Raw genomic sequence first — 53,818 nt, 5'->3', positions numbered from 1 at the left:
GCAGCGGGTGATGACGTTGGCGCTGAGCACCTTGCCCACCATCTGCTTCACGCGTTCGGTGTAGTAATCGATCTGGGTCACGTCCTCCCCCAGGATCCGTCGGGTCACGTCCTGCGCCGGGGCCGGGCTGCGGCGGCCCAGGAGCTCCATGAGCATGAGTGGTTGGTAGATGTGGCTCATGCGCATGCGTTCGGCGACTAACTCGCGCAGGCGCTCGTAGGTGGCGGTGGGGGGCGGGGGCATGGGGGAATCCTGGCGGGGGTGAGACGGGGGTGGCACTGGTGGGGGAGAGGACTAGAAAATCCCCATGCCAGCGCCAAAACCAGCTCACGGTCGTGAACTGCCGTCCCCCTTAGGCTGGGTAAGCCAGGAAACCGTCATGACAGACCAGCTTGGGCGCATCACCCTCAACCCTGAGATCTGCCATGGAAAGCCAACCATCCGCGGCTTGCGTTATCCTGTGGAGATGGTGCTCGAACTGTTGTCAGCTGGGATGAGTGCGGCTGACATTCTTGCCGATTATCCAGATCTCGAGGCTGAAGACATCACCGCAGTGCTTGAGTACGCAACCCAGCTTTCCCGTATTCAGCGGGTTGATCTCCTCTCTGCATGAGGATCCTGCTGGATTCCCAGCTGCCTCGATCTCTCGTTCGGCCGCTGGAACAATTGGGTTGCGACGTCCTGCACACCCTTGATCTGCCTGATGGAAATCGCAGCGCCGACAGCATGATTTCCACCATTGCCGACAGCGATGGGAGAGTTGTCTTTAGCAAGGATGCAGATTTCGTCCGTAGTCATCTCTTGCGCGGCACTCCCGCCAGGCTTCTGCTTGTGGCTACAGGCAACATCGGCAACCAGGATCTCACCGACCTGCTGCTTCGTGCTCTGCCTGAGCTGAACCGGCAGTTTAAAACCCATGTCCTCATCGAGTTGAGCCGAAAGGCATTGGTTGTGAGGCATTGAACGTCAGTGAACTCGGCGCCGATGACCCGCTTGACCACCCGGCTCATGGGCATCCATCTCTCCAGTCCCTTTGCCCGGCTTCGACCGCGCTTACGATGGACTTCTTGCCGGGAGGAGTGGCGATGACGCCCATGTCTGACCTGCTGCAACTGCCCCAGAACGAGCGGCTGGCCCTCGCGATCGCCCTTTGGGACAGCCTCGATGACCAGTCCCGAGATGGGGCGCTGCCGGTGGACCCTGACCTCTGCGGCGAGCTCGACCGGCGCTGGGCGACCCATCGCGACAACCCCGAAGCGGCTGTGCCCTGGGATGAGGTGCGGAGCCAGCTCGGCATCGGATGACCATGCCCGCGGTTCGCTTCCTGCCGGAGGCGGTGGAGGATCTGCTGGAAACCCAGCGCTGGTACGCAAGGCTTGAGCCGGCATTGGCAGCAGAATGGCAGCCATGGATCCCAGACAGCCAGCCACGCTTCAGCGGCTCAGGCAGATGGCCCCCGAGCTGCTCGCGCTCACAGCCGCCCAAGGTGGCCGGGATCTTCGCGTCTTCGGCTCTGTGATCCGCGGGGCGGCAGGGCTGCAGAGCGACGTGGACCTGCTGGTGGATTTCCCCTCTAGCCCCAGTTTTGAGCAGTACATGGACCTCAAGCTGGCCCTTGAAGACCTGCTCAGCGCCCGGGTGGACCTGGTGACGCGCCGCGGTCTTCGCCCTGAACTGCGGCAGCGGATCGAGCAGGAGGCCATTCCTCTTGCCTGAAGGGGGGAGTGCCCGCAATTGATCGTGAGCGGCACCCCCAGGTGCCCTGGCGACGCATTGCTGGCCTCCGCGATGTTCTGGCGCATGCCTACTTCGGCCTGGAAGAAGACACCATCTGGCAGATTGTTTCCGAGAGCATTCCAGCCCTGGCTGACCAGTTGGACCAAGTGGTTGATGCTGAGCTCTGATAGCGGCTGGTGCGCCGATCGCGTTGCGCAGAGCCATCCCCAGCTGTTCAACTCCTGATCACGCCAAAACCAACCCGGACTTTCACCGAGCCGCTGATCGGGCTGCGGTGGCGGCTGCGGTGGGCAAACACCTCTTCGCCGCGCTGCTCGCGGACGGCATCGAGGCGCTGGCGGCACAGCTGCAGCAGCGCGTCGCGCTCGCCATCGCTCAGCTCGTCGCTGCCGATCAGGCTGTCGTGGCCATCGCCATAGGCGGTGATGCCGTTGAAGGTGAACCCGGCCCACCATGCGCTTCCCAAGATCCGGCTGGCCACGTCCTGCGCTGGGGCCGGGCTGCGGCGGCCCAGCAGTTCCATGAGCATCAACGGTTGGTAGATGTGGCTCATGCACATCCGCTCGGCGATGTACGCGCGCAGGCGAAGGAAGGCAGCGGAGGCGGGTGGGGGCATAGAGGAATCCTGGCGGGGTGAGACGGGGGTGGCACTTGTAAGAGGAGGAACACAGGCAAGCCAGGCCGCCATGTCAGCGCGTGATCGCCTTCGCCCGGCCCCACTGCCTGGCGTGCCTACGCCCAGCGGGGGTAAGGTGCCGGTGTGATCAGGTTGTTTCGTTGCCGCGAAACCCAGGCCCTCTTTGAAGGGAAGCCAGGGCAACGCTTTGGAAGCTTCGCTCGCGTGGCTTTCCGCAAGCTCGCCATCCTCGATGCGGCCGCCTGCCTCAACGATCTACAAGTTCCACCAGGCAATCGCCTGGAGCCGCTCAAGGGGAGACCGCCATGGCCAGCACAGCATCCGCATCAACGACCAGTTCCGGCTCTGCTTTGTCTGGACGGAAGCCGGGCCAGAGGAGGTCGAAATCGTTGACTACCACTGAACTCCTGCTGGTGCCACCGGGGGAGGTTCTGCTGGAGGAGTTTCTCAAGCCGATGGGGATCAGCCAGTACCGTCTGGCGTTGGCGATCGGAGTGCCGGAGAGCCGCATCAACGCGATCGTGAAGGGGCGGCGGGCTATCACTGCCGACACCGATCTGCGCCTCTGCCGTTTCTTTGGCCTGAGCGAGGGCTTCTGGCTGCGGATGCAGGCCAGCCATGATCTGAAGCTGGCCAAGCAGGCCCTGGAGAGCGTCTTGCCGACGATCGAGCCAATCCAGCCAATCCAGCCAATGACGTGAATAGGGCTGGCGGCACAGCACCAGCAGGTCGTCGTACTCGGCGTCGCTCAGCTCTACTGCTTCTCTTCGAGAAGGCTTCGCCTACGCAGAAGCCTTCGGCTACGCCGCCGATCAGCCGGTATGTGTCTTCCTCGTAGGCGGTGATGCCGTTGCCGGTGAGCACCTTGCCCACCATCGGCTGCCCAGGATCCGCCGGGCCACGTCCTTCGCTGGGGCGGGGGCATGGAGGAATCCTGGCGGGTGTGACAGGGGGTGGCACTTGTCCATTGAGGTTCCCTCTCCCTTTCACCATGCCCTTCCCGCTCGCGGATTCAGTCAGCGGCTCCACCCCAGCCACGCAGGATGGTGATCCGCTTTGATCCCCTCAAGCGGCTGCAAACCCTGGAGCAGCGAGGGCTGGATTTTCTCGATGCTGAACGCGTCTTTGCCGGGCGGACGCTGGAGTTTGAAGACCGCCGGCGCGACTATGGTGAGGTTCGGACTGTCTGCCTGGGTCTGCTGGAGGGTCGCATGGTCGTGATCATCTACACCCAGGGTTCCTGTTTCCGTCAGATCATTTCGATGCGTAAGGCCAATGCAAGAGAGCAACTTCGTTTTCGCCACCACTTCTCCTGATGATCCGATTCGCTCGGATCTACAGCGTGTGGATGCGCATGTGATCCAGCCTGAAGAGTATGACGAGATCCCGGAGATCACCGAAGCCGATCTGGCACGTGCTGTGATCAAGGGGCCGCGCAAGCTCGATCAACCTCAGTAGCGCTGCTTCCCCTCGATCACCCCTGAGCCCCACTCTCGGCCGCTCACGTTCCCCCTGTCGCACAGCTCGTCGCCGCCGATCAGGGCGTAGGCACCGTTGCCATAGCGGGTGATGCCGTTGTCGGTGAGCACCCGACCCACCATGCCCGTCCCAGGATCCGCCGGGCCACGTCCTGCGCCGGGGTGGCTGTTGCCTGGCAATTCCGTGGCCGAGCAGTTCCAACCGCTGCGCGGAAGCCTGCGGCTACAGCATCAAGGGTTGGTAGATGTGGCTCATGCGCATCCGCTCGGCGGTGTACTCGCGCAGGCGCTGGCGGGTGTGACAGGGGGTGGCACTTGTGGAGGAGAAGCCCTGCGGCGATGCCATGCCCTCCATCACCCCTTCGGCCAGACCTGGCGGGTTGCCTACGATGAATTCACTGAAAGAAGCAGAGGCTGTGCGCACGTTCTCCGCCGTCATCGAACGCTGTGCGGACACAGGAATGCTTGTGGGCTACGTCCCTGGCTTCCCTGGCGCCCACAGCCAGGGGGAGACCCTCGATGAACTGCAGGCCAACCTCCAGGAGGTGATCGCCATGCTCCTGGAGGACGGCGACCCGGCCCTCGAGAGCGACTTCGTGGGTCTGCAGCAGATCGTGGTGCCGGCCTGACCGTGGGCTCAACCCCCGTCCTCAAGTCTTCTGAGGTGGCGGACATCCTTCGGAAACTGGGCTTCGATGTGGTTCGTCAACGCGGCTCCCATCTGCAGTTTCGTGACCCTCGCTGACGCTGCACCACAGTTCCAGTCCACAAAGGACGTGATAGCTCTCCTCTGCTGCTCCGTCAGATCGCCAATGACATCGGCCTGACCCTGGAGGAATTCCTCAGACACCGCTGAACCACGAACCTCACGCTCCTGCCTTCGGCGATGGTCTGCCCCCAAGTAGCCCTCCCTCCGATCAGGACGCGCTGCCGCATGGCGGCGACCGGACACCAAACCGATGCCAGAGTGGGCAGGCTTACGGCATTCCATGCCCTACCACGGTCCGCCCCTGGCCCCACTGGTCGACCTGACCCGCCTCCTGGAGGCCGGCCTGGGGGGCGATCCGGCGGCACCGGCGCTGCAGGATCTGGACCACAGCCTCAGCTGGGCCGAGCTCGATCGCCAGGTGGAGCGGCTGGCCCGGGCCTACCAGCGGCTGGGCCTGCGGCGGGGCGACCGGCTCGCCTCCCTGATCCCCAACCGGGTGGAGCTGGTCGTCCACTACCTGGCCGGCCTGCGCAGCGGCCTGGTGCTCACCCCGCTCAACTACCGCTACGTGCCGCCGGAGATCGACCATGCGTTGACGATGAGCGGCGCCGCGGCCCTGGTGTTCCACGGTGAACGGCTCGCCGATGTGCAGGCCAGCGCCGTGGCGGGCTTGCTGCCCCTTGGCTGCCACCGCATCGACGATCCCTCCGGTTTCGAGCCGCTGCTGGCCGCAGCCCCCGCCGCCGGCAAGGCCCCGCCCTGGCCCGATCTGGCCGACGAGGAGCCCTGTTTCCTCTTCTTCACCTCCGGCAGCACCGGCCGGCCGAAAGGCGTGACCCACAGCCGGGCCAGCTTCGCCGCGGTCCTCACCTCCCTCATCCAGGCCAGCGAACTCCGAGCCGGCGAGGAGGTGCTGGCCGGCAGCTCCCTGGCCCACATCGCCTCTTCGGCCCTCGTGTTGGCGGCCCTGGCCGCCGGCGCCTCCGCCGCGATCGCCAGCCGCATCGATGCGGCCACCGTGGAAACCCTGCTGCGGCGCCATCGGCCCTCGGTGTTGCTGATGCTGCCCGCCGCCCTGTTCGAGCTGGTGCGGGATGCACGGCTGCTGCCGACGGATCTGGGTTCAGTGCGTCTCTGCATCAGCGGCGGCGACAAGGTGCCCCATCAGCTGCAGGAGGAGTTCCGCCGGGCCGCCGGCTTCGGCATCGACGAATGCTTCGGCATGAGCGAGATCGGTTACACCACCCTGGCGCCCCCCTCCGGCCCGAACCGGATCGGTTCCGTCGGCCAGCTCTGCCCGGGGTTCAGCGCCAGCCTGCGCGACGAGGACGGCGCCGAGGTGGCACCGGGCGAACAGGGACGCCTCTGGATCCAGGCGCCCTCCCAGATGCTGGGCTACTGGGACAACCCCCAGGCCACCGCCGACACCATCCAGCAGGGCTGGCTCGACAGCGGCGATGAGATGCGCGTCGACGCCGACGGCACCTTCTGGTTCTGCGGCCGCCGCAAGCAGATCATCGTCCACGACAGCTCCAACATCTGCCCCCAGGAGGTGGAGGAGGCGCTCTCTGAACATCCGGCGGTGGACCTGGTGGGGGTGATCGGCATCCAGGACCCGGTGCACGGCGAGAACGTGTGGGCCTACCTGACCCTCCGCCACGACCAGCCCGTTCCCAGCGAAGCCGAACTGATCGCCTTTGCCCGGGCCCGGGTGGGCTACAAGGCGCCGGAGGAGATCCGCGTGCTCGAGCAGCTGCCCCTCACCCCGGTGGGCAAGACCGACCGGCTGGCCCTGCGTCGGCTGGCGGCGGATGCATTGCACGCTCCCTGACGTTCTCCCCATGGGCCTCTTCTTTTCAGACCCCCTCTTCGAGCGCTTCGCGGTCCGCGCCCTGTCGCACGCCCCCTACGGCGGGGCGGATTTCGGCGAGTGCTTCGTCACGGCGTCGCAGATCACCCCCGGGGATGGGGACAGCTGGTTTCGCGCCTGGAGCGCGACGGCGGATCGGGTGAGCGAGATCGCCGACGCCTGTGCGGCGGCCGGCCGCTCGGTGAGTGCCCGGGAGGCCTGGCTCCGGGCCAGCAACTACTACCGCACCGCCTGGCTGCCGCTCTTCGGGGCGCCCGTGGATCCCCGGCTGGTGGAGGCCTTCGACCGGGAGGCCGAGGCGTTCGCCCGGGCGGCCGCCCGCATGCAGCCGGCCGTGGAGGCCGTGGAGATCCCCTACGAGGGCACGAGCCTGCCTGGCTACTTCCACCGCGCCGATGACTCGGGCCTGCCGCGCCCCACGCTGATCGCCACCAACGGCTACGACGCCACTGTGCACGAGGCGCACTTTGCCCATGCCGTGGCCGCCGTCCGCCGCGGCTACCACTGCCTCACCTTCGACGGCCCCGGCCAGGGCCGGCCCCTCATCCACCAGGGCCTGGTGTTCCGGCCCGACTGGGAGGCCGTGGTGGGCCCGGTGGTCGACTACGCGCTCTCCCGCCCGGAGGTGGATCCGCAGCGGATCGCCCTGATCGGCTGGAGTTTCGGCGGCTATCTGGCGCCCCGTGCGGCCAGCGGCGAGCACCGCCTCGCGGCCTGCATCGCCGACCCCGGCCAGTGGGACCTCCTCGAAGCGCTGCGCATGACCATGCCGCTGCCCCCTGCCGTGAGCGAACGCCTGCCCGAGATCGCCCCCGCCGATCTCGAAGCCCTCGAAGCCCAGATCCGCTCCAATCCGTACCTGCATTGGACCTTTCGGCGGGCCCTCTGGGTGCACGGCCTCGAGTCCCTCGCCGATTACTTCCGGATCGCCGGCGCGTACAGCCTCAGGGGGCGCGCGGAACGGATCCGCTGCCCCACATTCGTGGCCTGGGCGGAGGCGGATCCGATCGCGCGCTTCGCGGACCAGCTGTATGCCGCGCTGCAGTGTCCCCGGACCCTCGTGCGTTTCACCACCGCCGAGGGCGCCGGCGGCCATTGCGAGGAGACGGCGCGCTCCCTGTTCCACCAGCGTGCCTACGACTGGCTGGACGCTGTGTTCACCAGCCCCCGCACGTCTGACCCAGTCTGATCGCGTCACGCACGCCCGTGTCGTCTCCTCAGTGCCGGCCGCCTGAGACAATCCACAACCGCCTACCCCCCAGGGGAAGTCATGTCCGTTCTCGGCAGAGAGGCGATCCTGCAGGCGATCGAAGTGGGAGCGATCGGCGTCACACCCTTCGTTCCCGAGCGGCTGGGCCCCGCCTCCCTCGACCTCACCCTCGCCCGCACCTTCCGCGTCTTCCGCAAGGTGCACGAGGTGATCGAGGTGCGCGAGCACACCGACTACCGGCAGCTCACCGAGAAGATCGCTGTGCCCGAGGGCGAGCACATCCTGATCATGCCGGGCGAGACCGTGCTGGGCATCACCCAGGAGCGACTGCGCCTGGGCCCCGGTCTGTGCGGCTGGCTGGAGGGTCGCAGCCGTTTCGCGCGGCTGGGCCTGATGGTGCACATCAGCGCCCCCTTCATGGGGCCGGGCATCGACAGCCAGCAGGTGCTGGAGATGAGCAACTTCGGACCCGCTCCCCTGGCGGTCCATCCCGGCACGGCGATCTGCCAGTTCGTGTTCCAGAAACTGCAGGGGAGCGAGAGCTACGCCGGCTGCTTCGCCGGCCAGACGGAAGACTCCTTCTGACCATCACGCCGCCGCAGGGGGGCCTCACCCCAGGTCGTTGATGAGCACGACGCGGTAGCGGGCTTGGCCGGAGCGGAGATGATCCAGGGCTTCATTCGCCTTCGATAGGGGGAAGAACTCCGTGGTGGGCGCGATGCCGTGGCGACAGCTGAACTGCAGCATCTTGTCGGTGGTGGATGGGCTGCCCAGGGGTGAACCGGAGAGACTTTTCTGCCCGAGAATCATCGGAAAGGCGGCCAGGGCGATCGGTTCAGGGACGGCCCCCACGGTGTGCAGCCGGCCCTTGGGTTTGAGGGCGGCGATGTAGGTGTTCCAGTCGAGGTTGGCGTTGGTGGTGTTGAGGATGAAGTCGAAGCTGCTCGCCGCTCCGGCCAGTTCTTCGGCGTTGCGGGAGTTCAAGGTGCGATGGGCGCCCAGCTGGAGCGCTTCCTCCCGTTTCGAGTCGCTGGTGGTGAAGGCGGTGACGTCGCATCCCCAGGCCCGCAGAAACTTCAGGGCCATGTGACCCAGCCCGCCGATCCCGATCACTGCCACGCTGTCGGTGGGTTTGATGCCGAGCTCCACGATCGGGTTGAAAACGGTGATCCCTCCGCAGAGCAGGGGGCCGGCCTTCTCGGTATCCAGCCCTTCCGGCAAGGGCGCCACCCAGGTCCACTGGGCCCGCACCCGCGTGGCGAAGCCACCGTGACGCCCGACGATGGTGGCCTCGGCTTTGAGGCAGAGGTTCTGGTTGCCGGAGAGGCATTGATCGCAGGCACCGCAACTGCCGGAAAACCAGCCGAGCCCAACCCGGTCGCCGATGCTCAGGCGCTTCGTGTGCTCCCCGAGGGCGACAACCCGGCCGATCACTTCATGGCCGGGAACAAACGGATAGGCGGTCATGCCCCATTCGTTGTCGAGCATGGAGAGATCGCTATGGCAGATGCCGCAGCTCTCAACAGCGATCTCTACCTCCTCGCTGCCCAGCGGGCCGGGGGTGTAGGCAAAGGGTTGGAGCGGTTGCCCGGCACCGGGGGCAGCAAGGGCCTGGATCGGTGCGGTCATGGGATCTGCGGGCATGGACATCTCGGGCATGGACATCTCGGGCATGGGATGCCTCCAGGGGCTGACCGTGCCGATCGGACGCGAGGGCCATTCTAGGCAGAGCGGCCGATCCCTGTCCGCATCACCCTTGACGTGACCCCCATCACTCGGCCATGCAGGAGGCAAACCATGACGTCGCATCCAGCCCGGCGCCTCAGAAAATCCCCAGCGTCTTCTTCTTGCAATAGCCCGCCCCAATGTTCATCCATCCCGACAGACAGGGCTTTCCGTAGGTGGGCCTGACTTGGTAGTAAATGGGTGAGTTGCAATGCTGCTTCAGATCATTCACATAGCCAAGCGGACATTGGTCGTTGCCCGGCAGTTTGGGAATCCGCTTCTGGGCCAGGGTAGGCCCAGTGCTCAGAAGCGGCATGGCCACAAGCGCAGCGGCCAGATGGAGGAGTTGTTTCTGCATCTGGTGTTGTCTCAAGTGTTCCAACCCTAGGAGTCGGTTGCCGGTGGCGCCGTTGGCCGGCACGGCGGCCTCACCTATAACCAGCTTGATTTGGCTCAGATCTTTCATCGCCTGCATCGGATCTGGGGCCGATCGGCTTCATTGGACTGCTTCAGTTTCTTGGAGCCACCTCCCCTCCATTGGGGAGCGCCTTCGAGACGACGGGCTCGTAACCGCGGGGAAGCAGGTTCCAGTCGGCGTTGAAGACGTGCACCCGGCGGGTGGCCTTGCCGTCGGCTTCGAACGGCAGGCCGGCATGGGCCCAGGCCAGCGCACTGCCCGCCAGGTTGCGCACCTCGAAACCCTGGCCCCTGAGGTCCCTGGTGTAGATCCCGCTGCGCAAGCCGATGGTGCAGTAAGGAACCACAACCCAGGAGCGGTAGCGGGCGCTGTTTCGCTCGAAGTCCTCCTTCGTGATGGCCCCCGGCAGCATCGAGACGCGCCGTTCGTGCGGCTCGCGCACATCGACCAGCACCGCCGGCCGGTCCTTGGGCCGAGCCAGCCACTCGGCCACGGAGATCTCCGGTTGGCCGGGAAACAGCAGGCGCTTCAACCCCCCGTAGCGACGCCCCACCTCGGCCGAAAGCTCGCTGTCGGCGGCGCCCGCTGCCGGTCCCCCGCGGCCCACCCCGATCCCGTGCAGCGCCAGCCCGACCACGGCGGCGATGGCCGTGGCGGCCGTGGCGGCGGCCACCCGCCAACGCCGGAACAGAGCTGGGGGTGTCATGGCCTTGAGACTCCTGGCACCGGCAACGTCATGGACCAAGCCTGGCGCAGGGATGGCGACAGCAGCGTTTCCCCCTCGCCCGCAGACTGATCCCGCACGACCTGCCCTGCGCGCGGGCACCCCGCCATCGCCATGACCGACCAAGCCCTGCCGCCGATCGCTGGCTCAGAAGCGGAGATCCTCGCCCTGGTGCAGCAGCCCGGGCCGATGTTTCTAGCGCACACCAATCTCGATCTGGCGCAGATCCGTTCCGGGTTTGCCTGCGCGCTCCACATGCACCAGCCCACGATTCCTGCCGGGGCGCATGGCGAACTGATCTCCCATCTCCAGTACATGTTCGAGCACCAGGGAGAAGGCGATAACCACAACGCCGAACCCTTCGCCCAGTGCTACCGGCGCCTGGTGGAGATCATCCCCCAGTTGATTGAGGAGGGCTGCAATCCCCGGATCATGCTGGATTATTCGGGCAATCTGCTCTGGGGCCTGGAGCAGATGGGCCGGCTCGATGTGCTTGATGCCCTGAAGCGGCTCGCCTGCGATTCCTCCCTCCAGCCCCATGTGGAGTGGCTTGGCACCTTCTGGAGCCATGCCGTGGCCCCCTCCACCCCCATTCCCGATCTCAAGCTGCAGATCCTGGCCTGGCAGCACCAGTTCGCGGCCCTGTTCGGCCGGGACGCCCTGGCGCGGGTGAAGGGCTTTTCGCCACCGGAAATGCACCTGCCCAACCATCCCGACACGCTGTTTGAGTTCGTCAAGGCCCTGAAGGAGTGTGGCTACCGCTGGCTGCTGGTGCAGGAGCACAGCGTCGAAAACCTCGATGGCTCCAGCCTGTCTCACGAACAGAAGTACCTTCCCAACCAACTCGTGGCGCGCAACTCCAGCGGCGAAGAGATGTCGATCACGGTGCTGATCAAGACCCAGGGCTCCGATACCAAACTGGTGGGCCAGATGCAGCCCTGCTACGAAGCCCTGGGGCTTGGCCGGCAGGGGCTGGGAGCCACCACGGTGCCGTCGCTGGTGTCCCAGATTGCCGATGGCGAGAACGGCGGCGTGATGATGAATGAGTTCCCGTCCGCCTTCCTCCAGGCCCATCACACCATCGCCGCCAAGGGGGGTGAGCAAGCCACGGTGGCGATCAACGGCACGGAGTATCTCGAGTTGCTGGAGGCCGCTGGTGTGCCAGCTAGCGACTTCCCGACGATTCAGGCGGTTCAGCAGCACAAGCTCTGGCAGCAGCTGGGCGACTCACCTGCTCTGGAGGCCACTCTTGAGGCCACCACAGCGGCCATCGCCGATCTCCAGGCCAGCGACCCCGCCTTCTCGATGGCCGGCGCCTCCTGGACCAACGACCTCAGCTGGGTGGAGGGCTACGCCAACGTGCTGGAGCCGATGAACCAGCTCAGTGCCCGTTTCCACCAACTGTTCGACCCCCTGGTGGCCCAGGATCCCGGCGTGACCCGGACCCCCCGCTATCAGGAGGCGCTGCTCCACCTGCTGCTGCTGGAAACCAGTTGCTTCCGCTACTGGGGCCAGGGCACCTGGACCGACTACGCCAGTGAGATCCACCGGCGTGGCGAAGCCGCGATCGCCGCCGCCCTGGCCGAGGGGGAACACCAGGGAACCGCCGCGTTGTGGAACGAGTCGATGGGCGGCAGGAAAGTGCAGGCTGGCTAGGTTTTTTGTAGCGTTCATCACACCAGCCATGGCGTCACCCACCGTCGCCCAATACACCCTGAATCGGTTGTCCCAACTGGGGATCGACCGGATCTTCGGGGTGCCCGGTGACTATGCCTTCGCCATCGATGACGCCGCTGAGCTGGTGCCCGGTCTGTCGTGGGTGGCCTGCGCCAACGAACTCAACGCGGCCTACGCCGCCGATGGCTACGCGCGCATCCGCGGCGCGGCCATCCTCTCCACCACCTACGGCGTGGGGGAGCTCTCCGCCATCAATGGCGTGATGGGCAGCAAGGCCCATCGCCTGCCGGTGTTTCACCTGGTGGGCATGCCCAGTGAGCGCATCCAGAAGCAGGGGCTGATCACGCACCACAACCTCGGCGACAACGTTTACGACCGTTTTCAGCCGCTTTCGGCTGCCGCCGCCTGTGTGAGTGCGGTGCTCAGCCCCGACAACTGCATCGATGAGCTGGAGCGGGTGATCCGTGAAGCGCTGCGGCAGAGCATGCCGGCCTATCTCGTGATCTCAGAGGTGAACGGTGGCCTGCCGGTGCTCGGCACTCCCGCCGCCGGGCAGCCGCTCACGGCGGTGAAGCGTCAACGCAGCGTGCCCCAGGAGCTGGAGGCGGCTGTGCAAACCATCCTGGCGCGGCTGGAGGCCGCCAGCCATCCGGTGGCGGTGCTCACCCATCTGGTGAGCCGCTACGGCGTAAGAGACAGGGCGCTGGAGTTCATCCGCAAAACGAATCTTCCCACCGCCCTCACCCCCAACGACAAGGGCACGATCGATGAGGCGATGCCCCAGTACGCGGGGCTCTATGCGGGTGATTGGTCGTCCTCGGAGGCGGTGCGGGAACTCGTGGGCCAGGCCGATGTCGTGCTCGCTATCGGTGGCATCGTCACCACGGAACTCAACACGGGCCTGTGGACGGGCCAGTACGACCCAGCAAGGCTTGTCTCGATCAACGACAACTGGGTGCGGGCTGGTGGCAAGGTTTTTGTGAATGTGGCGATCGACGATGTGCTGAATGCCCTCTGCGAGCGCGTCACCACCCGTTGTGCTGACCACGGCCTGAAGCTCGCTTCATCAGCCCTCACCGGTGCGGCCGGCGATACAACGACATCCGCGAACTTCTATCCACGCCTGCAGCAGCGGCTGCGTGCCGGTGACACGGTTGTGATCGAAACCGGCACCTGCATGACGCACCTCAACTGCATGCTGCTACCGCAAGGTGTCAGCGCAGAAGGGCAGGGTCTCTGGGGATCCATCGGTTGGGCCACGCCGGCCTGCCTCGGGGTGGTGATGGCCAAGACATCCGGCCATACCTGGATGGTGACGGGCGACGGTTCCCACCAGCTCACCCTCAATGAGATCGCGGTGATGGGACGCTACGGCGTCAAACCCAGGATCTTTGTGCTCAACAACGGTCTCTATGGCATCGAGGATGTGATCAGTGAGCGCGGCCACGGCTACGACGATCTGGCGGCCGTCCAATACCACCTGTTGCCCGAGGCCTTCGGTTGCAAGAACTGGCTGACGGCGAAGGTGAGTACTGTGGCGGAACTCGATCATGTGCTCGATCAGATCGATAACCACGACGGCGCCGCCTACATCGAGGTGATGATCCCGAACGAGGAAAGCCAACCGATGCCCGGCAGCACCATCGACAGTGGCTACAAGCTGCGAACCCCCCAACCCGGCTAAGCCCACATCAGGTGATTCGCCTCAACACCGGCGCAATCAGCGCTGATCGTCCACCTCTGAAGCTTCCCTGCCGAGCGCAGCCACCTCCGGGAAGTATTTCGCCATGCAGGCATCGCAGACGCCGTGGGAGAACTCCACGTTGTCGTGGCTCTTGATGAACGCCTCCACCGTCCCCCAGTAGCCCTGGTCGTTGCGGATGCCCTTGCAGTAGGAGCAGATCGGGATCAGTCGCTCCATCACGTCGATGCGCTGCAACGCGCTGGCGAGCTGATCGGAGATCCGTTTCAGTTCCAGCTGCAGCACCACCTGATGGGCCAGGGTCTCCAGGGAGCGGATCTGCAGGTCGCTGAGTTCACGGGGCCGTCGATCGATGACGCAGAGGGAGCCGATCTTGGCGCCGGTTGGTGTGCACAGCGGCACCCCCGCGTAGAAGACGATGTTGGGCTCACTGCAGACCAGCGCGTTGTCGCAGAAGCGCTCATCCTCACGGGCATCCTTCACCACCAGGGTCTGGTCGCCGAGGATGGCGTGGGCGCAGAAGGACACATCCCGGCTCGTTTCGCTGACATCGAGGCCGACCTTGGATTTGAACCACTGACGATCGCCATCCACCAGGCTGATCAGGGCGATGGGCACATCGCACAGCTGGGCGGCCAGAAAGGTGATGTCGTCGTACGACTGCTCGCTTTCCGTATCGAGGATGCGGTAATCCTTCAGGGCCTCCAGGCGTGCTGCTTCGCGAGGAGCCGCTTTTGTGGGCATGGGGAGCCGCTTCACCTGATCACACGTAAGCAGGGCCCTTTGGGGGGCCGGACGGGGGTTCACATCTCCTCATCCCCCTGGCGGCTGGGCCCGTCCCGATACGCGATCGGGTGGGCGTCGCTTCAGACACGACCAGTGGGCGTGGTGAGGAGCTCTGGCTGGCTGGTTGCCACGGGCGTTCAGGGTCACCGTCTCGTCTCAACGCGACCCCGATGGCGGCACCGCCGGCTGGAGCCGCCAGTGCTTCGATCCCCTGCTGGAGCAGGATCCTGCCGTGACGCCGACCCCTGCCAATCCGAACGCTCTCCTCCACCGGCCCCTGGCTCTGGTGCTCCAGGTTCCGGGCGTCCCTGGCCGCGGGCCTGATCACCGCCCTGGCTCCGGGCGTGTTGCCGGCGGCGGCCCTGGGGGACACCGTGAACGTGGAGGTCAGCTTCACGCCCTACCCGGGGGAGGTGGGCGGGGCCACGGAGGTCCGCACCGTGGCTGGCCGGGTGGAGCTGGTGCTCAATGGGGTGCCGATGCTGGACAACCCCCTGGCGGCCAGCAGGGCCCTGGTGATGGGCACCGGCCCATCCGGTCCGGAACTCTCGCCGGCGTTCTGGCTACCGCTGCGGGCGCTGCAGCCGGTGCTGCGGCGGGGCCCGAACCTTCTGCAGCTGCGCTTCACGCCCCAGGACGGCCGGATCCGTTACGAGAGCCAGTTCCGCTGGGTGGTGGTGTCCGACCAGACGACCACCACCACCACGGCCCAGGGTGCCACCCTGTCCACGAACCAGGTCGGTGAGGGTGGGGAGCGGCGCCAGAGCCAGGGGCCGGTGACCTTCGAGCACCGCTTCGAGGCCCCCTTCGCGCGGGTCGAGCCCTGGCACAGTGATTCGCCGATCCAGGCCCTGGAGGCGGCCGATCGTGCCGCGATCCTGGGGGTGCTGGCCGGGCGGGCCGCCCTGTTCAGCCCCGATTTCGCCCCCGATTTCACTAGCGCCTACGCCTCCCTGGCTGCCCTTCCCACCGATCGGGGCCTGCGCTTCGATCTGCCTGCGATGCGCGGCGAGCGCTGCCTGGAGCGCGGCCATGCCGCCGGCGTGCGGCTGGCCGCTCCGGCGCTCGACCAGGTGCGCCTGATCACCACCGGCAGCCCCGTGGTGGTGGCCCGTGGCGTTGGTCCCAGCCTGTTCCGCCCGGCCAACCTCCCCGGCACCGAGGCTCGCCTGGCCGCCCTGCCCGAGGACGCGGGCTTCTGCTTCGCCGTCGCCACGGGCGTTCTGTTTCCCCCGCAGCTGCTGCTGGTGAAGGGGCCGGGCGGGCAGTGGCGGGCGCTCGACTGAAGGGCCGTGCGAGCCTTGGGCCAGGAGAGGCCCACGCCAACGAGATCCATGGGCTTTGGCCTTGCCCCCTTACCCCTGGCCCCGGTCAAGGGCCTGGGGTTGCTGGCTGCCCTGGCGCTGCTGCTTGCCTGCGGCGGCTGTGGCGGCATCGCCGTCGGCCCCGACAACCTCTACATCTCCGTCGAAACCAGCACCAACTACGGCAGCACCTCCGAACTGGGGGACAACCGCAACATCAGCAGGAGCCTGATCGAGAAGTTCCGGTCCCTCAATCCCGGCGTGGCTGTGCACATCAGGCACTTCCCAGCGGGGGAGCTCGTCGCGGCCACCCGTTTTCGTGACGGCCGTGGCCTGGGCCCGGACCTGATCGTGAGTCGCGTGGTCACCGCCCTGCAGCTGCATCAGCAGGGGCTGAGCAGCGACGTGAGCCTGGATCCAGACGCCCGCAATCGGCTCGAACCACGCTTTCAGAACAGTTTTCGCAATGGCTCCAAGGCGTTCGCGGTGCCGTTCCTGGCCCAACCGCAGGTGGCCTGTTTCGACCGCCGCCGCCTCAGGGAACCGCCCCGCAGCGTCGACGCGCTGCTGGCCCTGAGTGCCAAGGGTCTGCGGGTGGGCCTGCCCATCAGCGTGGGCGAACTGTTCTGGACCACCACGGCCCAGGGGGCCGGCCCTGCCGTGGCCCAGTTGCTCAATGGACGACCGGCGGGGGAGGCAGCCACCCTGTCAGCCGCCGACCACCGGGCGCTGGAGCGCTGGATCGCCTGGATCTACGACTCCGGCCTGCAGCAGAACGTGTCCTTCTCCGACGACCCCTTTGAACTGGTGCAGCAACTGGAGCGAGGCGAGCGCGACTGGATCAGCTGCAGCAGCCTCTGGATCGACGGCCTGCGACAACGGATGGGTTCGCACCTGGGGGTGTCGGTGCTGCCGGGTGGGGCCGACACCCCGGCCACGCCGGTCACCCGGCTGCTGGTCTGGAGCTTCGGGCGCCATTCGAGTGCGCGGCAGAGGCTTCTGGCCGAGCGGTTCGTGGCCTTCTCGCTCAACGAGGTGACGCAGAAGCAGCTGATGGTGGCGGTGCCGGGCAACCTGCCGGTGAATCCCAATGTGTTGATCCCCACCCGCAGCTCGGCCCTGATGGCCGCGCTCGCCTTCAGCCTCGACCATTCCCGCATGTTTGAGTTTCGCGATCCCGACGCGGCCATCGTCCGGGGCGGTCGGCTCGAATCGGTGCTGAAGAAGGTGGTGCAGGGGGAGTTGCCGCCTGAGCCGGCCATCGCCCAGCTGCTGGCCCCGACCCCATGAACCAACTGCTCTACGAGATCGTCGGCTGGCTGGGGTTCCTCAGCCGCCCGGTGGTGTTGCTGCAGTGCCTCACCACCGCCGGCTTCGCCCTGGGGTATGCCCTGTGGCTGCGGCCCAGGTTGAAGGCCCGCCGGTATCGCGTGTCGGTGCTCGGGGCGGTGGGTCTGTGGGGCGTGCTGCGCCTCAACGGGCTGGTGATCGAGCAGCTGGGCTATCCGGGCGACCTGGCGACCTATTTCGCCCAGGTGTGGGGAGCCTGGGTGCTGCTGGCCGTGATCCGGCTGCTGCTGCTGACGCGATGTCCCGCCAAGCAGATCCAGCTGCTCTACAGCCGGATCGTCCAGCCCCTGTTCGTGCTGTTCGTGGCGGGCTCGCTGGTGAACCAGCTGGCCTCCCTGCGCGATGTGGCCGAGATTCCCCTGTTCCCCCTGTTCGGTTCGCCGCTCACCACCAGCAACCTGTTCCTGCTGCTCACCATTCCCTACTTCCTGGTGGCGTTTTCCGCCATTCCCCTGGTGTGGCTGGGGCACCTCCTGCAGCGGCTGTTTCACTTCTCCCATGGCACCCGCGCCGCCGGCACCCTTGTGCTGCGCTACCTGCTGGTCGCCGCCGGGGTGCTTTGGCTGATGCACCGGGTGGGCCTCAACACCAGTGCCATCGCGGCGATCGCCGGGGGGCTCTCGGTGGGCATCGGCTTCGGCATCAAGGAGGTGTTTTCGAACTTCATCAGCGGCCTGTGGCTGTTGTTCGAGGGGTCGGTGCGGCCGGGATCGGTGCTGTTCATCGATGGCGATCCCTGCGAGGTGCGCAGCCTGGGCCTGCGGGCGGCGGTGCTGTGGCGCAACCGCGACAACGCCGAACTGGTGATCCCCAACCAGACCTTCTTCACGGCCACCACCACCACCTATACCGGCAGCGACAGCCTGCGGCGCAGCGCGGTGGAGATCGGCGCCGCCTACCGGCACGACCCGGTGGTCGTGATCGCGCTTCTGGAGGAGGTGGCCCGCGCCACGGTCGGGGTGCGGGTCGAGCCCGCCCCGCGGGCGTTTCTGGTGCGGTACAGCGAGTCCTCGATCGACTATTCCCTGCGCTTCTGGATTGATGACCCGCTCGGAAACCTCTCCATTCAGAGCGCCGTGAGTCAGGCGATCTGGCACGCCTTCACCGCCAACGGGATCGAGATTCCCTTCCCCCAGCGGGTGATCCATCCGCCCACCGATTCGACCGGGCCGACGCCAGCCGCGCCAGCTCCCCAGCAGGATTGAGCTCCCCGGTCACTGCTGCCAGAGTGGGTCGGCTTGCGGCGTCCCATGGCACACCACGGCCCGGCTCTGATGCCGTTGGGGTGGCAGCCGGGGTAGACCAGGGAGATGTGGTGTGGTGAGGGTTTCTGGCTGGTTGGTTCCCCCGTGTGCCAGGCGCCTGGCGGTCGCCCCCACAGCACCTCCACGGCTCCGTTCCCGAACTGAGCCGCCGGCGCATTCGCCTGGAGAGCGTTCTGCTGGCCGCCACCATCTTCAGCGTGGCGACAGTGGCGCTGAGCTTCAACTACTGGAGCGCCAACCGGCTCCTGCGCAACGAGGTGCGCGAAGCCCTGCGCAACCTGGTGAGCATCGCCGCCAGCGAAATGGATCCCAGCCTGGTTGCCGCCATGACCAGGCCCGAGCAGACGGGAACACCGGACTATCGCCGTGCCAGCGAACCCCTGCTGAAGCTGCGCAGGCTCGTGCCGGAGATCTACTACGCCTATGTGTTCATTGCCAGCCCGGAAGGTCTTCGATTCGCGATCGATAGCACCTACTACATCCAGAACAAGGGTGACTCCTCGAGCACCACCCGCGTTGGTGAGCTCTATGTCGATCCGTCGGTCGACGCGCTCCAGGCCGTCCGCACCGGCCTGACCACCATCAGCACAAGGCACTACACCGACAGCTTCGGAACCTTCATGAGCGGCTTTGCTCCGATCCGGGACAGCAAGGGGAAGCTGGTGGGCTTTGTTGGCATCGATTTCTCGCTTGCCCAACTGCAACGCAAGCAGTTTCCGCTGCAGCTCACCTACATAGTGGGCCTGATCGGCAGCGGCGGGTTCTCGGTTCTGGCAGCCAGCTTCTATCGCCGTTCCCTCAAGGCCCGGGCCCGGGCCTTCGCGGCCATGGCCGCCGCCGACCGCGCCAAGAGCACGTTTCTCGCCACCTTGAGCCACGAGATCCGCACCCCGCTCAATGGGGTCATCGGCATGACGGGGCTGGTGTTGGCCACGGAGCTGTCCGCCCAGCAACGGGAGTGCCTGGACATCGTGCACTGCTCGGGGGAATCCCTGCTCAGCCTGCTCAATGAAATCCTCGACTTCACCAAGACCGAATCCGGAAACCTGGTGCTGGAACTGGTTCCGTGCCAGCTGCGCTCCCTCCTGGAGGAGACGGTCGCCAACTGCTCCAGCCTTGCCCTGGCCAAGGCGCTCGACCTGTCTCTGGTGATCGCTCCGGACGTTCCCCCGGCGATCTGCACCGACGCCATCCGCCTGCGCCAGATCCTGCTCAACCTGATCGGCAATGCGATCAAGTTCACCGACGCCGGCAGCGTCGTTGTGTCCGTTCAGGCGACGGCCAGTTCTGTGAGCGAACCGGGGAAAGAAGCGATCGATCTGGCCTTCTCCGTCACCGACACCGGGGTCGGCATTGCCGCCGATCAGATGGGTCTGCTGTTCCAACCCTTCTCGCAGCTTCGTCTCTCCACCAACGCCCCCCATGCGGGCACCGGCCTGGGGCTGGCCATCTGCCAGCAGCTCATTGCTGCCCTTGGCGGCACGATCCGGGTGGAGAGCACCCCCGGCTGCGGCAGTGCGTTCTGCTTCAACCTGCCGGTGGAAGCGGTGGCCGCCGCCCCCGCCCCGGCTCCCCTGCCAGCGCCGCCGAGCCCAGAGGACGACGGGGTGGCCTTCGCGGCAAGCCATCCCCTGCGCATCCTGCTGGCGGATGACAGCGCCGTGAACCGGCGGCTCTGCGAGCTGATGCTGCGGCGTCTTGGCTATGCGCCGGAGTCCGCCGTCGATGGCCAGGAGGCGCTGGAACGGCAGCGTGTTCTCGACCCTGATCTGATCCTGATGGATGTGCAGATGCCCCGGCTTGATGGTCTGGAAGCCACCCGCCGCATCCGCGCCGCCACCGGACGGCCGGAGCGGCCCTGGATCGTGGCGGTCACCGCCTTCAGCTCCGCCGAGGAGCGGGAGGCGGCCCTGCAGGCGGGCATGAACGAACTCCTCGCCAAGCCGCTCAAGGCCGAGGCCCTGATGGCCAGCCTCCTTGCCGCCCATGCCCGCTGCCGCCAGCGCTCCCCCTAGGGAGCTACCTCAGGGCAGGGTGAAGCCGGAGGTGTTCAGGTGCTTGAGGTCGAGCAGCACCACCGTGAACCAGACCAGCAGGGCCAGGCCGCCGAGCGAACCGATCACGGCCAGCAGGCCCACGATCACCGACCTGGAGGAACCGCTGTCGTTCGGCACGGGGAGGGTGGAAGCTTGTGCCACTGTCCCATGGCCGGGCCAGGGCCGCGCCGGTTCCCTCACCCGATGGCCTCGGCGGCCTCTACGGGCTCGGCCAGCACCAGCCGCAGCAGCACCGGCGCCAGGAATGTGGTTCCCATCACCATCAGCAGGATCGCCGCCTCCAGCGACGGTCCCAGCACCCCGGTCTGGGTGCCCAGCCCCAGAAAGATCAGGCCCACTTCGCCGCGGGGCATCATCCCCAGCCCCACCGCCAGCCGGTTGGTGGGCACCTGGCTCCTGTAGCTCCAGCCGGCCGCCACCTTGCTGACCACGGCGGCCGCCAACAGGAAGCCCGCCATCACCAGTCCCTCGTGGTTGGCGGCATTGAAGGGATTGAGCACCGACAGGTCCATGCCGCTGCCGATCAGCACGAAGAAGAAGGTGGCGAAGAGCGCCACCAGGGGCTTCACCGCCTCTTCGATGGCGTGCCGGTGCCGGGAGGCACTCAGGATCAGGCCACCGGCGAAGGCCCCCAGGGCCGCCTCCAGGCCGAACGCCTGGGCCGCGAAGCAGGACAGGGACAGCACCAGGAAGGCCGCCACCACCACCTCGCCGGGGGCCTTCAGGCGATCGAGCAGCCAGTCGAAGGAGGGGGCGGCGGTGCGGCTGAGGAACAGGGCCACCGCCACGAACACCACAGCTGCGGCGATCAGCTTCAGGATCGGGCCGATGGCGAAGCCCTCGCCGCCTGCTAGGGCCACCACCACGGCCAGGATCACGATGCCGAGGATGTCATCGAGCACGGCCGCCCCGATCACCGTCTGGCCCTCCCGGGTGCGCAGGAACTTCAGCTCCCCCAGCACGCTGGCGGTGATGCCGATGCTGGTGGCGGTCATGGCGGCACCGGCGAAGATCGAAGGCAGCAACGGCACGGAGAACAGAACGTGCAGGCCGGCGGTTCCCAGGGCGAAGGGCAGGACCACCCCGGTGAGCGCCACCGTGATCGCCTGCCCCCCCACCGCCATCAGTTCATCCAGTTCGCTCTCGAGGCCGGTGAGGAACAGCAGGGCCAGCAGGCCGATCTTCGCCACCGCCTGCAGGTTGGTGAAGCTGTGGTCGTAGATCTCCTGCACCTGCTCCGGGCCCACGTGGGCCAGGGCGGCGATCGTGTGCTCGGCGAAGCCGTTGAGCTGGCCGCCCAGCTCCGGGGCCAGGATCAGATGCAGCCCCGAAACGCCGATCAGCACCCCCGCCACCAGCTCGCCGAGGATGGCCGGCAGGCGGAAGCGCACCATCAACTCCGCCAGGGCCCGGGCGGCGAACAGGATCACGATGAAGCGGCCCACCTCGATCAGGGTTTCGGCCGCTTCGATCTGGTGGCCTCCGGTGGCAAGCAGCAGGGATGGCATGTCGATGGGAGCCTGCAACGGCGATGGCGAAATCCTTTCATCCCCACGCAGGCAGCGGGCCCGGGATCAGCGGATCAGGATCGCCGTTCACGGCGAACGGCGGGCGCCGGCCCCCGCAGACTGGGGGGACAGCCGGGCCCGGAGCCTGCAGTGATGGCAAGGTTCAGGCGCTCAACGCGGCAGCGGCTCCGGGGGCGGCTCCGGCCCGGTGACGTTCCACCGGAGGGCCGGCCGGCGATCTCCTGGGGCGTCGTCGTGGCGGTCGGTCTGCTGCTGGCCGGCGTGCCGATGCTGCTCTTCAATCAGCAGCACTCCGGCGACCCGCTCAAGATCCGCCGCGAACTGCGCAAGTTCTGAGCCCGACGCCCCGTGACCATCCCCTTCCACCGCCGCCGCTGGCTCCGGTTCCTGCTGGGGGGCCTGGTCGCCGTCACCCTGCTGGCCGGCGTTGCTGGCTGGGCCGGCGGCGCCGCCCGGCCGGCCGATCCGCTGCCGTCCTGGAATCCGGGCGCGGCCCGGGACGGCATCCTCAGCTTCGTCCGCCAGACCACGGACCCCGCCAGCCCCCGGTTCGTGCCGCCCGCCGAGCGCATCGCCACCTTCGACCAGGACGGCACCCTCTGGGTGGAGCAGCCGGTCTATCCGCAGGTGCGCTTCATCCTCGAGCGGGTCCCCGGGGCGGTGACCACCAGGGAGGAGCTGGAGCGGCTCGCCGCCACCGCCCTCAGCGGCATGCCCCTGGAGACCTTCCGGGCCGATGTGCGCCAGTGGCTGGCCACGGCCCGCCATCCCCGCTGGCAGCGCCCCTACACCGAACTCACCTACCAGCCGATGCAGGAGCTGCTCCGTTATCTGCGGGCCCACGGCTACAAGACCTACATCGTCACCGGCGGCGGCCAGGACTTCGTGCGTGTCTATGCCGAGGGCGTCTACGGCATCCCGCCGGAACAGGTGATCGGCAGTGCCGGTGCCACCCGTTACGGCTACGACAGCCAGGGCCGGCCCTTCCTGACCAAGGAGCCCCGGCTGCTGCTCAACGACAACGACGCCGGCAAGCCCGAAGGCATCCAGCTGATGATCGGCCGGCGGCCCACCGCCGCCTTCGGCAACTCCACCGGTGACCGGCAGATGCTCGAGTACACCAAGGCCGGCGACGGCGCGCGCCTGTCGATGCTGGTGCTGCACGATGACGCCCGCCGTGAGTATGCCTACGGTCCGGCCCTGGGACTGCAGAACACCCGGGTGGGCCGGTTCACTCAGGGGCTCTATGACGAAGCCCGCCAGCAAGGCTGGACCGTAATCAGCATGAAGAACGATTGGAAGCGCATCTTCTCCTTCGAGCCCTGAAGGTCCGGGCTCCCCTTGCGTTCTAGGGTCGAAGTCAGTCGATTCGCCGCCATGAAAGTCCTGGCCCTCTCCCTGCTGAGCGCTTCGCTCGTCATCGGAGCCGGTTCCGCCGCCCAGGCCCAGCAGCGCTGCACCTTCCTGCAACCGGTCGGTGGCGATGGCACCACCCCGATCGTCTCCAAGCGGGTGGGGGCCGCCAAGCTGATCGGCAAGGAGAACTGGAACACGGACTTCATCGTCAACCAGCCCTACAGCAGCTTCAAGTTCTTTTTCACGGCCAACTCCTCCGACGCCGGCGCCAAGTATCCGGTGAGTGGCTTCATGAAGTTCAGCGATGGCAGCAATCTGCAGGTGATCAACGAAGTCATGAATCCGCCGATCGGCACCGGCCGCATGTTCGGCCCCTTCCCCGCCATTCCGGGCAAGCAGGCCAGCCAGATGAACTTCAAGGTGGGAGCCAGCAGCGACCCCGGCGCCCTGGGCTTCAGCTACCGGATCTCGGTGCAGGGCTGCCAGTAGGCCCCGCCGCGATGCTGCTGCCCCTGCTGCTGGCCCTTTCACCGGCGCCCGGTCCGGTGATCAGCAACGGGCCCGTGGTGGCCGTGCTGGAGAACCGTCGCCAGCCGAAGCCCGATGGCATGGATGAAGTCCAGCCCGTGGCCACCGTCCGCCTGGAGGGGAAGGTGGTCGGTCAGCTGATGGGGGCGCTGCGGATCGGCCCCGGCAGCATCGATTCGGTGCTGCAGGTGGTGGAGATGGACCCCGCCAACCCCTATCCGGAGGTACTGCTCTCCACGTTCACGGGCGGTGCCCACTGCTGCAACGACACCCGCGTGCTCACCAGCAGCCCCGACGGCCGCCGCTGGTTCGAGGTGCGCCGCGATCCGGTGAATGGGGGCCCCAACGGCGCCAGCGACCCGCTGGGCAACGGCCGCTACCTGCTGGTGGACGTGGACAACCGCTTCCTCTATCAGTTCGCCAGCTACGCCGGCAGCAGCGCCCCCAGCCAGATCTGGCAGCTGAACGGCCCTCGCTTCGTCGACATCAGCCATCGCCGCCAGATGCTGCCGCTGCACCGCCGCCGGCTCCAGGAGATGGAGAGCTGGTTCAAGGAGCCCGCCGATCAGCGCACGGAGGCCAACGGCTTTCTGGCCGCCTGGGTGGCAACCAAGGCGCTGGTGGGGGAGTTCGACAGCGGCTGGCGGCGGATGCTGGGCCTCTACGACCGCCGCTCCGACTGGGGGCTGACTTCCTGCGAGGCCGGCTACAACGCCAAGGGTGACTGCCGGCAACCGGAACGGCGCTACGCCGACTTCCCTGCGGCGCTGCGGGCCTTCCTGCGCCGCACGGGCTACGTGCCGTTGCCGGCCACCTCAGCCCAGAAAGGTCATGGTCAGGCTCACCAGGGCCAGGCCGGTGAGGCCGGTGGCGGTCAGCAGCCCGATCGATCGGTGCATGGGAATGTCCTGTTGCCCCAGAACCTAGAGCAATCCTTAAGAAGCGCAATCGCTCCGCGCTGAGCCGCAGCAATCCGTCATGGAGCGCCGCTACCCGACCCCGGCGCCGACCTGAAACGAACGCATCGCGATGGCGCCGAGGGTGACCTCGGCGTTGAAGAAGCTCAGTGGCTCGCCGCGATCCTGCACTCCCAGCACGTAGAGCAGCGGCAGGTAGTGCTCCAGCGACGGCACCGCCAGGGCCGCCTCGGGGCCCAGGGCGAGGGGATCGAGCAGGTCCTCCAGGGAGCCGGAGCTGATCCGCTCGGCCAGCAGCTGATCGAAGGCTTCGGCCCAGCCGTGGGCCCGGTCCTCCAGGACCATCTGGCCCAGGTTGTGGACGAGGTTGCCGCTGCCCAGCACCAGCACCCCCTCCTGGCGCAGGGGCCGCAGGCGCCGGGCCAGCTCCAGGTGCTCGCGGGGGCTGCGGCGCCTGTCGAGGCTGAGCTGCAGCACGGGCAGATCGGCCGCCGGGAGCATGGGCCGCAGCACCGACCAGGCGCCGTGGTCAAGGCCCCAGGCGTGGTCGAGGGTGATCTCCGGGACCAGGCGCTGCAGGCGTTCCGCCAGGGCGGGGGATCCCGGCGCGGGGTAATCGATCGCGAAGAGCTCGGCAGGGAAGCCGCGGAAGTCGTGGATCGTGCGCGGCCGCTCCATCGCCGTGACCTGCACCCCCTGGGTTTCCCAGTGGGCCGAGACGCAGAGGATCGCCTGCGGGCGCGGCAGCGCCGCGAAGCGCTCGGCCCAGGAGCGGGTGAAGCGGTTGGCTTCGATCGCGTTCATCGGGCTGCCATGGCCGATGAACAGGGCGGGGGTGGGGGCCTGGATCACGGGGTCTGGCCTCGCGGCGGTGGGTCTGCCCTTGCCACTCTGGATCGGCTGCTTGCACCACCAATGGCGGCTGCCGTCACCATCGCCCTGGCCCTGGAGGGTCAGCTGCGCCTCGATGACCAGCCCGCCCTGCACCAGGCCGTGGCGCTGGCGCGCCAGAGCGGTGCGCGCCTGCTGGTGCTGGCCTGCCGGCCGGAGGGCCAGCGGCTGCGGGGCCCCCACCAGCGGCGGCTGGAGGCCCAGGCCCTGGTGGCTCTGCACGCGCGCCTGGCGGCGGCGGGAATCCCCCTGCTGGCCTTTCCCCAGCGCACCACGGCGGCCGCCCTCGCCGAACTCCGCCCCCTGGTGCAGCCCACGGCGGTGCTGCACGCCAGCGAAAGCCGCCTGTTTGACTCCTGGCCGGTGGCGGCCGAACGCTTCCCCAGGGTGTTCAGCCAGTTCCGCCGCGGCCTGGAGCGCGAGCCGGAACCGCCCCTGCCCCCACCGGATCTCGCCGGCCTGGGGGACACCTGGGACGAGCTTCCCCGGGCCTGGCTGGCACCGCCCGCGGCCGCTGCTGCCGGGGGGGATCCCCGCAGCGCCTTCCCCTTTCCCGGTGATGAGCCCGCGGCCCTGGCCCGGTTGCGGCACTACCTGTTCGGCTCCACCGGGCTGCGCGATTACAAGGCCACCCGCAACGGCCTGGTGGGCACGGAGTTCTCCGCCAAGTTCTCCCCCTTCCTGGGCGTGGGCTCCCTCTCGGTGCGGCGGATCTGGCAGGAGCTGCTGGGTTATCAGGAGCACCACGGCGCCGACGAGGGCTCGGAATGGATGAAACAGGAGCTGCTCTGGCGCGAGTTCTTCCTCTGGTCGGAGCAGCACCACCGCGACGCCTTCTACGCCCCCGGCGGAATCCAGCACCGCCCGCCCGACTGGAAGGCGGACCCTGAGCGCTTCGCCCGCTGGACCCGCGGGGATACGGGCCATCCCCTGATCGACGCCCAGTTGAACGAGCTGCTGGCCACCGGCTACCTCTCCAACCGCGGCCGCCAGTGGGTGGCCTCCCATTTCGTCAACGAGCTGCAGCTGCCCTGGATCTGGGGGGCGCGTTTCTTTGAGTGGTGCCTGATCGATGCCCACCCGGCCCTGAACACGGGCAACTGGGCCTACCTGGCCGGCGTCGGCTCCGACCCGCGCAGCTTCGGCGGCGCCCCCCGCCGCTTCGATCTGGAGCGCCAGGTGCGCCTCTACGACCCCCAGCAGACCCACCGCCAGCGCTGGAGCTGAACCCCCATGTGCCTGGACCCTGTGACCCTCACCCTGTGGCCCTGACCCTGATCCTGGGCGACCAGCTCCACCCCGACTGGCTCACCCCCTCCCCCCTGCAGCTCGCCCCCGGCTCCCGGGTGCTGATGGTCGAGGACCTGGCCGTGGCCTCCACCTGGCGGTACCACCGGCTGCGGCTGCTGCACACCTTCGTAGCGATGCGCAGCTTCCGCGATGCGCTGCTGGAGCGGGGTGTGGCGGTGCGCTACTGCGAGCTGCCGGAGTCGGTGGGGGTGCCGTTCTGGCAGCGGCTGGTGGACGAGCTGGGCGACGGGCGCGAGCTCCAGGTGGCCGAGGTCGCCGACCGGGGCTTCGAGGCACGGCTGCAGCGGTTCTGCGCGGAGCAGGATGTGCGGCTCAGCGTGCTGCCCTCACCGGCGTTCCTGGAATCGGCCGCCGAGAGCCGGAGCTGGTTCGAGGGCCGCCGCCGCCCGTTCATGAAGACCTTCTATGAACGCCAGCGGCGCCGCCTTGGCCTGCTGCTGGAAGCCGATGGCAGCCCCAGCGGCGGCCGCTGGAGCTTCGATGTCGAGAACCGCCGCAAGTTGCCCAAGGGCTATGTGGAGCCGCCGCTGCCGGGGGTGCCGGCCAGCCCCCATGAGCCGGTGGTGCGGGCCCTGATCGCCCGCCATTTCCCAGACCACCCCGGCGCGCTGGGGCCCCTGTGGATCCCCTTCGATCAGGCCGGGGCCGAGAGCTGGCTGCAGGGCTTTCTGCAGGAGCGGCTCGACGGCTTCGGGCCCTTTGAAGACGCCCTCAGCCAGCAGTACGCCACCCTGCACCACTCCCTGCTTTCGCCCCTGCTCAACATCGGCCTGCTCACACCGGCGGGGGTGGTCGCGGCCACCCTGGCCCACGCGGCGGCTCGGCAGGAGCGGGGCCAGCCGGTGCCGATCGCCTCGCTGGAGGGGTTCCTGCGCCAGGTGATCGGCTGGCGCGAGTTCGTGCGCGGCATCGACCGGGTGCACGGAGAGCGCCAGGCCGCCGCCAACTTCTGGAACCACCACCGCCGCCTCGCCCCCTGCTGGACCGACGGCAGCAGCGGCCTGCCGCCCCTGGATGCGGCGATCGAACGGGTGAACCGGCTCGGCTACAACCACCACATCGAGCGGCTGATGGTGATCAGCAACCTGATGCTGCTGTGTGAGATCCACCCCGGCGAGGTGCACCGCTGGTTCATGGAGCGCTATCTGGATTCCTATGAATGGGTGATGGGCCCGAACGTCTACGGCATGGGCCAGATGAGCGACGGTGGCTTGTTCGCCACCAAGCCCTACATCGGCGGTTCCAACTACATCCTCAAGATGGGCGATTACAAGCGCGGCCCTTGGTGCGAGATCTGGGACGGTCTCTACTGGCGCTTCATCGACCGCCACCGCACCTTCTTCCAGGCCAACCCGCGCCTCTCGATGATGGTGCGGCTGCTGGAGCGGATGGACCCGGCACGGCGCGCGGCTCTGGAGGCCGCCGCCGAGGGGTTCCTGGCGCGCGCCACCCGTTAAGGGGCCTTGGGGATGACGACGCGGGGAGCGAGGTTGAGGCGTCGGATGCGCTGGGCGAAGCCACGGTCGTCGAAGGAGGCGAGCGACTCGCAGCCACGGCAACTGGCGTGGTGCAGGGCATCGGCGAAGTCGAGCCCGGCGCGCAGCCCAGCGACGGCCTGCTCCAGGGCTGGGCGATCTTCCGTGGTGAGGCAGGAGTGGGCCAGGAGGTGGTCAAACACCGTCAGCACCTGCTCGGCCGCGAAGCCGTAGTACCCCCGCAGCACCCACTCCAGCTCCAGGGCCACGGTCTTGGGCAGGAACAGGGCTTGTCCTGACTCGATCAGGACCCGGGCCGCCTGGCGCTGGCGTTCGGTCGCGCTATCGGCCCCGTTCGTTTCAACGAAGTACCGGGCCAGAACGTTGGTGTCGAGGCCGATCACGGCGTCAGGAAGCTGGCGGGATCGAAATCCGCTGGCACCGGTTGGCGAGGGCTCTTAAGCAGGCCGAAGCCACTGGCCGGCAGTGGCTGCTCCGGCTTGCAGGAGCGCACCTCGATGTGATCGCCCACCAGCTGGAAACTGACGCGACCGCCTCGGGCCAGACCGAGTTGCTGACGCAGGGCCTTGGGGATGGTGACCTGTCCCTTGCTGGTGATCGAGCTGGTGGCGGTTCCCATGGACTCCATCGCAAGCCTCTTCGGGACGGAGGTATTACCTGGTAAGGATAAATCAGTCGGTGCCGATGGATGAGCATGGTTGGACCTGACCAGCCCCCTGCCCGTGAACGCCTCCGCCGATGCTGCCGCCCGGCCGCCAGCCCCCGCCGTGTTGCTGGAGCGGCTGGCGGGGGTGGAGGGCATGGGCCGCGGCCGCCGGCGGCTGGTGCTGCTGCTCAGCCAGCTGGGCGACTTCGACAGCCTCGAGTACGCCCAGGCTCTGGTGCCGGTGCTGCCGCAGCTGGAGGCCGCCGGCATCCCCGTGCTGGCGATCGGCATCGGCGACGCGGCGGGCCGCGAGCGCTTCTGCGCCTTCACCGGCTTCCCCAGCGAGCGGCTGCTGGTGGATTCCGAGCCCCATCTGCACCGCGACCTGGGGCTTTACGAGGGGCTGAAGCAGGCGGGTGGCCCCTGGCCCAACCTGTTGCTGATGTGCGCCGGCCTCGGTTCCCCCGGCACCCTGGCCGAGGTGCTGCGCGGCTACACCGGTGATCGCAGCGCCCCCCAGCGCATCGCCGACGACGAGACGATCCAGGCGGGCCCCCTGCCGCCGATCAAAGGCTCGTTCTTCGCACGGGCTGGCGGCAGTGGCTTCCAGCGGCCCTTCGAGCTGGCCACCGTGCGGCTGCGCAACATGGCCGAAGTGCTGGGCCACTGGCGCACCTACGTTCCCCGCGACGACTTCCTCACCCAACGGGGCGGCACCTATCTGCTGGAGGCCGACGACACCCTCCTGTACTGCCACCGTGACCGTGGCATCCTCGGCTTCTCGGCCACCATGGCCAGGCCGCTGACCTTCCTGGATCCCTATGTGGGCTGAGGGAAATGACCGGATTGCGCTGCCACCTCCTGATCGGCCCGCCGGCCAGCGGCAAGACCACCCTGGCCCGGGCCCTGGCGCCCCTGCTCAGCGCCCCCGGTGAACCGGAGGCGGTGGTGCTCTCCACCGACGCCATCCGCGCCGAGGTGTTCGGCGATGCGGCGGTGCAGGGCCCCTGGAGCGCCATCGAGCAGGTGCTGCACCAGCGGATCCGGGCGGCCGTGGCCGACGGCATTCCGGTGATCGTCGATGCCACCCATGCCCGGCGGCCCTGGCGGCTGGCCCTCACCCAGGCGCTGGCGTTGCCAGCTCCGGTGGAGTGGATCGGCTGGTGGCTGTTCACCCCCCTGGCCACCTGCCTGGAGTGGAACCAGCGCCGCCAGCGCCTGGTGCCCGAGCCGGTGATCAAGGAGCTGGCGGCGGCCCTGGCCGATCCGCACTTCGGGCCCAGCCGGGCCGAGGGCTTCGCGGCCGTGGTGGCCCTGGTGCCCAGCCACCACGAGTCCCTGGAACCGGTGCTGGCCGAGGAGCTGGCCCGGCTCGACCAGCGCATCCGCTCGGCCACCAACCGGGAGCGGCAGGTGCAGCGCCATGGCTACTCCCGCCTGCTGGATCTGGAGCGCCTGCTTCACCTGCTGCGCCTGCTGAGCCGCTATCCAGACCTGGCCGTCAACGATCCCGTCACCGCCGCCGAGCTGGAGGCGATCGTCTCGCCGCTGCCAGAGGGCGACCTGGCTGATCGGGCGGCGGCCCTGCTGTGGCGGCTGTATGGGGACTGCTACGGCGAGGCGGCGGCCCTGCGGGCCGACCTGGCCTGGCTGGAGCAGCAGGGGCTCACTGCCGCCCAGCCCGTCAGTGGCCCGATCCAGCTAGCCCCGGCGGTGGCCGCGCCGGGCGGCGTGAACGGGGGGCTGCCTCCCCTGGGGGACGGCCCGGTGTTTCGCAGGGTGTTCATCCTGCTGCGTCATGTGCTGCAGCAGCCCTTCGATCGCCAGGACGGCAGCGACCTGCCCGGTCACCTGATCCAGGCGATGGAGGAGATCCCCGGCGCCTACCTGCCGGGGGAGGCGGCCACCCTGCGCAAGGACCTGGAGAAGCTGCTGACGCCCTACGGCTTCCGGGCGCGCAACGACAACGTGCGCCACGGCTATGCCCTGGGCACGGCGCTGCTGTCGGCCCAGCGTCTGCGCGAGATCCACGGGGTGGTGAGCCAGGCGGCCGGTCGCCTGGGGGACCCTTCCGCCCAGGATCTGCTGGCGGAACTGGAAGAGAGGCTGCGCTGGGGCGGGATCAGCCCGGAGGCTGCGGCGCCGGTGCGCACCTACGCCAACCATTCGGTGGTGGATGCCGCCCTGGTGCGCCCGGATTCGCTCGCCGCCGATCGCCATGGCTACCGCCAGGCGGAGGCGATCGAAACGGCGATCCTCGAGCACCGGCGCGTGGTGCTGGAGCGTTACGCCTCGGGGGCCAGCTTCCCCGACAGCCCGGTGGGGGAGCTGCGGGTCTGGCCGCTGCAGCTGATCTTCCACACCATCGGCTGGTACCTCCTCTATGAGGAGGATTCCGTCGCCCAGCCCCACGGCCTGATCCGCACCGAGCGGTTGGATCGCCTGGCCCTGCGCCGCAGTGAGAGCCGCAACCGCCGCAGCGACGGGGCCCACCAGCAGGCCGTGGAGCGGGCCGGGAGGCTGCTGCACCTCAGCGGCGGCATCTACTGCGGCGACGACCTTGGCGAGCAACTGGCCCTTGCCGGCGCCTCGGCCAAGGCGAGGTCCCGGCACCTGGTGACCCTGCGCTTTTCATGTGAGGACTGGGCCTTCGCCTTCATCCGCGAGGGGGTGCTGCGCTTTCCGATCGAGCACACCCGCTTCTCCAAAGCCCTGCCCGGCGACACCTGGTGGCGCCATCCCAAAGCGCCCCATCGGCTGGAGCCCAACCCCGCCGGGGACAGCCACCCCTACCCTGTGGAACTCGACCTGCCCCCCTGGACGCTCAGGCGGGACGTGGACCTGCGTACCTGGCTGCTGGGCTTCGCCGGCGGCGTCCGCATCGAGGCGCCGGCAGCCCTGCGGGAGGAGCACCAGGAGCGGGCCAGGGCGGTCCTGGCCGCCTATGGCCCGGCGGCGGCGGAGCCCCCTGTGCGTTTCTTCCCCAACCGGCTGCGGCGCCCCTGAAGACCCTGCCTGGGCACCCCTCAGGGCCCCGCAAGCAGGGGCCCCAGGGCCTCCGCCGGCCCGCGTTCGTGTTCAAACAGGGGCCCATCCCCCTCGATCACCTTCCCGTCGTGCAGGCAGATCCGGAAGATGGCGTCACCCATGGAATCCACCACGATGCAATGGCGAGCACGCGCGCTGACGATCGGCAGGAACCCGGCGAACCACTCCATGGTGGCCCTGATCTGGCGGGCGGCCCGTTCGTTGTCGTCGTAGAAGCCGCCGTAGGCGAGGCGCAGGAACAGGCTGCACCAGGGTTCGCGCCGCTGGTAGTAGAAGGCGTGGCTGTTCATGCCATGGCCCCAGAAGCCAACGCTGAAATGGCCCAGGGGGGCCTCACTCAGAATGGAATCGATCGTGCTCTGGAGCAGGTAGGGCGGGTCCGTGCCCCGGGCTGTGCCGAACAGGGTCTGCCCCTGCCAGTGCAGCGGCTGATCGGGGGGCAACAGGGTGAGGGGGAGGGGGCCTCCGATCCGCTCGGCATAAAAGGTGGGCAGGGTTTCGAGTGTTGGCTCCATCGACGGGTCTTCGGAGGGATCCATCCTCCCCAGCGCGGCCGGATCGTGGCTGGTTTCCCTGCGAAGGACTAGAGGGGGGTCGGTGGACAACAAAGCCAAAGACGGCCGAGCAGCCAGCTCAATCGCTTGACACCTGCACTGCAAGTGTGGACAATTAGGCGGTGGTCAAAGTCTCCGCCCCCGCTGATGCTCTCTACGGCCATGAAGACCTCCTCGTCACTGCGCACTGTGCGTCTCTATTCCACCCAGGCGTTGTTCGATCGCCCTGGCAAGGAGGGCCGCAGTTGTCAATCCGTCAGTTTGAGGACGGCCTGTGAAGGGTCGCCTACCTGATGACCAGCCAACTGTCACTTGGAGCCTTCGGTTGATAGGACTGGAGCACATACACCGCCAGGAGCACCGCATTGCCCTCCGAGAATCTCAACCGCAGCGACGAGCTGCTCCTTGCTCTGCTGGACGGGCCGTTCAAGCGGGTCCGGGATCAGAATCACGTCGATCCCCACGCCATCCTTGTCTGGGACCCCAGCCGAATCCCTGTGATTCAAGCTGTGGGGATCCTTGATCTGCTTGGCCGGTATCCCTGCGGCGGTAATGGATCCCAATGGGCCGCCTCAGATCTGCTGGAGATCCTGATCGAAAAGCGCAGCCAGTGCCGCAAGAGCAACGCCTCCCATGACATTTCTGATGACGACCCTGAGTTCACGCCAGCTTGCGGAACCGTGGTGCTGATCGTTAGCGATGACCCGAGTCGCGGCCATCGCTGGGTCTCCATCAACGCCCTGATTGAACCAGGGCAATGAGCATGGAGGCCCGTGGCCACCAACCATGGTAACCGGCTCATCCACGTCACATACTTTTCTTGCTTTCACGCTTTTCATCCCAATGGTGCAAGCTGCCGGACTGACTGCTAGCCAAGAAGTGTGAAGCCTTCCGCCCAGATCTGCAACCTGGACCATATGAACCTCTTGCTCACAGCACCCCCAACCCCGCCTTCAACCCCTCGGTGACGGCCGCCAGAAACGGGAGATCCAGCGTGTCGATCGTGTCGCTCATCTGGTGGTAGTGCGGGTTGCGCATGAAGGAGGTGTCGGTCACCATCACCGCGTCGTAGCCCGCATCCCAGAAGGGGCTGTGGTCGCTGAGGCGCACATCGGGAATCGAACGGCCGGCATCGGGCACCGGCAGCACCTTGGTGACCACGTGCTTACCCATGCGGCTGGCCAGGCCAGGCAACATCGTTGCGGCGCCCAGGTTGCCCACCACGGCGATGAAATCGCCGCGATCGCCATAGATCGCCCGCATCGCGGGATGGGGATAGCTCTGGGTGGCGGCGGTGTAGGCGAGCATCTCCAGGCTCACCATCAGCTTGAGCGTCTGGCCGCTGGCCTTGAGCTCAAGGGCCAGGGCCGTGCTGCCGAGCATGCCCCACTCCTCCTGATCGAAGGCCACGATCCACACCGGCCGCCGGGGTGGGTGGGCCTTCCAGTGCCGGGCCAGCTCGATCAGGGCCGCCAGCCCGGAGGCGTTGTCGTCGGCGCCGATCGAGTGCAGGGGGCCGTCGTAGTGGGCCGCCACCAGCAGGGGATCAAGCTCCGGGCGCTGGCCGGGGAGCCGCAGGATCAGGTTGGTGCCCGCATCGATGCCCTCACGGAAGCGGTGCTCCTCCACCGGCCCCAGGGCGCCGAGCTGCTCCATGAGATAGGCGCGCACGGCCATCAGACCCATGGGATCCCAGCGGGCGTGGCGGGGCCGGGCCAGGTGCTGCAGGTGCTCCAGCAGGGGCGCGGGGTCGGGAGAGGGGTGATTGATGGTGAGGCCGTCAACGGGGCACGAAGCTTAAACGCTTGACACCTGCACTGCAAGTGTGGATAATTAGGGGATGGTCAAGGTCTTCACTCCAGCTGACGCCCTCTACGGCCTCGAGGACCTCCTCCTCGTCGCCGGCAAGCTGCTGGACGAGGAGATCTCGCCGCGCACCGTGCGTCTCTATGCCACCCAGGGGTTGATCGATCGCCCCGGCAAGGAGGGGCGCAGCGCGGTGTACGGCCACCGGCACCTGTTGCAACTGGTGCTGGTGCGCGCCCTGGCCCGGCGCGGCCTGAGCCTCTCCGCCATTGCCCCGTTCTGCGTTCTGGCCGACGCCGATCTGGAGCAGCAGCTGGAGCAGCTCGATGGCGAGGGGGCGGCGGCCTCCGCTCCCTCTGCCAACGAGGCCCTCCAGTACCTGCGGGACATGCCCACCACGGCTGACGACACCGAGGCTCCGGCCGAAGGTTCACTGTCCTTCGCACGAAAAGCCGCGGCGATGGGCTCCGTTCTTGGGATGCTCAACAAACCCCTTTCCTCCCGCTCCCTTTCCGAGCGCACCCCCTCCGGATCCCGCTCCAGCGACAACGGCAGCCGCTGGCTGCGTTTCACCCTCGCCCCCGGCATCGAAGTGCACGTCCGCGACTCCGTTTTGCCTCCCCCCGCCGGCCCCCGGCGCCAGCAATGGCTCCAGCGCCTTCTCGATCGCCTCAACGTCCTGCTCGACGACGCCTCCCGCTGAACCTGTTCCCCCGTCCCACCGCTTTTCCCAACCATGACCCGTCCCACCCTGCGCTTCCGGCCCCTGAGGCCGGCGGTGGCCTCCGATCGCCCCTCGATCCTGGATCTGCTGCTCACGATCATCCCGCCGCCGGCGGCCGCCGATGCCACCCGTCGCGAGCGGCCGCCGCTCAACCTGGCCCTGGTGATCGACCGCTCCGGCTCGATGAGCGGCACCAAGCTCAGCTTCGCCCGCAAGGCCGCCCGCTTCCTGGCCGGCGAGCTCACAGGCCGCGATCGCCTCGCCATCGTCAGCTTTGACGACGAGGTGAACATGGTGGTGCCCTCCATGCCCGTGACCGATCCGCAGCCCTTCATCGCCGCGATCAACACGATCCACAGCGGTGGCTGCACGGCGCTTTTCGATGGCTGGCGAGCCGGGGCCACCCAGGTGGCCGAGCACCTCGATCCCGGGGCGATGAACCGGGTGCTGCTGCTCTCCGACGGCCAGGCCAACGAGGGCCTCACCAATCTGGAGCAGATCGCCGCCAAGGTGGCGGGCCTGACCCAGCGGGGCATCAGCACCAGTGCCTTCGGCTTGGGGGATGACTTCGACGAGGACCTGATGGGGGCGATGGCCGCGGCGGGGGACGGCACCCTCGCCCACATCGAAACCCCCAGCCAGCTGGCCGACCTCTACGCCTCCGAGCTCCAGGGGCTGGCCAGCACCTTCGGGCGGCGCGTGAGCCTCGGGGTGCGCAGCAAGAACGGCGCCGAGATGGTCGATCTGCTCAACGACCTCAAGCCCACCGCTGCCGGCAACCACCAACTGCCCTACCTGCGCGTCGGTCAGGAGCTCAACGTGGGTCTGCAGCTGGAGCTGCCCGCCTGGATCCCGAATCAGGAGATCCTCAGCGTGCGGCTGGCCTGGGAGGCCCCCGGTAGCGGCGACCGCCGGAGCCTGATCGAGCACCTACAGTTGCCGGTGATGGAAAGCGAGGAGCTCAAGCAGCTGGAGCCCGATGACGCGGTGGCCGAACAGCTGGCGCTGCTGCGGGCCAACCGGGAACGCCGCCAAGTGATCGCCGATCTGGATCGAGGGGATGTCATCAGCGCCAGCGCCAGCCTGGGCAAGCTGTTCGGCGACCTGTCGGCAATGCCTGCCACCCCGAGGCTCACTCGGGAGCTCGACCTGCTCAGCGAAAAGCTGGCCCTGCTCAAGAGCGATCCAAAGCGCAGCCGCAAGAACCTGCGCCGGGAATCGCAGCGCTCCAGCCTCAATGTGTGGGAGAGCGACGATGAGCAGACCTGATGTGGTGGCGATCGGGGATGTGCACGGCTGCGCCTCCCTGCTGGAGCAGGAACTCACCCCGCATCTGGAGACGGGTGTGGAGCTGATCTTCCTGGGGGACCTGATCGATCGGTCCCCCGAAGCCGACGGCGACCGGCGGGTGCTGGAGCGGGTGTGGCAGCTGCAGGAGAACCCCGGCGCATTCGGTTTGGCCGGGATCACGGTGCTGCGGGGTAACCACGAGCAGATGCTGCTGAAGGCGATGGCACGGAGAGCGCCGGATGAGGATGTGGAGCTGTGGCTGTGCAACGGCGCCAACCCCGACCTCCTGCCCCTGGCCCGCGAACGCCAGTCCTGGTTCGAGCAGCTGCCCTATACGGCGGTCCGCGGCCGCTATCTGTTCGTGCATGCTGGCGTGCGCCCCGACATCCGCCTGGAGCACCAGGCCACAGACGATCTGATCTGGATCCGGCGGCCGTTTCTGAGCCGGCCGCATGGGTTGCCGTACACCGTCGTGCACGGGCATACGTTTCGGCATGACTTCAAGGTGACACGGTTGCCGCATCGGATTGGGATTGATACGGGGGCGTATGAGAGCGGACTCCTGACGACTCTGCGACTGGAGATTCCATCCGAGCCAAATGTGGAGGCAGGACCATGAATCGACTAGAAATCAGCCGAGACGATCGGTTGGCCTACTTCGGCCTCTTTCGGGAGGCCCTCGATCTGGCCATCGACAGCCTCTTCCATTACCTCCTGTTTGATGAGGCCCTATCACCTGTCCTGCAGGCGCTCACCCTCGATGAGATTCTCAGCCGGCATCCCACCGATGCACCCATCCAACAGCGCGTCTGGATTTGCGAAGACGTGGTCAATCTGATCGTCCGCAAAAGTAACCTCTGGCAGCCGACAGGCCCACTGCCCCAGCTCTATAGGCGTATGGGGGCAATGATGCTGGTAATGTCTCCTCTCGACCAAGAAAAGCAGCGTGGCCCTGGATCCTGGGAAACCATCTACAGAACTAGAAAGGAGTGATGACTGAATCCTTTGCTAATCCTGAAATGGACTAAAGAGCTTATCGGAACTCATTGTAAGTGAACATAAAGCCTAAGGTGTAGCGAGGAACTAATGCAGCAAAACTCGGCCTAGATTGAACATCTTATTGCCATTTCGACCATCAGGAAGGACTCCATGCGATCACAAAGTAAGTGACACCTTGCCCACCGAGGCCAAATGCGCTACCTTGACTGCATTCATTCTGCGCATCCCAAGTGAGCATAGTTGCCTCTCAAAAACAGCTACAGGAACTATTTAATTTACGAAACTATCAATTCCGAATACCCGGATACCAGCGCCCTTATGCATGGCGTGAAGAGGAAGCTCAGGCCCTTATTGACGACCTCATCAATGCTTACAGAGAATCCCAGAGTGGCAGAGAATACTTTCTCGGAAGCATAGTAGTTATCCAGAGGCCGAATGATCAGATAAGTGAAGTCGTAGACGGCCAACAGCGTCTTACCTCGTTGACAATACTACTATCTGTTATTCGGAATTTACTTCCTAGCACCTCATTGGAATTGAAGCAGAACATTTCTGGCATGCTGGAGTCGCGGCATTTAGGAGATGATAGCATTGGACTTACAATTAGAAAAGCAGATAATGGATTTTTCAAGAAGTATGTAGTTGGTGAGTCTGAAATGCAGACATTATTGACAATGGATGCTGGTGTCAAAAGGGGATCGAGTCAAGAGTGCATCCGAGACAATGCCAAAACATTTCACAAGCAGTTGCTAGAGTTTGCTCCAGCGGATCACAACCAGGAGGAGGCTTTGCTTGCCTTTCTCAAATATGTACTGGACAAGACTTATGTAGTTATCGTAGCGACTGAAGATTTTGATAACGCTTACAAAATCTTTTCATCGCTAAATAATAGAGGGCTGGATCTTGACACGCCGGACATTCTGAAAGCCATACTGCTTGAAAAAGTCTCAGAAGAGAGCAAACTAAACGAATACACAGAAAAGTGGGAATCAAAAGAACTGGATCTTGGGAGAGATGCATTCCGAAGTCTTTTTACACACATTCACAGAATCAGAACACATCGAAGAGCTGGGTCAAGCCTGTTGAAAGAATACGAGAATGATATTCTTGTCAACTATAGCACTCTTCAATTCATAGATGATGTACTTGTTCCACTATCGGATTCGTATAGAACAGTTCTGACCGCTAATTTCGAGTGTGATGACATGGCACAAAAAAGGAGGATTAATCTTCTGCTGCGCTGGCTTAACCGTGCTGAAAATACTGATTGGTGCGCACCCGCGATAGCATTTCTATCTCACCCGGCCTACTCCGCAAGCGCAAATCTTGTTGAGCAGTTCTTAAAGAAATTAGAGCGCCTTGTGGCATGCTCTATGGTGCTTCGTGACAACGTAAATGTAAGAGCTGCTCGCTACAAGCCAGTTTTTGAGGCAATAGAAGAGAGTGCCGAGATAGCCATCTCATCGCTTCACAACTCGCTTAACGACCAGGACAAAGAAGGCGTTCTTAGGGCTCTCCATGGCAATGTATATGGCGAAAGATATCTTCAGTATGTTTTACTTAGAATTGACTCGGACCTAGCAGTTGGCAACATAAGCCCATCCCTCGACTGGGAACGAATCTCGATAGAGCACGTACTTCCTCAAACGCTGACACCATATTGGTCTGATGATTGGGGCAAAGATGATCTCCATGAGCAATGGGTCAATAAATTAGGAAATCTCGTACTACTCTCGCAGAGAAAAAACTCTGAGGCCCAAAACTACGAGTTTGAAAGGAAAAAGAAAGTTTATTTCTCAGGAAGAATGACAGAAGACGGCAGCATTATTGCTTGTCCGATAACAATACAGGTTCTGGAAACTCCAAACAAGTACGACGATCGAGGAAATCATGCTGGGCCGGGCTGGAATTTCGAAACAGTCAAACGAAGGCAGGATGATTATTTAGCTAGACTCATAGGAATATGGGAGATTTCTTAGTTAGCATCAAGTAACACTCCCGTGTGCCTGAATAGCACCAGCCAGCTCTCCCTATTCAGCCGCAGTCCTCTTGCAAGGTCCTTGGCTTGTCCATCACCCCAGATCCTGTTCCGTATTTTACTCGTGTATTGATAAAGACATCTCTGACCTGAGTAGCGCCCATCTTCAGCGCCAACCCCGACATCGAGAGCATACCCCATGCTGGAGCCCACCTGTTACAACATCCCCCCGGGAAAGACTGCAAGAGAAATCTTGAGCGATGATGAACTGAATGAACTAAGCAACCAGCTAGAAAAAATTAGTCAATTCTTTGAGGGGAAGATCATCCTGTACAAGATTGACGTTGGCAAGACGTACAGAGCAAGAAATCACGGCAAGATGGTGCTTGCGGGCAGATTTGTGGAAACAGTAGAAGGGGAAATCCATAAATTCTACATCAATCCAAGTACTGGAGAGGTTTATCAACGATCTCTAGATGAATGCCTTCTACCGGAAGTGCTAGAAAGCTTGATCAGCAATAGCTCCCCAGCAGAAGCAAAAAGCCCCGAAGCAGAGCTCCCGCCGTCCTACCAGTCGAGAGAAGAGTTTCTAACTAGTGCGCTCTTTGACGAAGAGAGCTCCGCATACAAGACAACATTTGCCTGGAAGCTCCGGGAAGGTGTCGAAGCTCTCGGCATTTTACATATTCTAATGGATGCAAGAGAAGGAAGCAGAGAGATGTCGTTGCTCTATGTTGTTCTATTTGCTCACACCGTTCAACTCACCATTGATGGCTTGAATCTTCACCTTGAGCATAGACGCTCTGGCAGTCCTATCGAGCATGATAACTTTGATGGGCAAGAATGCATACCGCTGAATGTTGATTCAATAGCAAAGCTCATCAAAGAACATGCCGATTGGCACTGCTGCGAAGCAGGGCTGGAGCTGGGACCAACCTTTGATTCAGTTCCGGAAGCAATTAGGTTGGCAAGGGAAGCAAGCCAAGGATTCATCGAAAAAATTGTACGCTCCCCCGATTACAGAATTGGTGACGTCGCAATCACTCTCTTAGGCCTGATCACCGACTACTGTCCGGTTGAACCTGAAGACATGGTTGAGGTCGATGACTACGAGCTTGACGTTGTATGGCAAGAGGTTGTGGCTGCCACGGGGTGCGCAGAGCAGTTGGCCATTGACGTTCTTATCAAGACAGAACGCAATTAAAGGAGTATGACCAGCGGGGATTTCACCTTTGCCGCTCTGGCCTGCTTTGGAGAACCTCAACGACTAACTCTTTTATGGCACCTGCTCGCTTGATCACCCCCAGCCAACTCGCCCTCTTCAGCCGCAGTCCCCGGATCGGTGCCTGGTGGGAGGAACTCAAGGCCAGGGGGCTGTTCACGGGCGAGCAACCGCCTCCCTCCAGCCTGGATGAGCAGCTGTTCGCCGATGGCCTGCGCCTTGAGCAGGTCTTGCTCAACCAACTGGAAGCCGAGGGCTATCGCATCGCCCGCCTCTCCGGCCAGCAGCGTGAGGCCGACTACGCCGCCACCAGGGCCGCCATGGAAGAGGGCTTCGACTTCATCCACCAGGCCTCGCTGAACAACGGAGAGATCCGCGGCTCGGCCGATGTGCTGCGCAGGATTCCCCAGCTCTCAGATCTCGGTGACTGGAGCTACATCCCGATCGAATGCAAGCTGGCCAGCAAGCCCCGCACCACCTTTCTGGTGCAAGCCTGTGCCTACGGGGAACTGCTCACCCCCCTGCTGGGGCAGCGGCCCGATCGCTTTGAGTTGTTTCTCGGCGGTGGCCGCTTCCAGTCTTTCGACATCGATCGCTTCTGGGCCTGGTATCAACAGCTCCGTGATCGCTACCGCGATTTCCGCGCCGCCTTCGATCCCGCCGCACCCCCGCAGGATGAACCCGGTGATCACGGCAGCTGGAGTGCCTTCATCGAGGAGCGCCTGATCGCCGAGCGGGATCTGATGCTGGTGGCCAACCTGCGCCAGAGCCAGCGCCTCAAGCTCAAGGCCGCCGGCATCCACACGATCGAGCAGCTGAGTGCGCTGGCTCCAGGCACCACCATTCCGGGCCTGGCCCACGAGGCACTCCATGAACTGCAGCAGCAGGCCGAACTTCAGCTCACCCCCGCTGACGCCGCTGGCAGACCGGCCTATCGGGTGAGGCCCCTGAGGCCGGGCAAGGGTTTATCCGCCCTCCCCGCGGCCGACGCGGGCGATATCTGGTTTGACATGGAGGGGGTGCACGATGCCGTCGCCGCCAGGAAGCTCGAATACCTCTTTGGCGCCTGCTATCGCGATGCACCCGGCGGCGCACCCCAGTTCAAAGCCTGGTGGGCCCACGCTCCACTGCAGGAGAAGAAGGCCTTCGAGGGATGGGTCGACTGGGTGGAGGAACGTCGTCGTCAGTTTCCTGGCCTGCGCATCTACCACTACGCCAGCTACGAGAAGACGGCCATGCGCCGGCTGGCCCAGCAGCACTCCACCCGGGAGGCCGTGATCGATGAATGGCTGCGCTCAGGCCTGCTGGTGGATCTGCTGCCGGTGGTCACCAACGCGATCGTGCTGGGCGAGGACAGCTACTCGATCAAGAAGGTGGAGCACCTCTACATGGAGGCGCGCTCTGCGGAGGTCACCAACGCCGGGGATTCGGTGGTGGCCTACACCAGCTGGCAGGCATCGGGAGAACCTCCCCGGCCGGGTCCAGCGCCAGAGGCCAGCCCGCAGCTGTTGGCGATCGAGGACTACAACCGGGAGGACTGTGAATCCACCGTCTATCTCCATGACTGGCTGCTCCAGCTGCGCTCCGACCAGGGCCTGCCCGAGCAACCCCTCCAGCTGGAAGATCCAGAACGGCCCGAGAAAGAACCCTGGCCCCTGGAGGCCCTGGCGGCTGAATTAATCAACGAGCTGCCGGAAACGCTCCAGAGCGATCCCGCCGCCGATGCACCAGAAGCACGGCTTCAGGAGGAAGAGCAACGCGGCCCCCGGGGACTGAGCTGGCGGGTGCAGCGGCTGTTGGCCCAGTTGCTCCCTTTTCACCACCGGGAAGCCAAGGTGGCCTGGTGGGGGTACTTCGATCGCAGGCAGAAAGCGCTGGAGTCTCCAGGGGATCTGGAGAGCGACGGCGAGGCCGTGGAAGGTGCCGTGTGGGAATCGATGGAAAGCCGCACCAGCGCCCGCACCGGCGCCGACTACCACAGCTTCCGCTTTGACCCCAGCCAACCGCTCAAGTTGCGCGCCCAACCTGGACACAGCGGGCTAATCATCGAGATCCCGGAAGCGGGCCTTCAACTGGGGGTGGACGAACTCGACGCGGAGCAGGGTCTGGTGACGCTCAAGTTTCCCTGGAGCAAGCGGGACCGACTTGTCGCCGAGGGACTCCGAGTGGACCTGCCCCGTACGCCGGTCGCTCTGATCAAGGTGCCCGCCGACATCAGTGAAAGCCTGCGTGAGCGCCTTGATGAACAAGCCCAGGGCTGGGTCCACGATCAGCAGCCCCTGCCCGAGCCCATCCGTCACCTGCTGGAGCGTGAACCTGCTGCTGCGTTGGTGGCGCTCAATGCGCTCGTCCGCGCCGAGCCCTCAGCGGTGGTGGAGCAGCTGGCCTCCTTCCTGGAAGCCAGCAGCGGCAAGACCCTCGCCCTGCAGGGTCCCCCCGGCACCGGCAAGACCACGGTCACGGCCCAGGTGATCGCCGAACTGGTGCGCCGTGGTCAGCGCGTCGCGATCAGTTCCAACAGCCATGCGGCCATCAACAACCTGCTGCTCAAGATCCAGGCCGTCATCAGCGAGCAGGGCCTGCCCGTGGCCGTGGTCAAGTGCACGAACGACAAGCAAGACCCCGTGTTGGCCGGTAGCGCCATTGCCCTGGTTAAACCCGATCAGCTCACCGAGGCCATGGCCGTGGTGGGCGGCACCACGTTCAGCCTCTGCCGCGCAGACGTGGCCGACGCCTTTGATCTGCTGGTGGTGGATGAGGCGGGCCAGGTCTCCCTGGCCAATCTGCTGGTGATGGCCCGCTGCGCCCGTTCGATCCTGCTGGTGGGCGACCAGCAGCAACTGTCCCAGCCATCCCAGGCCGATCACCCTGGGGACAGTGGCGATTCCTGCCTGGAGTATCTGATGCAGGACGCCCATGTCGTCCCTGCCGATCGGGGCGTGTTTCTGGCCACCAGCTGGCGCATGGAGCCCTCCCTCACCGCCATGGTCTCGGAGCTGTTCTATGACGGCCGCCTGCAGGCCAGCCCTGCCAACATCATCAACCGCATCGACTGGCGGGAGCCCTTCACCGCCAGCCATGGTGCAATCCTGCCCGGCCACGGATTGGTATTCGAGGCGTTGGAGCACACCGGCCGCAGTGTCAGCTCAGAGGAGGAGATCGAGCGCATCGCCCAGCTGGTGGAGGTGCTGCTGGGCTCCAGCTACCGCCATGCCTCCGGCAGCGGTGAACGCAGCGGGGTGCTGACCCCAGACGACATCCTGGTGACCGCTCCCTACAACGTGCAGGTGAACCGGCTGCAGCAACGGCTGGGTCATCGCGCGCGGGTCGGAACGGTGGACAAGTTCCAGGGCCAGGAGGCGCCGGTGGCCATCCATTCCCTCACCGCCAGCGACGGTGATGCCGCCCCCCGGGGCCTTGGTTTCCTGCTGGAACCGAACCGCCTGAATGTGGCGATCAGCAGGGCCCATTGTCTCTCGATCGTGGTGGGCTCGCCCGGTCTGGTGAGCGGGATTGCCAACACAGTCGCGGAAGCGGAGCAGATCAATCGGTTGTGCCGCTTGGTCCAAGCTTCGATGGAAGCTGATCGCCGAGATTGCAACTGAACCGAATGGGATTCCCTTCTCCATCCATTAAGGAACAGCCCTTCCTGATCCATTGTGTCACTGACTTGACCCCTCGGAGGAGCCTATGTCGTTCAACGTCAAGTCTTGGTTGGTAGAGGCGGTAGTCGACTCTGTACTCGCCCAGCCATCTGGCTCACGCCGCGGAATCACTGTGTTCTGGCTCGCATCGCTGGACCGCGTACGCCATGAGCGCATCCTGAGGATTGGCACGCTCCATGGGCATCACTTCTTGCTTGCTGCTGAGATTGACCCGATTGCGACGCACGTGATGGACCCGAAGCGTCTTGATGAGTACGTCGAGCACGAGATCCTCAAGCACTCGAATGACAAGGACTCCTATTCCATAGAAGCTGCTCGCGCCCACGTCCAGGAATGCGTCGAGAAAGGGCGCATCGTCGTCGCTTTCCGAAATGCTCGTGCATTCACCGGAGAATTCAAGAGCAATGGGCGCAACTCCATCTGGTATGAGGAAGATCAGTGTCATTGAAACCCAACCCAACAGCCCAACACCTCACACCCCATGCCTAGACACCCCAAGGCCCGCCTGACACCCATCAGCCGCGCCCATTGCCTCTCGAACACAGTGGCGGAAGTGGAGCAAATCAATCGGTTGTGCCGGATCACTCAGGAAAGCCTTCGTGGTAGCGGCCAGTGGATTGGTAGCGAATCCGCTGATTGATGGAGTCCATGCTGAAGTCAAACAGTTCACCGTCGTTGAGATCGATGAACTGACCCATCAGGAAGATGCCGTTGTCGATGTTCTCCACCAACTGGCCATAGTCGATCCGGTGGAGGTGAGCGTGGTTTCCATAGGAGTCCTTGATGGCCGCGAACAACTCTGAAAGGTTCTCGCTGAATTCCTCATTGAACACCTCCTCGGAGGTCATGCCCTCCGGCAGGTTGTAGGCCGTGGGGCGCAGCAAGGGAACCCCGTCCGGCACCACGACATCCGGCTCCGGTGCATAGACCATCGGGCAGTTGCCACGGGTTTCGAGCATCCACTCCAGAAGCCTGTCCAGGCCCTCCGCATCAGCGGTCATCAGCGCCATGTCACCGTCATCGCCCGGCTGGCTTTTCACCCAGTCGATCACTTCGATGGCGGCCAGGTTCTGGCCCCCGTCCATCCAGGGCAGGAGATCCTGCAGGGAACAACCTTGGAATCCCTCGTTGATGAGGCTGTCGATGCTGCGGGTGCTGGTGGTGAGCTGGTCGAGCCACCGCTGGGCGACGGGAGGGAGATCGGTCATGGGGTGGCGGGGAGTAAGGGGGCTGTGGAATCTAGTCCATTCTCACAGTTGCAGTGGCACTGTTGCTACTTTGACCGGAAAGGTTCGCTCTGGGCCCAGGGATTGATCAGATCAAGGCCCAGCCCTGTGAAGTCGCTCACGTTGCGGGTGGCCAGTTGGGCGCCCTGGGCCAGGGCGGTGGCGGCGATCACCGCATTGGCCGTTGCGATGGGCCGTCCCAGTTGCCCCCGCCGCACCAGCAGCTCGCCATACCAATGGGCGGCATCCCGGTGGAAGGCCAGCACGCGATCGCCAAGCAGGGCCTTCACCAGCGCTTGCCAGCTATCCAGCAGGGCCTGCTTGCGGCGACCCTCGGGCAGCCGGGTGAGGCCGTGCAAGATCTCGGCTTCGTTCATCGCCGTGATGCCCACCTCCGCTGGATCGAGACCATCCGCCCAGGTCAGTACCGCCGGCTCCGGCTGGGGCCGCATCAGTTCGGCGATCACGTTCGTGTCGAGAACGATCACGCCGGCTCCTCGGTGAACACGGCGGCCTCCGCCATGGAAACCCGCGCCGGCAGATCCAACTCCACCCCGCCGAGGGCGGCGAAGTGGGCGTGGATGCGACTCCCTAGACCTGGGCTGTCAGAGCCAGCGGATTGCGGGAGCACGGCTTCGCGCAGGATCCTGCGGGCTTCCTCCTCCATGGAGTGGCCCTGGCACACCCAGATCACGCCTCGCTCAGCGCAGCAGGAACACCGCCAGCAGGCCCCAAACCAGGCCGAGAACATGCATGGCGAGGGGGACGGGCTCGTGTGGCGGGTAGGACGCCAGCAAGCGCGTGCGGCAGAGCTCCTGCTGGGCCAGGAACAGGGCACAGACCAGGGCCAGGAGGTAGACCAGCAGCACCCCGAGGTGTTCGAGGGTTTCCGCGATGGCGTCCGGCCCCGGCCCGATCAGGTGCTGGGCGAGGTGGAAGATCTGGCCGGGCAGCTCGGCGCTGAGCATGAAGACGAAGAACAGTGCCACCCCTTGGCGCCCCAGGCGGGCGATCTGCGCGGCAGACGGGTGCGCCATCGTTCCGGAGCAGGGGTTGCTGAAGTCTGACCCTGGCTGCAGGTGGAGGCGGCGATCCAGATGCTGCTGAGAGCGGAAAAGGTATAAAATCAGCTCACAATGGATGTGGAGTTCGACCCGGTCAATAGCGAGGCCAACCTGGCCAAGCACGGCATCGATTTCGTCGAGGCTCAAGCCCTCTGGAGCGATCCAGCCTTGCTTGAGGTCCCTGCACGCACAACTGGCGAGCCGCGCTTCCTGGTGATTGGCAAGATCCATCGCAAGCATTGGTCGGCAGTGATCACCTACCGCGGCTCGACAATCCGCCTCATTTCCGTCCGTCGCTCCCGCCTGGAGGAGGTCCAGCTCTATGAACAGCTCTGAATTCGATCGCCGCTTCGATGCCGGTCAATCCGTGCTGGAGGCGCTCGATCTCAACGGCGCCCGTCGAGCCCCCGTGAAACAGAAGCGGGTCAACGTGGATTTTCCCCTCTGGATGGTCGAGCAACTCGACTGTGAGGCCTCACGCCTCGGCGTGACCCGCCAGTCGATCATTAAGGTCTGGCTCGCGGAGCGACTTGAGCAAGGTCGTCCTGACGCGTAGTCTCCGGCCAGCAGCGGCCACGCGTCAGCGCAGGAGAGCCGCTGAATCCGCTTGCCCCCAGCACCTGCAGCGATCAGGGCTGGGGTGCCAGCAGCTCAGCCAGATAGCTGGTGAGGCGGAACCCAGCCGGATGGGCATAGACGATGTCGGCAATCTTCCAGGTGCCGGCAGGTCCGCTCACCAGCTGATAGCGCAGCTGCTGCGGCGCCTCCATGGGTCGGTTGCGCAGCCCCGCCTGCACGGCCACCCGGGCCTCCAGCCCGCCACCGGGTAGGGCGGCGCAGCCCAGCACCTTGGCGCCGAAGGTCGACACCTGGGTGCCGCTGAACAGATCGAAGTCAACAAAACGGCCGCTGGCTGGATCGAGCCCGTAGGCGCGCCGCAGCTTCTGGTACAGCCCATCGGTGAAGCGGCTTTGCTGGCTCTTGAGCTCGATCGGACCGCGCAGGTCCTGCCCAGCCACATGCCAGCGGTAGAGGCCATCCAGCTGGGCCTTCACGAGAGCCGGGCATGGGGCGATCGCCGCGGCCAGCAACAGCGGCATCAGCTGGGGCAGGGGCATGACGGCGTGCTGGCGTTGCTGGGAATCCTGGCAGTGGGGCGGCCAACTCAGGGCAGTTCCAGCCAACCCCGCAGGGCCAGATCCAGCTCGATCAGCAGCTGGGGCTCCAGTTGCCCCACCACCTTGCCCAGGGAGCTGAGCGGCACCGTGAACAGCTTGTCGACCATCAGCTGGGACGTCTTCTGCAGACCATTGCGTGCCGTTGGCTGGACGGGAAGCCGGACCAGGGGAGCGTCCACCAGGGTGCTGGTGAGTGGGCAGAGGGTGACGCTCGGATGGGCCTGCAACCATCGATCCGCCTGGACCACCACGGCGGGGCGTGGCTTGCCGGCGTACACCCCCGGGCTGGCCACGGTCACCACGGTGCCGCGGCGGAGCTCAGGCCGATTCATGCGGTCCAGTCAATCCAGTCAGGGAGCTGCTCGCTCCAGTGCTGTTGCGGTTCCCGTTCGGCCATCCGTTGCGACTGCCGGCGGGCTTCCTCGCCATCGCCATGGCGCAGGAGGTACTGGGTGATGGCGTCTCGCACGCAGGCACTGCGGCTCTTGCCGAGCTGGCGGGCCAGCTGATCGAGCTGCCGCTCGAGTTCCGGCTCAACCCGCACCCCGATCGCCATGACTCCTGCTGTTCAACAACGTGTTCTACAGCGTAGGTGGATGGGGCGCTCTGGGTGCCACCAGGCGTTCAATCGATCCGCAGTTGCTGGCACTGCTGCCCAGCGAGTGCCTCATTCATCGTGGGGCCACAGCCGCAGCACCTCCACGACCCTCTGGTCGGGCAGCACCTGGTAGACGAGGCGGTGCTGCGGCTTGTGCAGCAGCAGGGCATTGATTCGCTTGGTCCCTTGGTGGATGCCTGGACCAGCTGGCGCGGCTGGAGGCCCTAGTGGAAAGCAGCCAGTCGCTGCTCACCACCCCGTTCCGCTAACCGCCCCTGCGGCATGGCTGCCGCACGCGCATCGGTTCGTTGGTGGAGGGTTTGTACGACGCGCTGCTGTTCTGAGATGGATTCAGCGAACCTCCTGACGTGACCCCCATCAGTGGTCCAGTTCCTATGAGAGCTGGGGGCGGGGCTGCTGGGTGATCGGCTTGAGATCGGAAGCGAGATCGAAAACCATGTCGCCGATCTAGGCCATCGGATCGAGCTGCTCAAGGAATCGCCCAAGGTGCTGTTTACAGGTGCTCAGCGACCAGCAGCTCGCCGACACCATCTCAGGTGGGAACACACGCGGCCGCCCAGGCTCCAGATCAAGTACATCAGGAGGGCCGCCAGCAGGCCAAGGGAGGCGTGGATGGCGATGTCTGACAGCCAGAGCAGCTCTGGAGAAGGGACGGCTGGCTGGTGGTGAGGTCGCTGGAGCCGCTGAAGGAGTTTTTCCGTGGGCCTGGGGCGGGTGGAGGCCGCCAGGCCACTGATTGTGAGGCCAGAGCCAACAATGGTGAGGGTTTTACGGATGGTCTGCTCCCGTGCTTTCTCCGCTTCCTCCAGAGCGAGTTGCTGTTTCTGGGAATCCAGCGTCACGATTGTGCGGATCGCACTGATCGCCTGGTCTGCGTAGAGACGTCCGGGGGAGAGAACCTTGAGGTCGTGTTCGATCTGCCTCTGATGGATGGGGCAGTCCTGATCGATAAAGCCGCCCATGAACGTATCACCCTCCAGCAGCAGAAAAGGAATGCTGTTGCGGGCATTGGCCACGTTGTCGATAAGGGTGAGCAGATGGATGCTCATGTCCCGCTCACAACGGGAGAGCTGATGAGCATGATCTGGCAAGGCAGCCAGGTGATCTTCAAGAATCTGAATCCGTTTCTGGCGTGCCTGGTGATCATTGTCGCTGATCTTCAGCTCGGAGATCTGGGATAAGTGGCTTTCGATGGCATCGTAGTGCCGCTTCCCCTCAGAAAAGCAGATGGCTGATTGCTGGACCACAAAATCGATTTTGGCACGGCAAGAGAGCATGTTCAGGATATGCTGTACCTCACTTCCATCACTGTCCTGCTTGCTTTTGATCCAGATGTAATGCGTCGTGTTGCCTTCGGAAAACTCCCGGATTGGTGAACCGCGAAGGATTTCAGTTCTGCTCAGCTCAAGCTCGGCGATACCCAGGACCCCAACGATCATGTCCGCGGCAAACTCCTCAGAGGCATTGTCAGAGATGATGGTGAGCAGAGTGCATTGCCCGAGCGAAGACGTCAGAGGATAACGGCACCCCCTGAGCAAAGAGACGGGCTTGTTCGCAACGGTGGAAGAAAGATCAAGAATGAACGTGTCGTGCAGGAGGAATGGCTCTACCTTCTGCAAGACCTCAGGATGGCAATGCCCAGCAGGATCCAAGGCGTAGAAGCCATCGCCGGGGGCCAATGGTGTGAGGCCTGGGTGAAAGCGACTCGACGAATTGGAGGCTCGGATTAACGCACGGATGATTTCCTTGCGGTGCTGATCTGACAGCCCTGGCACAACCCCCAAAAGCCTATCAATGCCATCATGGTCAACCGGTTTGCCCAGCCCATGGTGCAGCTGAAAAACAAGTTGATCGAGGCAGGCAAACTCAACGGGTTGGTTTGGGTTCACCATTCTTGTCAGATGCTCGCTGGGAATCCAATACGATGTTGCGAATGGAAGCCTTGAAGTCTTGGGGGTTGAGCCGGGGCCTGACTCCACCAAGACGTGTTTCCGTGTCCGTTGCTGGCGAGGATGAAACAGGAAAGAGCGTTGAGTTGATCGCTGCGTGGTGGGTCAAGAATTCACTCAGCTTGCTCGTCAGCTCTTCGTTGCTGATGTCTGGATCCAGTTTGGAGGAAAAGTCAAGGATGGCGTTGCGATCTTCAGGCGTGAGGATCGAGTGATTGGCTTGGAGGGCAGCTTGAAACTTGTAGGCATCCGCTGGCATGTGAGGATCCATGCGTCGTCTTGACAACCATAGCGAGGTATGCACGGCGGCCTATTGCCCGACCGCGCAGAAGGCCGCCCAGTAAAACGGGCTGCTGTAGAGGCGATCGGTTGGCAGGTGCCGCCGCTTCAGCTCCTGGATGTCGTAGTTGTAGTTGGGGCGCACCGCTTCAGGGAGGCTGGGCAGTGCACGCTCGATCCGTGCCACGGCCTGCTCACAGGTGAGGTGGCGGAGCCAGTGCTGGGCTTGCTTGAGGGCAATGGCTACATCGGTTTGCCTCTGGGTTTGCTCCTGCTGCTTGAGCAGGCGGTAGAACTCAGCCATGAGCAGGCCGGTGCTGATGTCGCTCACGGTCCAGAGGGTACCGATGACGCTGTTGCAGCCGGCAAAGAGAAAACCACTGCTGAGGCCCACAAACTCATCGCTCAGGCTGTTGATCTCGCTCAGGCCGGTTTCGCAGGCAGAGAGGGTGACAAGGCGCGCTTGGCGCAGGTCCAGCTGGAAGAGATCGAGCAGGGTGAGGCACCTGGAGAGGTCGAGGGCGCCGCCGTCCAGTTGCGGCAGGTAGCGGTCGGGATCGGCATCGTCTGGCTGAGAATCCACGTAGCTGTCCGCCAGGATGAGGGCCGAGAGCTGGGGCTGTGCGAAGTTGAATGTGCCGTGGCAGGAGAAGTGGAGGCAGGTGCTGCTGGCCAGGGTGGAGCTGCTCCGCTCCAGTGCGGCTTTGGTGGCTGCCTGTTGCCTGAGCACCGTGGGCTTGGGGCCAAACAGTGGATGGATGGCCTCGACTTCGAGATCGGTGTAGGGGAGATCCCGGGTGGGATTCTGGATGGCAAACAGAGAATCCAGGCCAGTCTGCGGCCGCTGCTGAACCAGCTGAAGCACCTGCAGGCTGGGGGCAAAACGCACACCGCGGGCAAAATGATCCAGCAGCGTGTTGTTCGACTCACTCAGCGACAGACAGTGGAGCGGCAGCAAGTGAAGAAAGCGGTGGGGAACAAGGATCAACTGATCCGCATCCGGGGCCATCTCTGAGATCTTCCTGGCCAGGGTATCAATCTCCAGCATCCCGGCGAAATCCATCAGCGCTTCGGGGAGGGACCGTGCCCATTCCTCTTTCTCCTGAAGGTAGGTCTGAATGTAGCTGTTCAGGGCCTGGGTCAGATTCTGAAGAGTGTCTTCTGGGTACACATGACAGGTTGGCTGTGAGGTCTGTGCTGACACAAGAAAGGCCACCAGCCTGTCTCCTGCCACATACCAACTCGCCAAGGCGGTGCGACCATCTGGTAGGGCGGCTTGCAACTGCTCAAAGGTGAGAGGCTGCACCTTCTGGCTCAAGGAGAAGGTAGGGTCAATGGGTTGGATGTCGAACTGGATCAGGTGCTCAAGCTGTTGCTTTTCCCGCCGCAGCCGGTCAGTGGAGGCCTGAACATCCTGTTGTTTCGGCGGCCCTAGATTCAGCGTACGAGTATCGCTTTTGGCAATCGATCCACCATCTGTGGTGGGGCCTAGCGCCCCATCATTCTTGTTGAGCTGCCGTTCTGCCCGGGCAATGGAGCCGCGCAGGGCATCCAGGCGGCGAATCACTTCTGGCGGGATGTCTCCCTTGGGATAGAGGTCCTTGGTGGCTAACAGTTCAACGAGATTGCGGGCTTTGGAACGATCAGCCACCTCAAGGGCTTTGTCGTATTGCTCAGCATCCACATACACCTGTACGAGGTTGGCGTAAACCTCGATGGCCTCTGCCACAATCTCGGCTTTACGCTTGGGATCAATCGCCACCGAGCGCAGGTTTTCCACGGCTTTGATGGCCAGTGTGTAGCCCTTGATGGCAATATCGCGCAGGTTGTTCATAAAGCCCAGATTGCCAAGGTTCCTGGCTGTCAACAGGCAATCTGCGGAGCGGGTCACCGAATCCAGAATCCGCAAGGCATTGGTATAGGCCTCGATGGCGTTCTCGATCTGTTGTTTCGGATTCTCTAAGATCAGGGCAAGATCGCGGTAGGCGTTGCCGAGATTATTGCTTGTGGCGGCCCAGGCTTGCGGCAGCTCGGCTTCTGTTCTGACCCGCAAGGCATTGGTAAAGGCCTCGATGGCTTTCTCGATCTGTTGTTTCGGATTCTCTGAGAACGGGGCAAGAATTAGGTAGGCGTTGCCAAGGTTAGTGATTGTGTCGGACCAGGCTTGCGGCAGCTCGGCTTCTGTTCTGCTCCGCAAGGCATTGATATAGGCCTCGATGGCGTTTTCGATCTGTTGTTTCGGACTCTCTGAGTACGGGGCAAGATCGACGTAGGCGGTGCCGAGATTATTGTTTGTGGTGGCCCAGGCTTGCGGCAGATCGGCTTCTGTGAAGACCCGCAAGGAATTGGTATAGGCCTCGATGGCGTTCTCGATCTGTTGTTTCGGATGCTCTGAGAACGGGACAAGCTCGAGGTAGGCGTTGCCGAGATTATTGTTTGTGGTGGCCCAGGCTTGCGGCAGATCGGCTTCTGTGAAGACCCGCAAGGTATTGGTATAGGCCTCGATGGCGTTCTCGATCTGTTGTGTCGGATTCTCTGAGAACGGAGCAAGATCGAGGTAGGCGTTGCCGAGATTAGTATTTGTGGCGGCCCAGTCTTGCGGCAGCTCGGCTTCTGTGTAAACTCGAGAGGCATTGGTAAAGGCCTCGATGGCATTCTCGATCTGTTGTTTCGGATTCTCTAAGATTGGGGCAAGATTGAGGTAGGCGTTGCCAAGATTATTGTTTGTGGTGGCCCAAGCTTGCGGCAGTTCGGCTTCTGTTCTGACCCGCAAGGCATTGGTATAGGCCTCGATTGCGTTTTCGATCTGTTGTTTCGGATTCTCTGTAAACGGGGCAAGTTTACTGTAGGCGCTGCCGAGATTATTGATTGTGTCGGCCCAGGCTTGCGGCAGC

Annotated in this window: 63 protein-coding genes (1 of these 63 cut by a window edge); 38 read left to right on the top strand and 25 right to left on the bottom strand. The window is 64.9% G+C overall.

Translation table 11 applies throughout. From position 1 onward, the window contains the following. Positions 1–243, bottom strand: partial view of an HNH endonuclease gene (locus KQ305_RS01985; protein ID WP_259723776.1) — the 5' end (the start) only. It extends 468 nt beyond the left edge of the window; the window shows 243 of its 711 coding nt (coding positions 1–243); the start codon lies at positions 241–243; its stop codon lies off the left edge, out of view. A gap of 136 nt (positions 244–379) precedes the next feature. On the opposite strand from KQ305_RS01985, the gene KQ305_RS01980 reads away from it, so the two are divergent. From KQ305_RS01980 to KQ305_RS01960, 5 genes are all read left to right on the top strand, one after another. Further along, on the top strand, positions 380–613 hold the full coding sequence (locus KQ305_RS01980) for a DUF433 domain-containing protein (protein WP_094584941.1): 234 nt from the start codon (positions 380–382) through the stop codon (positions 611–613). Beyond that, the gene (locus tag KQ305_RS01975) at positions 610–963 is read left to right on the top strand and encodes a DUF5615 family PIN-like protein (RefSeq protein ID WP_259723775.1); all 354 of its coding nucleotides are present in this window, start codon (positions 610–612) and stop codon (positions 961–963) included. The genes KQ305_RS01980 and KQ305_RS01975 overlap by 4 nt, the downstream gene beginning before the upstream one ends. 131 nt (positions 964–1,094) lie before the next feature. Further along, the gene (locus KQ305_RS01970; protein ID WP_259723774.1) at positions 1,095–1,304 is read left to right on the top strand and encodes an addiction module protein; all 210 of its coding nucleotides are present in this window, start codon (positions 1,095–1,097) and stop codon (positions 1,302–1,304) included. Between the two features lie 103 nt (positions 1,305–1,407). After that, positions 1,408–1,716, top strand: a complete 309-nt coding sequence (locus tag KQ305_RS01965; RefSeq protein ID WP_259723773.1) for a nucleotidyltransferase family protein — start codon at positions 1,408–1,410, stop codon at positions 1,714–1,716. 8 nt (positions 1,717–1,724) lie between these two features. Next, positions 1,725–1,904 (top strand): DUF86 domain-containing protein, encoded by a 180-nt coding sequence (locus KQ305_RS01960; protein WP_259723772.1) that lies wholly within the window; start codon positions 1,725–1,727, stop codon positions 1,902–1,904. A gap of 47 nt (positions 1,905–1,951) precedes the next feature. Here KQ305_RS01960 and KQ305_RS01955 read toward each other — a convergent pair whose 3' ends face one another. Continuing rightward, entirely contained in the window at positions 1,952–2,353 is a 402-nt protein-coding gene (locus KQ305_RS01955) for a hypothetical protein (protein WP_259723771.1), read from the bottom strand. A gap of 144 nt (positions 2,354–2,497) precedes the next feature. Between KQ305_RS01955 and KQ305_RS15385 the strand changes: the two genes are divergently transcribed. From KQ305_RS15385 to KQ305_RS01940, 3 genes are all read left to right on the top strand, one after another. Continuing rightward, positions 2,498–2,767: a type II toxin-antitoxin system RelE/ParE family toxin gene (locus tag KQ305_RS15385; RefSeq protein ID WP_399230280.1), complete on the top strand. Its 270-nt coding sequence runs from the start codon at positions 2,498–2,500 to the stop codon at positions 2,765–2,767. Continuing rightward, a complete protein-coding gene (locus KQ305_RS01945) occupies positions 2,764–3,075 on the top strand; it encodes a HigA family addiction module antitoxin (protein ID WP_259723770.1) in 312 nt (103 codons plus the stop codon). The genes KQ305_RS15385 and KQ305_RS01945 overlap by 4 nt, the downstream gene beginning before the upstream one ends. Positions 3,076–3,417: 342 nt before the next feature. Next, positions 3,418–3,690, top strand: a complete 273-nt coding sequence (locus KQ305_RS01940) for a BrnT family toxin (protein ID WP_259723769.1) — start codon at positions 3,418–3,420, stop codon at positions 3,688–3,690. 135 nt (positions 3,691–3,825) lie between these two features. Here the strand turns inward: KQ305_RS01940 and KQ305_RS01935 are convergent, their stop codons facing one another. Together KQ305_RS01935 and KQ305_RS01930 are read right to left on the bottom strand one after the other, a co-directional pair. Next, complete coding sequence (locus tag KQ305_RS01935) at positions 3,826–3,975, bottom strand: hypothetical protein (RefSeq protein ID WP_259723768.1); 150 nt, start codon at positions 3,973–3,975, stop codon at positions 3,826–3,828. Positions 3,976–4,075: 100 nt separating this feature from the next. Next, entirely contained in the window at positions 4,076–4,291 is a 216-nt protein-coding gene (locus tag KQ305_RS01930) for a hypothetical protein (protein ID WP_259723767.1), read from the bottom strand. A 22-nt stretch (positions 4,292–4,313) separates the two neighbouring features. Between KQ305_RS01930 and KQ305_RS01925 the strand changes: the two genes are divergently transcribed. From KQ305_RS01925 to dcd, 5 genes are all read left to right on the top strand, one after another. Further along, the gene (locus KQ305_RS01925; RefSeq protein WP_259723766.1) at positions 4,314–4,481 is read left to right on the top strand and encodes a type II toxin-antitoxin system HicB family antitoxin; all 168 of its coding nucleotides are present in this window, start codon (positions 4,314–4,316) and stop codon (positions 4,479–4,481) included. Positions 4,482–4,483: 2 nt separating this feature from the next. Beyond that, the gene (locus KQ305_RS01920) at positions 4,484–4,597 is read left to right on the top strand and encodes a type II toxin-antitoxin system HicA family toxin (protein ID WP_311134306.1); all 114 of its coding nucleotides are present in this window, start codon (positions 4,484–4,486) and stop codon (positions 4,595–4,597) included. Between the two features lie 244 nt (positions 4,598–4,841). Further along, entirely contained in the window at positions 4,842–6,392 is a 1,551-nt protein-coding gene (locus KQ305_RS01915) for a class I adenylate-forming enzyme family protein (protein WP_259723765.1), read from the top strand. Between the two features lie 10 nt (positions 6,393–6,402). After that, positions 6,403–7,620 (top strand): S9 family peptidase, encoded by a 1,218-nt coding sequence (locus tag KQ305_RS01910; RefSeq protein WP_259723764.1) that lies wholly within the window; start codon positions 6,403–6,405, stop codon positions 7,618–7,620. Positions 7,621–7,701: 81 nt separating this feature from the next. Then, complete coding sequence (gene dcd, locus KQ305_RS01905; RefSeq protein ID WP_259723763.1) at positions 7,702–8,226, top strand: dCTP deaminase; 525 nt, start codon at positions 7,702–7,704, stop codon at positions 8,224–8,226. Between the two features lie 24 nt (positions 8,227–8,250). On the opposite strand, the gene KQ305_RS01900 is transcribed toward dcd, so the two are convergent. The 3 genes from KQ305_RS01900 to KQ305_RS01890 all read right to left on the bottom strand — a co-directional run bounded on the left by KQ305_RS01900 (position 8,251) and on the right by KQ305_RS01890 (position 10,490). After that, positions 8,251–9,270 (bottom strand): NAD(P)-dependent alcohol dehydrogenase, encoded by a 1,020-nt coding sequence (locus tag KQ305_RS01900; protein ID WP_259723762.1) that lies wholly within the window; start codon positions 9,268–9,270, stop codon positions 8,251–8,253. 193 nt (positions 9,271–9,463) lie between these two features. After that, positions 9,464–9,724 carry a hypothetical protein gene (locus KQ305_RS01895; protein ID WP_259723816.1) on the bottom strand — a complete coding sequence of 87 codons (261 nt, stop codon included), beginning with the start codon at positions 9,722–9,724 and terminating at the stop codon, positions 9,464–9,466. Positions 9,725–9,875: 151 nt separating this feature from the next. Then, positions 9,876–10,490, bottom strand: coding sequence for a rhodanese-like domain-containing protein (locus KQ305_RS01890; protein ID WP_259723761.1), 615 nt, complete (start codon positions 10,488–10,490; stop codon positions 9,876–9,878). A gap of 132 nt (positions 10,491–10,622) precedes the next feature. Here KQ305_RS01890 and KQ305_RS01885 point away from each other — a divergent pair, with 132 nt between their 5' ends. Beyond that, complete coding sequence (locus KQ305_RS01885; protein ID WP_259723760.1) at positions 10,623–12,164, top strand: glycosyl hydrolase family 57; 1,542 nt, start codon at positions 10,623–10,625, stop codon at positions 12,162–12,164. Positions 12,165–12,192: 28 nt separating this feature from the next. After that, entirely contained in the window at positions 12,193–13,869 is a 1,677-nt protein-coding gene (locus KQ305_RS01880; RefSeq protein WP_259723759.1) for an alpha-keto acid decarboxylase family protein, read from the top strand. A gap of 36 nt (positions 13,870–13,905) precedes the next feature. Here KQ305_RS01880 and KQ305_RS01875 read toward each other — a convergent pair whose 3' ends face one another. Then, positions 13,906–14,631: a GAF domain-containing protein gene (locus tag KQ305_RS01875; protein WP_259723758.1), complete on the bottom strand. Its 726-nt coding sequence runs from the start codon at positions 14,629–14,631 to the stop codon at positions 13,906–13,908. Positions 14,632–15,020: 389 nt separating this feature from the next. Between KQ305_RS01875 and KQ305_RS01870 the strand changes: the two genes are divergently transcribed. The 4 genes from KQ305_RS01870 to KQ305_RS01855 all read left to right on the top strand — a co-directional run bounded on the left by KQ305_RS01870 (position 15,021) and on the right by KQ305_RS01855 (position 20,607). Next, a complete protein-coding gene (locus KQ305_RS01870) occupies positions 15,021–15,959 on the top strand; it encodes a hypothetical protein (RefSeq protein WP_259723757.1) in 939 nt (312 codons plus the stop codon). 48 nt (positions 15,960–16,007) lie between these two features. Continuing rightward, on the top strand, positions 16,008–17,267 hold the full coding sequence (locus KQ305_RS01865) for a hypothetical protein (RefSeq protein WP_259723756.1): 1,260 nt from the start codon (positions 16,008–16,010) through the stop codon (positions 17,265–17,267). Next, a complete protein-coding gene (locus tag KQ305_RS01860; protein WP_259723755.1) occupies positions 17,264–18,532 on the top strand; it encodes a mechanosensitive ion channel family protein in 1,269 nt (422 codons plus the stop codon). Before KQ305_RS01865 ends, KQ305_RS01860 begins: the two co-directional genes overlap by 4 nt. A 146-nt stretch (positions 18,533–18,678) precedes the next feature. Beyond that, complete coding sequence (locus tag KQ305_RS01855) at positions 18,679–20,607, top strand: ATP-binding protein (RefSeq protein WP_259723754.1); 1,929 nt, start codon at positions 18,679–18,681, stop codon at positions 20,605–20,607. Positions 20,608–20,616: 9 nt separating this feature from the next. Here the strand turns inward: KQ305_RS01855 and KQ305_RS01850 are convergent, their stop codons facing one another. Then, on the bottom strand, positions 20,617–20,766 hold the full coding sequence (locus KQ305_RS01850) for a hypothetical protein (protein WP_259723753.1): 150 nt from the start codon (positions 20,764–20,766) through the stop codon (positions 20,617–20,619). A gap of 59 nt (positions 20,767–20,825) precedes the next feature. Next, positions 20,826–22,157 (bottom strand): cation:proton antiporter, encoded by a 1,332-nt coding sequence (locus KQ305_RS01845; protein WP_399230267.1) that lies wholly within the window; start codon positions 22,155–22,157, stop codon positions 20,826–20,828. 153 nt (positions 22,158–22,310) lie between these two features. On the opposite strand from KQ305_RS01845, the gene KQ305_RS01840 reads away from it, so the two are divergent. The 4 genes from KQ305_RS01840 to KQ305_RS01825 are packed head-to-tail and all read left to right on the top strand — an operon-like array spanning position 22,311 to position 25,024. Beyond that, positions 22,311–22,514, top strand: coding sequence for a hypothetical protein (locus KQ305_RS01840; protein ID WP_259723752.1), 204 nt, complete (start codon positions 22,311–22,313; stop codon positions 22,512–22,514). Positions 22,515–22,526: 12 nt separating this feature from the next. Then, on the top strand, positions 22,527–23,504 hold the full coding sequence (locus KQ305_RS01835; RefSeq protein WP_259723751.1) for an HAD family phosphatase: 978 nt from the start codon (positions 22,527–22,529) through the stop codon (positions 23,502–23,504). 51 nt (positions 23,505–23,555) lie between these two features. Beyond that, complete coding sequence (locus KQ305_RS01830) at positions 23,556–24,023, top strand: hypothetical protein (RefSeq protein ID WP_259723750.1); 468 nt, start codon at positions 23,556–23,558, stop codon at positions 24,021–24,023. Positions 24,024–24,034: 11 nt separating this feature from the next. Then, positions 24,035–25,024, top strand: coding sequence for a hypothetical protein (locus KQ305_RS01825; protein ID WP_259723749.1), 990 nt, complete (start codon positions 24,035–24,037; stop codon positions 25,022–25,024). A 27-nt stretch (positions 25,025–25,051) separates the two neighbouring features. Here the strand turns inward: KQ305_RS01825 and ygiD are convergent, their stop codons facing one another. Then, a complete protein-coding gene (gene ygiD / locus KQ305_RS01820) occupies positions 25,052–25,831 on the bottom strand; it encodes a 4,5-DOPA dioxygenase extradiol (RefSeq protein WP_259723748.1) in 780 nt (259 codons plus the stop codon). 63 nt (positions 25,832–25,894) lie between these two features. Between ygiD and KQ305_RS01815 the strand changes: the two genes are divergently transcribed. Both KQ305_RS01815 and KQ305_RS01810 read left to right on the top strand, forming a co-directional pair. Continuing rightward, positions 25,895–27,097 (top strand): FAD-binding domain-containing protein, encoded by a 1,203-nt coding sequence (locus KQ305_RS01815; RefSeq protein WP_259723747.1) that lies wholly within the window; start codon positions 25,895–25,897, stop codon positions 27,095–27,097. 35 nt (positions 27,098–27,132) lie between these two features. Continuing rightward, a complete protein-coding gene (locus KQ305_RS01810; RefSeq protein WP_259723746.1) occupies positions 27,133–28,638 on the top strand; it encodes a cryptochrome/photolyase family protein in 1,506 nt (501 codons plus the stop codon). Here KQ305_RS01810 and KQ305_RS01805 read toward each other — a convergent pair. After that, positions 28,635–29,060, bottom strand: coding sequence for a type II toxin-antitoxin system VapC family toxin (locus tag KQ305_RS01805; protein ID WP_259723745.1), 426 nt, complete (start codon positions 29,058–29,060; stop codon positions 28,635–28,637). The two genes, KQ305_RS01810 and KQ305_RS01805, sit on opposite strands and share 4 nt — an antisense overlap. Further along, a complete protein-coding gene (locus KQ305_RS01800; RefSeq protein ID WP_259723744.1) occupies positions 29,057–29,296 on the bottom strand; it encodes an AbrB/MazE/SpoVT family DNA-binding domain-containing protein in 240 nt (79 codons plus the stop codon). Before KQ305_RS01800 ends, KQ305_RS01805 begins: the two co-directional genes overlap by 4 nt. 181 nt (positions 29,297–29,477) lie before the next feature. Here KQ305_RS01800 and KQ305_RS01795 point away from each other — a divergent pair, with 181 nt between their 5' ends. Together KQ305_RS01795 and KQ305_RS01790 are read left to right on the top strand one after the other, a co-directional pair. Continuing rightward, positions 29,478–30,155 carry a peroxiredoxin-like family protein gene (locus KQ305_RS01795; protein WP_259723814.1) on the top strand — a complete coding sequence of 226 codons (678 nt, stop codon included), beginning with the start codon at positions 29,478–29,480 and terminating at the stop codon, positions 30,153–30,155. A 5-nt stretch (positions 30,156–30,160) separates the two neighbouring features. Next, the gene (locus KQ305_RS01790) at positions 30,161–32,329 is read left to right on the top strand and encodes a WYL domain-containing protein (RefSeq protein ID WP_259723743.1); all 2,169 of its coding nucleotides are present in this window, start codon (positions 30,161–30,163) and stop codon (positions 32,327–32,329) included. 20 nt (positions 32,330–32,349) lie between these two features. Here KQ305_RS01790 and KQ305_RS01785 read toward each other — a convergent pair whose 3' ends face one another. Further along, on the bottom strand, positions 32,350–32,910 hold the full coding sequence (locus KQ305_RS01785; protein ID WP_259723742.1) for a hypothetical protein: 561 nt from the start codon (positions 32,908–32,910) through the stop codon (positions 32,350–32,352). A 380-nt stretch (positions 32,911–33,290) separates the two neighbouring features. On the opposite strand from KQ305_RS01785, the gene KQ305_RS01780 reads away from it, so the two are divergent. Next, complete coding sequence (locus tag KQ305_RS01780) at positions 33,291–33,686, top strand: hypothetical protein (RefSeq protein WP_259723741.1); 396 nt, start codon at positions 33,291–33,293, stop codon at positions 33,684–33,686. A 169-nt stretch (positions 33,687–33,855) separates the two neighbouring features. Here the strand turns inward: KQ305_RS01780 and KQ305_RS01775 are convergent, their stop codons facing one another. Further along, positions 33,856–34,611 carry a M20/M25/M40 family metallo-hydrolase gene (locus KQ305_RS01775; RefSeq protein ID WP_259723740.1) on the bottom strand — a complete coding sequence of 252 codons (756 nt, stop codon included), beginning with the start codon at positions 34,609–34,611 and terminating at the stop codon, positions 33,856–33,858. A gap of 154 nt (positions 34,612–34,765) precedes the next feature. Here KQ305_RS01775 and KQ305_RS01770 point away from each other — a divergent pair, with 154 nt between their 5' ends. The 8 genes from KQ305_RS01770 (at position 34,766) to KQ305_RS01735 (ending at position 45,057) form a co-directional block, all read left to right on the top strand. After that, a complete protein-coding gene (locus tag KQ305_RS01770) occupies positions 34,766–35,434 on the top strand; it encodes a MerR family transcriptional regulator (RefSeq protein WP_259723739.1) in 669 nt (222 codons plus the stop codon). A gap of 33 nt (positions 35,435–35,467) precedes the next feature. Beyond that, positions 35,468–36,724: a VWA domain-containing protein gene (locus KQ305_RS01765; RefSeq protein ID WP_259723738.1), complete on the top strand. Its 1,257-nt coding sequence runs from the start codon at positions 35,468–35,470 to the stop codon at positions 36,722–36,724. Next, positions 36,711–37,364 (top strand): metallophosphoesterase family protein, encoded by a 654-nt coding sequence (locus KQ305_RS01760; RefSeq protein WP_259723737.1) that lies wholly within the window; start codon positions 36,711–36,713, stop codon positions 37,362–37,364. The genes KQ305_RS01765 and KQ305_RS01760 overlap by 14 nt, the downstream gene beginning before the upstream one ends. A 29-nt stretch (positions 37,365–37,393) precedes the next feature. Beyond that, positions 37,394–37,738 (top strand): hypothetical protein, encoded by a 345-nt coding sequence (locus KQ305_RS01755; RefSeq protein WP_259723736.1) that lies wholly within the window; start codon positions 37,394–37,396, stop codon positions 37,736–37,738. A 236-nt stretch (positions 37,739–37,974) separates the two neighbouring features. Next, positions 37,975–39,723 carry a DUF262 domain-containing protein gene (locus KQ305_RS01750; RefSeq protein ID WP_259723735.1) on the top strand — a complete coding sequence of 583 codons (1,749 nt, stop codon included), beginning with the start codon at positions 37,975–37,977 and terminating at the stop codon, positions 39,721–39,723. Positions 39,724–39,921: 198 nt separating this feature from the next. After that, a complete protein-coding gene (locus KQ305_RS01745) occupies positions 39,922–40,926 on the top strand; it encodes a hypothetical protein (protein ID WP_259723734.1) in 1,005 nt (334 codons plus the stop codon). Positions 40,927–41,015: 89 nt separating this feature from the next. Beyond that, positions 41,016–44,549 (top strand): TM0106 family RecB-like putative nuclease, encoded by a 3,534-nt coding sequence (locus KQ305_RS01740; RefSeq protein ID WP_259723733.1) that lies wholly within the window; start codon positions 41,016–41,018, stop codon positions 44,547–44,549. A gap of 85 nt (positions 44,550–44,634) precedes the next feature. Further along, a complete protein-coding gene (locus KQ305_RS01735) occupies positions 44,635–45,057 on the top strand; it encodes a hypothetical protein (protein WP_259723732.1) in 423 nt (140 codons plus the stop codon). Positions 45,058–45,190: 133 nt separating this feature from the next. Here KQ305_RS01735 and KQ305_RS01730 read toward each other — a convergent pair whose 3' ends face one another. The 4 genes from KQ305_RS01730 to KQ305_RS01715 form a co-directional block, all read right to left on the bottom strand. Continuing rightward, positions 45,191–45,817: a hypothetical protein gene (locus KQ305_RS01730; RefSeq protein WP_259723731.1), complete on the bottom strand. Its 627-nt coding sequence runs from the start codon at positions 45,815–45,817 to the stop codon at positions 45,191–45,193. Between the two features lie 65 nt (positions 45,818–45,882). After that, the gene (locus tag KQ305_RS01725) at positions 45,883–46,323 is read right to left on the bottom strand and encodes a type II toxin-antitoxin system VapC family toxin (protein ID WP_259723730.1); all 441 of its coding nucleotides are present in this window, start codon (positions 46,321–46,323) and stop codon (positions 45,883–45,885) included. Continuing rightward, entirely contained in the window at positions 46,320–46,466 is a 147-nt protein-coding gene (locus KQ305_RS01720) for a hypothetical protein (RefSeq protein WP_259723729.1), read from the bottom strand. The genes KQ305_RS01725 and KQ305_RS01720 overlap by 4 nt, the downstream gene beginning before the upstream one ends. A gap of 70 nt (positions 46,467–46,536) precedes the next feature. Next, on the bottom strand, positions 46,537–46,872 hold the full coding sequence (locus KQ305_RS01715) for a hypothetical protein (protein ID WP_259723728.1): 336 nt from the start codon (positions 46,870–46,872) through the stop codon (positions 46,537–46,539). A gap of 99 nt (positions 46,873–46,971) precedes the next feature. Here KQ305_RS01715 and KQ305_RS01710 point away from each other — a divergent pair, with 99 nt between their 5' ends. Next, complete coding sequence (locus KQ305_RS01710) at positions 46,972–47,235, top strand: BrnT family toxin (protein WP_259723727.1); 264 nt, start codon at positions 46,972–46,974, stop codon at positions 47,233–47,235. Then, positions 47,222–47,455 (top strand): type II toxin-antitoxin system BrnA family antitoxin, encoded by a 234-nt coding sequence (brnA, locus tag KQ305_RS01705; protein WP_259723726.1) that lies wholly within the window; start codon positions 47,222–47,224, stop codon positions 47,453–47,455. Before KQ305_RS01710 ends, brnA begins: the two co-directional genes overlap by 14 nt. Before the next feature lie 73 nt (positions 47,456–47,528). On the opposite strand, the gene KQ305_RS01700 is transcribed toward brnA, so the two are convergent. From KQ305_RS01700 to KQ305_RS01675, 6 genes are all read right to left on the bottom strand, one after another. Further along, positions 47,529–48,017, bottom strand: coding sequence for an ABC transporter substrate-binding protein (locus KQ305_RS01700; protein WP_259723725.1), 489 nt, complete (start codon positions 48,015–48,017; stop codon positions 47,529–47,531). A 47-nt stretch (positions 48,018–48,064) separates the two neighbouring features. Next, positions 48,065–48,409 (bottom strand): type II toxin-antitoxin system PemK/MazF family toxin, encoded by a 345-nt coding sequence (locus KQ305_RS01695; RefSeq protein WP_259723724.1) that lies wholly within the window; start codon positions 48,407–48,409, stop codon positions 48,065–48,067. Further along, positions 48,406–48,633, bottom strand: a complete 228-nt coding sequence (locus tag KQ305_RS01690; RefSeq protein WP_259723723.1) for a ribbon-helix-helix domain-containing protein — start codon at positions 48,631–48,633, stop codon at positions 48,406–48,408. The genes KQ305_RS01695 and KQ305_RS01690 overlap by 4 nt, the downstream gene beginning before the upstream one ends. Positions 48,634–49,199: 566 nt before the next feature. Continuing rightward, positions 49,200–50,588, bottom strand: a complete 1,389-nt coding sequence (locus KQ305_RS01685) for a hypothetical protein (RefSeq protein ID WP_259723722.1) — start codon at positions 50,586–50,588, stop codon at positions 49,200–49,202. Continuing rightward, positions 50,563–50,904 (bottom strand): hypothetical protein, encoded by a 342-nt coding sequence (locus KQ305_RS01680; protein ID WP_259723721.1) that lies wholly within the window; start codon positions 50,902–50,904, stop codon positions 50,563–50,565. The genes KQ305_RS01685 and KQ305_RS01680 overlap by 26 nt, the downstream gene beginning before the upstream one ends. A 51-nt stretch (positions 50,905–50,955) precedes the next feature. Continuing rightward, positions 50,956–53,818 (bottom strand): CHAT domain-containing protein (locus KQ305_RS01675; protein WP_259723720.1); only part of this gene is annotated, 2,863 nt, incomplete at its 5' end.

Origin of the sequence: Synechococcus sp. CS-1332 (assembly GCF_025127995.1) — a bacterium.
In the GTDB taxonomy this organism is placed as follows: domain Bacteria; phylum Cyanobacteriota; class Cyanobacteriia; order PCC-6307; family Cyanobiaceae; genus Cyanobium.
Note: the sequence above shows the minus strand (reverse complement) of the source record. Positions and strands in the feature narration are given on the sequence as shown.

Coding starts and splice junctions, on each gene's coding strand:
- dcd (WP_259723763.1), top strand. CDS start 7,702: ATGTCCGTTCTCGGCAGAGAGGCGATCCTGCAGGCGATCGAAGTGGGA.
- KQ305_RS01875 (WP_259723758.1), bottom strand. CDS start 14,631: ATGCCCACAAAAGCGGCTCCTCGCGAAGCAGCACGCCTGGAGGCCCTG.
- KQ305_RS01700 (WP_259723725.1), bottom strand. CDS start 48,017: ATGCCCCTGCCCCAGCTGATGCCGCTGTTGCTGGCCGCGGCGATCGCC.
- KQ305_RS01890 (WP_259723761.1), bottom strand. CDS start 10,490: ATGACACCCCCAGCTCTGTTCCGGCGTTGGCGGGTGGCCGCCGCCACG.
- KQ305_RS01760 (WP_259723737.1), top strand. CDS start 36,711: ATGAGCAGACCTGATGTGGTGGCGATCGGGGATGTGCACGGCTGCGCC.
- KQ305_RS01845 (WP_399230267.1), bottom strand. CDS start 22,157: ATGCCATCCCTGCTGCTTGCCACCGGAGGCCACCAGATCGAAGCGGCC.
- KQ305_RS01860 (WP_259723755.1), top strand. CDS start 17,264: ATGAACCAACTGCTCTACGAGATCGTCGGCTGGCTGGGGTTCCTCAGC.
- KQ305_RS01745 (WP_259723734.1), top strand. CDS start 39,922: ATGCTGGAGCCCACCTGTTACAACATCCCCCCGGGAAAGACTGCAAGA.
- KQ305_RS01895 (WP_259723816.1), bottom strand. CDS start 9,724: ATGCAGAAACAACTCCTCCATCTGGCCGCTGCGCTTGTGGCCATGCCG.
- KQ305_RS01790 (WP_259723743.1), top strand. CDS start 30,161: ATGACCGGATTGCGCTGCCACCTCCTGATCGGCCCGCCGGCCAGCGGC.
- KQ305_RS01840 (WP_259723752.1), top strand. CDS start 22,311: ATGGCAAGGTTCAGGCGCTCAACGCGGCAGCGGCTCCGGGGGCGGCTC.
- KQ305_RS01785 (WP_259723742.1), bottom strand. CDS start 32,910: ATGGATCCCTCCGAAGACCCGTCGATGGAGCCAACACTCGAAACCCTG.
- KQ305_RS01735 (WP_259723732.1), top strand. CDS start 44,635: ATGTCGTTCAACGTCAAGTCTTGGTTGGTAGAGGCGGTAGTCGACTCT.
- KQ305_RS01900 (WP_259723762.1), bottom strand. CDS start 9,270: ATGACCGCACCGATCCAGGCCCTTGCTGCCCCCGGTGCCGGGCAACCG.
- brnA (WP_259723726.1), top strand. CDS start 47,222: ATGAACAGCTCTGAATTCGATCGCCGCTTCGATGCCGGTCAATCCGTG.
- KQ305_RS01865 (WP_259723756.1), top strand. CDS start 16,008: ATGGGCTTTGGCCTTGCCCCCTTACCCCTGGCCCCGGTCAAGGGCCTG.
- KQ305_RS01930 (WP_259723767.1), bottom strand. CDS start 4,291: ATGACGGCGGAGAACGTGCGCACAGCCTCTGCTTCTTTCAGTGAATTC.
- KQ305_RS01690 (WP_259723723.1), bottom strand. CDS start 48,633: ATGGCGATCGGGGTGCGGGTTGAGCCGGAACTCGAGCGGCAGCTCGAT.
- KQ305_RS01825 (WP_259723749.1), top strand. CDS start 24,035: ATGCTGCTGCCCCTGCTGCTGGCCCTTTCACCGGCGCCCGGTCCGGTG.
- KQ305_RS01800 (WP_259723744.1), bottom strand. CDS start 29,296: ATGGGAACCGCCACCAGCTCGATCACCAGCAAGGGACAGGTCACCATC.
- KQ305_RS01830 (WP_259723750.1), top strand. CDS start 23,556: ATGAAAGTCCTGGCCCTCTCCCTGCTGAGCGCTTCGCTCGTCATCGGA.
- KQ305_RS01695 (WP_259723724.1), bottom strand. CDS start 48,409: ATGAATCGGCCTGAGCTCCGCCGCGGCACCGTGGTGACCGTGGCCAGC.
- KQ305_RS01775 (WP_259723740.1), bottom strand. CDS start 34,611: ATGGGTCTGATGGCCGTGCGCGCCTATCTCATGGAGCAGCTCGGCGCC.
- KQ305_RS01730 (WP_259723731.1), bottom strand. CDS start 45,817: ATGACCGATCTCCCTCCCGTCGCCCAGCGGTGGCTCGACCAGCTCACC.
- KQ305_RS01980 (WP_094584941.1), top strand. CDS start 380: ATGACAGACCAGCTTGGGCGCATCACCCTCAACCCTGAGATCTGCCAT.
- KQ305_RS01910 (WP_259723764.1), top strand. CDS start 6,403: ATGGGCCTCTTCTTTTCAGACCCCCTCTTCGAGCGCTTCGCGGTCCGC.
- KQ305_RS01815 (WP_259723747.1), top strand. CDS start 25,895: ATGGCGGCTGCCGTCACCATCGCCCTGGCCCTGGAGGGTCAGCTGCGC.
- KQ305_RS01795 (WP_259723814.1), top strand. CDS start 29,478: ATGGGCCGCGGCCGCCGGCGGCTGGTGCTGCTGCTCAGCCAGCTGGGC.
- KQ305_RS01925 (WP_259723766.1), top strand. CDS start 4,314: ATGCTTGTGGGCTACGTCCCTGGCTTCCCTGGCGCCCACAGCCAGGGG.
- KQ305_RS01880 (WP_259723759.1), top strand. CDS start 12,193: ATGGCGTCACCCACCGTCGCCCAATACACCCTGAATCGGTTGTCCCAA.
- KQ305_RS01885 (WP_259723760.1), top strand. CDS start 10,623: ATGACCGACCAAGCCCTGCCGCCGATCGCTGGCTCAGAAGCGGAGATC.
- KQ305_RS01915 (WP_259723765.1), top strand. CDS start 4,842: ATGCCCTACCACGGTCCGCCCCTGGCCCCACTGGTCGACCTGACCCGC.
- KQ305_RS01935 (WP_259723768.1), bottom strand. CDS start 3,975: ATGGTGGGTCGGGTGCTCACCGACAACGGCATCACCCGCTATGGCAAC.
- KQ305_RS01975 (WP_259723775.1), top strand. CDS start 610: ATGAGGATCCTGCTGGATTCCCAGCTGCCTCGATCTCTCGTTCGGCCG.
- KQ305_RS01970 (WP_259723774.1), top strand. CDS start 1,095: ATGTCTGACCTGCTGCAACTGCCCCAGAACGAGCGGCTGGCCCTCGCG.
- KQ305_RS01715 (WP_259723728.1), bottom strand. CDS start 46,872: ATGGCGCACCCGTCTGCCGCGCAGATCGCCCGCCTGGGGCGCCAAGGG.
- KQ305_RS01680 (WP_259723721.1), bottom strand. CDS start 50,904: ATGCCAGCGGATGCCTACAAGTTTCAAGCTGCCCTCCAAGCCAATCAC.
- KQ305_RS01685 (WP_259723722.1), bottom strand. CDS start 50,588: ATGGTGAACCCAAACCAACCCGTTGAGTTTGCCTGCCTCGATCAACTT.
- KQ305_RS01765 (WP_259723738.1), top strand. CDS start 35,468: ATGACCCGTCCCACCCTGCGCTTCCGGCCCCTGAGGCCGGCGGTGGCC.
- KQ305_RS01710 (WP_259723727.1), top strand. CDS start 46,972: ATGGATGTGGAGTTCGACCCGGTCAATAGCGAGGCCAACCTGGCCAAG.
- KQ305_RS01770 (WP_259723739.1), top strand. CDS start 34,766: ATGGTCAAGGTCTTCACTCCAGCTGACGCCCTCTACGGCCTCGAGGAC.
- KQ305_RS01940 (WP_259723769.1), top strand. CDS start 3,418: ATGGTGATCCGCTTTGATCCCCTCAAGCGGCTGCAAACCCTGGAGCAG.
- KQ305_RS01955 (WP_259723771.1), bottom strand. CDS start 2,353: ATGCCCCCACCCGCCTCCGCTGCCTTCCTTCGCCTGCGCGCGTACATC.
- KQ305_RS01965 (WP_259723773.1), top strand. CDS start 1,408: ATGGATCCCAGACAGCCAGCCACGCTTCAGCGGCTCAGGCAGATGGCC.